This window comes from Rugamonas sp. FW305-51 (assembly GCF_058786935.1).
Window position 1 is genome coordinate 1 of record NZ_JBYSZG010000046.1, and the last position, 46,408, is coordinate 46,408.

44 protein-coding genes are annotated in these 46,408 nt (G+C 66.3%); 27 read left to right on the top strand and 17 right to left on the bottom strand.

From position 1 onward, the window contains the following. Positions 1–109: 109 nt before the first annotated feature. A complete protein-coding gene (argA, locus tag AC3WOS_RS23400) occupies positions 110–1,420 on the top strand; it encodes an amino-acid N-acetyltransferase (RefSeq protein ID WP_492719026.1) in 1,311 nt (436 codons plus the stop codon). A 35-nt stretch (positions 1,421–1,455) separates the two neighbouring features. Next, positions 1,456–1,728, top strand: coding sequence for an oxidative damage protection protein (locus AC3WOS_RS23405; RefSeq protein WP_492719028.1), 273 nt, complete (start codon positions 1,456–1,458; stop codon positions 1,726–1,728). Between the two features lie 45 nt (positions 1,729–1,773). Here the strand turns inward: AC3WOS_RS23405 and AC3WOS_RS23410 are convergent, their stop codons facing one another. Both AC3WOS_RS23410 and rpiA read right to left on the bottom strand, forming a co-directional pair. After that, complete coding sequence (locus tag AC3WOS_RS23410) at positions 1,774–2,148, bottom strand: hypothetical protein (protein ID WP_492719030.1); 375 nt, start codon at positions 2,146–2,148, stop codon at positions 1,774–1,776. A 114-nt stretch (positions 2,149–2,262) separates the two neighbouring features. Next, positions 2,263–2,940, bottom strand: a complete 678-nt coding sequence (gene rpiA, locus AC3WOS_RS23415; protein ID WP_492719031.1) for a ribose-5-phosphate isomerase RpiA — start codon at positions 2,938–2,940, stop codon at positions 2,263–2,265. A gap of 200 nt (positions 2,941–3,140) precedes the next feature. Here rpiA and AC3WOS_RS23420 point away from each other — a divergent pair, with 200 nt between their 5' ends. From AC3WOS_RS23420 to AC3WOS_RS23435, 4 genes are all read left to right on the top strand, one after another. Continuing rightward, positions 3,141–3,509 (top strand): response regulator transcription factor, encoded by a 369-nt coding sequence (locus AC3WOS_RS23420; protein WP_492719033.1) that lies wholly within the window; start codon positions 3,141–3,143, stop codon positions 3,507–3,509. A gap of 2 nt (positions 3,510–3,511) precedes the next feature. Then, positions 3,512–4,138, top strand: a complete 627-nt coding sequence (locus tag AC3WOS_RS23425) for a chemotaxis protein CheC (protein ID WP_492719035.1) — start codon at positions 3,512–3,514, stop codon at positions 4,136–4,138. A 4-nt stretch (positions 4,139–4,142) separates the two neighbouring features. Continuing rightward, entirely contained in the window at positions 4,143–5,105 is a 963-nt protein-coding gene (locus tag AC3WOS_RS23430) for a GGDEF domain-containing protein (protein ID WP_492719037.1), read from the top strand. Between the two features lie 93 nt (positions 5,106–5,198). Further along, positions 5,199–5,459: a BrnA antitoxin family protein gene (locus tag AC3WOS_RS23435; RefSeq protein WP_492719039.1), complete on the top strand. Its 261-nt coding sequence runs from the start codon at positions 5,199–5,201 to the stop codon at positions 5,457–5,459. Between the two features lie 31 nt (positions 5,460–5,490). Here the strand turns inward: AC3WOS_RS23435 and AC3WOS_RS23440 are convergent, their stop codons facing one another. Together AC3WOS_RS23440 and AC3WOS_RS23445 are read right to left on the bottom strand one after the other, a co-directional pair. After that, the gene (locus AC3WOS_RS23440; protein ID WP_492719102.1) at positions 5,491–7,110 is read right to left on the bottom strand and encodes an ATP-binding protein; all 1,620 of its coding nucleotides are present in this window, start codon (positions 7,108–7,110) and stop codon (positions 5,491–5,493) included. An 18-nt stretch (positions 7,111–7,128) separates the two neighbouring features. Further along, positions 7,129–8,109 (bottom strand): substrate-binding domain-containing protein, encoded by a 981-nt coding sequence (locus AC3WOS_RS23445; RefSeq protein WP_492719041.1) that lies wholly within the window; start codon positions 8,107–8,109, stop codon positions 7,129–7,131. A gap of 276 nt (positions 8,110–8,385) precedes the next feature. On the opposite strand from AC3WOS_RS23445, the gene AC3WOS_RS23450 reads away from it, so the two are divergent. The 3 genes from AC3WOS_RS23450 (at position 8,386) to AC3WOS_RS23460 (ending at position 10,471) form a co-directional block, all read left to right on the top strand. Further along, positions 8,386–8,958 (top strand): TetR/AcrR family transcriptional regulator, encoded by a 573-nt coding sequence (locus tag AC3WOS_RS23450; protein WP_492719043.1) that lies wholly within the window; start codon positions 8,386–8,388, stop codon positions 8,956–8,958. A 46-nt stretch (positions 8,959–9,004) separates the two neighbouring features. After that, positions 9,005–9,838 (top strand): SDR family oxidoreductase, encoded by an 834-nt coding sequence (locus AC3WOS_RS23455; RefSeq protein ID WP_492719045.1) that lies wholly within the window; start codon positions 9,005–9,007, stop codon positions 9,836–9,838. Positions 9,839–10,339: 501 nt separating this feature from the next. Continuing rightward, positions 10,340–10,471 (top strand): hypothetical protein, encoded by a 132-nt coding sequence (locus tag AC3WOS_RS23460; RefSeq protein ID WP_492719104.1) that lies wholly within the window; start codon positions 10,340–10,342, stop codon positions 10,469–10,471. A gap of 443 nt (positions 10,472–10,914) precedes the next feature. Here the strand turns inward: AC3WOS_RS23460 and cynS are convergent, their stop codons facing one another. Together cynS and AC3WOS_RS23470 are read right to left on the bottom strand one after the other, a co-directional pair. Then, the gene (cynS, locus tag AC3WOS_RS23465) at positions 10,915–11,385 is read right to left on the bottom strand and encodes a cyanase (RefSeq protein ID WP_492719047.1); all 471 of its coding nucleotides are present in this window, start codon (positions 11,383–11,385) and stop codon (positions 10,915–10,917) included. A gap of 31 nt (positions 11,386–11,416) precedes the next feature. Then, positions 11,417–12,079: a carbonic anhydrase gene (locus AC3WOS_RS23470; protein ID WP_492719049.1), complete on the bottom strand. Its 663-nt coding sequence runs from the start codon at positions 12,077–12,079 to the stop codon at positions 11,417–11,419. Between the two features lie 112 nt (positions 12,080–12,191). On the opposite strand from AC3WOS_RS23470, the gene cynR reads away from it, so the two are divergent. Then, positions 12,192–13,088: a transcriptional regulator CynR gene (gene cynR / locus AC3WOS_RS23475; protein WP_492719051.1), complete on the top strand. Its 897-nt coding sequence runs from the start codon at positions 12,192–12,194 to the stop codon at positions 13,086–13,088. 106 nt (positions 13,089–13,194) lie between these two features. On the opposite strand, the gene eda is transcribed toward cynR, so the two are convergent. Further along, on the bottom strand, positions 13,195–13,818 hold the full coding sequence (eda, locus tag AC3WOS_RS23480; RefSeq protein ID WP_492719053.1) for a bifunctional 4-hydroxy-2-oxoglutarate aldolase/2-dehydro-3-deoxy-phosphogluconate aldolase: 624 nt from the start codon (positions 13,816–13,818) through the stop codon (positions 13,195–13,197). A gap of 3 nt (positions 13,819–13,821) precedes the next feature. Further along, a complete protein-coding gene (gene edd, locus AC3WOS_RS23485) occupies positions 13,822–15,744 on the bottom strand; it encodes a phosphogluconate dehydratase (RefSeq protein WP_492719055.1) in 1,923 nt (640 codons plus the stop codon). A gap of 265 nt (positions 15,745–16,009) precedes the next feature. Here edd and pgi point away from each other — a divergent pair, with 265 nt between their 5' ends. The 4 genes from pgi to AC3WOS_RS23505 all read left to right on the top strand — a co-directional run bounded on the left by pgi (position 16,010) and on the right by AC3WOS_RS23505 (position 21,143). Next, positions 16,010–17,659 (top strand): glucose-6-phosphate isomerase, encoded by a 1,650-nt coding sequence (gene pgi, locus AC3WOS_RS23490; protein ID WP_492719057.1) that lies wholly within the window; start codon positions 16,010–16,012, stop codon positions 17,657–17,659. A gap of 14 nt (positions 17,660–17,673) precedes the next feature. Beyond that, positions 17,674–18,579 (top strand): SMP-30/gluconolactonase/LRE family protein, encoded by a 906-nt coding sequence (locus AC3WOS_RS23495; protein WP_492719059.1) that lies wholly within the window; start codon positions 17,674–17,676, stop codon positions 18,577–18,579. A 132-nt stretch (positions 18,580–18,711) separates the two neighbouring features. Then, positions 18,712–20,184, top strand: a complete 1,473-nt coding sequence (gene zwf, locus AC3WOS_RS23500; protein ID WP_492719061.1) for a glucose-6-phosphate dehydrogenase — start codon at positions 18,712–18,714, stop codon at positions 20,182–20,184. A gap of 104 nt (positions 20,185–20,288) precedes the next feature. After that, positions 20,289–21,143 (top strand): SIS domain-containing protein, encoded by an 855-nt coding sequence (locus AC3WOS_RS23505; RefSeq protein ID WP_492719063.1) that lies wholly within the window; start codon positions 20,289–20,291, stop codon positions 21,141–21,143. A 56-nt stretch (positions 21,144–21,199) separates the two neighbouring features. On the opposite strand, the gene AC3WOS_RS23510 is transcribed toward AC3WOS_RS23505, so the two are convergent. Together AC3WOS_RS23510 and AC3WOS_RS23515 are read right to left on the bottom strand one after the other, a co-directional pair. Beyond that, positions 21,200–21,796: a class I SAM-dependent methyltransferase gene (locus tag AC3WOS_RS23510; protein ID WP_492719065.1), complete on the bottom strand. Its 597-nt coding sequence runs from the start codon at positions 21,794–21,796 to the stop codon at positions 21,200–21,202. Between the two features lie 12 nt (positions 21,797–21,808). Further along, positions 21,809–23,182, bottom strand: coding sequence for a GNAT family N-acetyltransferase (locus tag AC3WOS_RS23515; protein ID WP_492719106.1), 1,374 nt, complete (start codon positions 23,180–23,182; stop codon positions 21,809–21,811). Positions 23,183–23,287: 105 nt separating this feature from the next. On the opposite strand from AC3WOS_RS23515, the gene AC3WOS_RS23520 reads away from it, so the two are divergent. The 7 genes from AC3WOS_RS23520 to AC3WOS_RS23550 all read left to right on the top strand — a co-directional run bounded on the left by AC3WOS_RS23520 (position 23,288) and on the right by AC3WOS_RS23550 (position 33,744). Further along, positions 23,288–23,458: a hypothetical protein gene (locus AC3WOS_RS23520; RefSeq protein WP_492719067.1), complete on the top strand. Its 171-nt coding sequence runs from the start codon at positions 23,288–23,290 to the stop codon at positions 23,456–23,458. A 117-nt stretch (positions 23,459–23,575) separates the two neighbouring features. Next, positions 23,576–24,511: a transaldolase gene (gene tal / locus AC3WOS_RS23525; protein WP_492719069.1), complete on the top strand. Its 936-nt coding sequence runs from the start codon at positions 23,576–23,578 to the stop codon at positions 24,509–24,511. A 217-nt stretch (positions 24,512–24,728) separates the two neighbouring features. Then, a complete protein-coding gene (locus AC3WOS_RS23530) occupies positions 24,729–25,931 on the top strand; it encodes an efflux RND transporter periplasmic adaptor subunit (protein ID WP_492719071.1) in 1,203 nt (400 codons plus the stop codon). A 15-nt stretch (positions 25,932–25,946) separates the two neighbouring features. Beyond that, on the top strand, positions 25,947–29,099 hold the full coding sequence (locus tag AC3WOS_RS23535) for an efflux RND transporter permease subunit (protein WP_492719072.1): 3,153 nt from the start codon (positions 25,947–25,949) through the stop codon (positions 29,097–29,099). After that, on the top strand, positions 29,092–30,612 hold the full coding sequence (locus AC3WOS_RS23540; protein WP_492719074.1) for a TolC family protein: 1,521 nt from the start codon (positions 29,092–29,094) through the stop codon (positions 30,610–30,612). Before AC3WOS_RS23535 ends, AC3WOS_RS23540 begins: the two co-directional genes overlap by 8 nt. Before the next feature lie 148 nt (positions 30,613–30,760). Next, on the top strand, positions 30,761–31,834 hold the full coding sequence (locus AC3WOS_RS23545) for a patatin-like phospholipase domain-containing protein (protein WP_492719076.1): 1,074 nt from the start codon (positions 30,761–30,763) through the stop codon (positions 31,832–31,834). Positions 31,835–31,992: 158 nt separating this feature from the next. Continuing rightward, positions 31,993–33,744 carry a methyl-accepting chemotaxis protein gene (locus tag AC3WOS_RS23550; RefSeq protein WP_492719078.1) on the top strand — a complete coding sequence of 584 codons (1,752 nt, stop codon included), beginning with the start codon at positions 31,993–31,995 and terminating at the stop codon, positions 33,742–33,744. A 12-nt stretch (positions 33,745–33,756) separates the two neighbouring features. Here AC3WOS_RS23550 and hemW read toward each other — a convergent pair whose 3' ends face one another. The 3 genes from hemW to AC3WOS_RS23565 all read right to left on the bottom strand — a co-directional run bounded on the left by hemW (position 33,757) and on the right by AC3WOS_RS23565 (position 36,749). After that, positions 33,757–35,004: a radical SAM family heme chaperone HemW gene (hemW, locus tag AC3WOS_RS23555; RefSeq protein ID WP_492719079.1), complete on the bottom strand. Its 1,248-nt coding sequence runs from the start codon at positions 35,002–35,004 to the stop codon at positions 33,757–33,759. Further along, positions 35,001–35,585, bottom strand: a complete 585-nt coding sequence (rdgB, locus tag AC3WOS_RS23560) for an RdgB/HAM1 family non-canonical purine NTP pyrophosphatase (RefSeq protein ID WP_492719081.1) — start codon at positions 35,583–35,585, stop codon at positions 35,001–35,003. The genes hemW and rdgB overlap by 4 nt, the downstream gene beginning before the upstream one ends. Positions 35,586–35,732: 147 nt before the next feature. Then, positions 35,733–36,749, bottom strand: a complete 1,017-nt coding sequence (locus AC3WOS_RS23565) for an NADP-dependent oxidoreductase (protein ID WP_492719083.1) — start codon at positions 36,747–36,749, stop codon at positions 35,733–35,735. A 98-nt stretch (positions 36,750–36,847) separates the two neighbouring features. Between AC3WOS_RS23565 and AC3WOS_RS23570 the strand changes: the two genes are divergently transcribed. Next, positions 36,848–37,819: a LysR family transcriptional regulator gene (locus AC3WOS_RS23570; protein WP_492719085.1), complete on the top strand. Its 972-nt coding sequence runs from the start codon at positions 36,848–36,850 to the stop codon at positions 37,817–37,819. 66 nt (positions 37,820–37,885) lie between these two features. On the opposite strand, the gene rph is transcribed toward AC3WOS_RS23570, so the two are convergent. Genes rph through AC3WOS_RS23585 form a run of 3 tightly spaced genes read right to left on the bottom strand, consistent with a single transcriptional unit; the run spans position 37,886 to position 40,651 of the window. After that, complete coding sequence (gene rph / locus AC3WOS_RS23575; RefSeq protein ID WP_492719087.1) at positions 37,886–38,620, bottom strand: ribonuclease PH; 735 nt, start codon at positions 38,618–38,620, stop codon at positions 37,886–37,888. An 18-nt stretch (positions 38,621–38,638) separates the two neighbouring features. Continuing rightward, the gene (locus AC3WOS_RS23580; protein WP_492719089.1) at positions 38,639–39,610 is read right to left on the bottom strand and encodes a PP2C family protein-serine/threonine phosphatase; all 972 of its coding nucleotides are present in this window, start codon (positions 39,608–39,610) and stop codon (positions 38,639–38,641) included. A gap of 30 nt (positions 39,611–39,640) precedes the next feature. Next, positions 39,641–40,651 carry a serine/threonine protein kinase gene (locus AC3WOS_RS23585; protein WP_492719091.1) on the bottom strand — a complete coding sequence of 337 codons (1,011 nt, stop codon included), beginning with the start codon at positions 40,649–40,651 and terminating at the stop codon, positions 39,641–39,643. An 88-nt stretch (positions 40,652–40,739) separates the two neighbouring features. On the opposite strand from AC3WOS_RS23585, the gene AC3WOS_RS23590 reads away from it, so the two are divergent. From AC3WOS_RS23590 to AC3WOS_RS23605, 4 genes are all read left to right on the top strand, one after another. Next, positions 40,740–41,630 (top strand): YicC/YloC family endoribonuclease, encoded by an 891-nt coding sequence (locus tag AC3WOS_RS23590; RefSeq protein ID WP_492719107.1) that lies wholly within the window; start codon positions 40,740–40,742, stop codon positions 41,628–41,630. Positions 41,631–41,772: 142 nt separating this feature from the next. After that, on the top strand, positions 41,773–42,411 hold the full coding sequence (gene gmk, locus AC3WOS_RS23595; protein WP_492719093.1) for a guanylate kinase: 639 nt from the start codon (positions 41,773–41,775) through the stop codon (positions 42,409–42,411). Positions 42,412–42,435: 24 nt separating this feature from the next. Next, positions 42,436–42,639, top strand: coding sequence for a DNA-directed RNA polymerase subunit omega (gene rpoZ / locus AC3WOS_RS23600; protein WP_056443456.1), 204 nt, complete (start codon positions 42,436–42,438; stop codon positions 42,637–42,639). A gap of 104 nt (positions 42,640–42,743) precedes the next feature. Then, the gene (locus AC3WOS_RS23605; protein ID WP_492719096.1) at positions 42,744–45,023 is read left to right on the top strand and encodes a RelA/SpoT family protein; all 2,280 of its coding nucleotides are present in this window, start codon (positions 42,744–42,746) and stop codon (positions 45,021–45,023) included. Between the two features lie 65 nt (positions 45,024–45,088). On the opposite strand, the gene greB is transcribed toward AC3WOS_RS23605, so the two are convergent. Beyond that, positions 45,089–45,655 carry a transcription elongation factor GreB gene (gene greB, locus AC3WOS_RS23610; protein WP_492719098.1) on the bottom strand — a complete coding sequence of 189 codons (567 nt, stop codon included), beginning with the start codon at positions 45,653–45,655 and terminating at the stop codon, positions 45,089–45,091. A gap of 95 nt (positions 45,656–45,750) precedes the next feature. On the opposite strand from greB, the gene AC3WOS_RS23615 reads away from it, so the two are divergent. Continuing rightward, entirely contained in the window at positions 45,751–46,314 is a 564-nt protein-coding gene (locus AC3WOS_RS23615; RefSeq protein ID WP_492719100.1) for a hypothetical protein, read from the top strand. The last annotated feature ends 94 nt before the right edge of the window (positions 46,315–46,408 follow it).

The window sequence follows — 46,408 nt, forward strand, 5'->3', positions numbered from 1 at the left end:
GGGGGCGGGCGGGGGCGGGGTGGGCTGCTTGGCTTTGTTACTAATTTCTGACATTGTTTTTTACATGTATTTGGCGCGGGACGTCGCGCAGCGAATTATAATGCGCCTAATGGAAAATCCTACCCAATTCGTCCAATGGCTGCGCTCCGTCGCGCCCTACATCCACGCCTTCCGCGGCAAGACCTTCGTCGTCGCCTTCCCTGGTGAACTGGTGGCCGCCGGCGCCCTCCAGGTACTGGCGCACGACCTGTCGCTGCTGCACGCGCTCGATATCAACGTCACCGTCGTCTACGGTTCGCGCCCCCAGGTGGCCGAGCAACTGGCCTTGCGCAATGTGGAAGGCCGCTTCCACAACGGCGTGCGCGTCACCGACCCGGCCGCCATGGAATGCGCCAAGGAGGCGGCCGGCGAGCTGCGCCTGGACATCGAGGCCGCCTTCAGCCAGGGCCTGGCCAACACGCCCATGGCGCATGCGGCCATCCGCATCATCTCCGGCAACTTCATCACGGCCCGTCCGCTGGGCGTGATCGACGGTGTCGACCTGGAAATGACGGGCATCACCCGCAAGGTCGATGCCGAAACCATCCACTCCATCCTCGGTTCGGACGGCCTGGTGCTGCTGTCGCCGCTGGGCTTCTCGCCCACCGGCGAAGCGTTCAATCTGACCATGGAAGACGTGGCGTGCAGCGCCGCCATCGCCCTGCATGCCGACAAGCTGATCTTCATCACGGAAACGCCGATGATGACCGACGCCGGCGGCACGGACATCCGCGAACTGTCCTCGCACCAGGCCGAAGCCGTGCTGCAGGCCGGCTTCCTGCCGGACGCCACGGCGTTTTACCTCAAGCACTGCGTCAAGGCCTGCCAGAACGGCGTGGAACGGTCGCACATCGTGCCGTTCGCCATGGACGGCTCGGCCCTGCTGGAACTGTTCACCCACGACGGCGTGGGCACCATGATCAGCCACGAGAACCTGGAAAGCCTGCGCCAGGCCACCATCGAGGACGTGGGCGGCATCATCAAGCTGATCGAACCGCTGGAGGCGGACGGCACGCTGGTCAAGCGCGGCCGCGAGCTGATCGAACGGGAAATCGACTACTTCTCCGTCATCGAGCACGATGGCGTGATCTTCGGCTGCGCCGCCCTGTACCCGTTCCCGGAACAGAAGATGGCGGAAATGGCATGCCTGACCGTCAACCCCGAAGTGCAGGCCCAGGGCGACGGCGAGCGTATCCTCAAGCACATGGAAAACCGCGCCCGCGCCATCGGCATCACCAAGCTGTTCGTGCTGACCACCCGCACTTCGCACTGGTTCCAGAAGCGCGGCTTCGTGCCGGCCACGGTGGACGCCCTGCCGAAGGACCGCCAGCGCATGTATAACTGGCAACGCAAATCCCAGGTGTTGATTAAGTCTTTATAATCTCACTTTTCCCTACCGCTTTAGGAGCAACACAGATGGCCCGCACCGTGCATTGCATCAAACTCAACAAAGAAGCCGAAGGACTGGATTTCCCGCCGTATCCTGGCGAGTTGGGCAAGAAGATTTTTGAATCCGTCTCGAAAGAAGCGTGGGCCGCCTGGCTCAAGCACCAGACCATGCTGGTCAACGAGAACCGCCTGAACCTGGCCGACCAGCGCGCGCGCAAATACCTGGCCACGCAGATGGAAAAGCATTTCTTCGGCGACGGCGCCGACGCGGCCCAGGGCTACGTGCCGCCGACCGAATAAGACGGCTGTCTTACGGAAGGGCTGGCCGCGCCAGCCCGGATGGCCTTACATGGCCTTGCACTGGCGCAGTTCGCAGCGGGCCATGAAAACCTTGCCGTTATCGCAAGCCATGCGATAGATTTCCACCGGACCCGGTGCGCTCACCAGGCCGGCCCCCAGGCCACCGGCGCAATCGCGCTGGTGTGCCATGCGTTCCACCGTGGCCGACGACACGCCGGCCTGGAACGGCACCTTCTCGATTTCCACTCCCGCGACCCGCACCAGCGGCGTGCCGTCGGCCGCCACCGTGCGCGGCGCCGGCTGGCGCGCCGCGGCCTGGGCGGCCGCCGCCGCCTGCTCGTCACGCGCGCGCGAGGGCAGCCAGGAACAGGCATTCAACAGCAAACTGCAAGACAACAGCACGGCGAACGATGGCTTCATGGACAGTCTCGGCAAAGGAATGGGATCGGGCGGGCGACGCCACCGCGACCGGCATGGCCGCGGCGGCAGGCGCGCCGCCGCGCGGCCAAGTGCGGCGCGGCGGCGGACGGTCGCTTAGAAGACCAGCTTGCGCACGCCTTCCGGCGTACCGAGCAGGCAGACGTTGGCACCGCGGGCGGCGAACAGGCCATTGGCTACCACGCCCACGATCTGGTTGATCTGCTGTTCCAGCGTCAGTGGGTCGGCAATGGCCAGGCCCACCACGTCGATGATTTCGCAGCCGTTGTCGGTGATGAAAGCCTGGTCGGTGCCGGCCTTCAGGCGCAGGCGCGGCTCGCCGCCCAGCGCGGCCAGGCGGCGCGTGACGGCCGCGCGGGCCATCGGCAGCACTTCCACCGGCAGCGGGAACTTGCCCAGCACCTCGACCAGCTTGGAGCCGTCGGCGATGCAGACGAACTGGCGCGACACGGAGGCCACGATCTTCTCGCGCGTCAGGGCCGCGCCGCCGCCCTTGATCATGGCGCCGCTGGCCGTGATCTCGTCGGCGCCGTCCACGTAGACGGAAATCTCGGGCACATCGTTCAGGTCGTACACGGCGATGCCATGGCCGGCCAGGCGCGCGGCCGTCGCTTCCGACGAGGCCACGGCGCCCTTGACGCGGTGCTTGATCTTGGCCAGTTCGTCGATGAAGAAATTGGCCGTGGAGCCGGTGCCGACGCCGATGATTTCGCCGTCGACCACGTAGTCGATGGCGGCGCGGGCGACCGCCTGTTTCAGTTCGTCTTGAGTCATGATTGCTTCTAAGTGGGTAGGAAAATGGCGCTATTTTAACGGATCGTCGGCCCGCGCCCCCGTTTTGCGCTAAAAATTGCGCTTGAACAACCCGGCGCGCCGCCGTTGTCGCACACTTGCACACGCCGCTATCGTGCCTGGCCTGCGGCGGGCATGATTGTGCGAGAATAGGGCACGCTAAGTCTATGTCAGGAATCGTCATGGATCATCGCAAAACCATATTGGTCGTGGATGACAGCCGCGTGTCACGCATGATGGCGCGCCAGTACATCGCGGCCCTGCACCCGCACTGGGTGGTCGAGGAAGCGGCCAGCGGCGAGGAAGCGCTGGCCCGCGCGCCCACGCTGGCGCCCGACTTGATTTTGATGGACGTCAACATGCCCGGCATGGGCGGGGTGGCGGCGGCCGAACAGCTGCGGCGCCTGTTTCCCGCCACGGCCATCTCGCTGCTGACGGCCAACGTGCAAAGCGCCACGCGTGACAAGGCGGCCCAGATCGGCGTCGGTTTCATGGAAAAACCCATCACCGAAGCCCGCATCGCCCAGCTCGTTGCCGTGCTGGACGCCTAGCCATGTTCAACCTGAGCGAACTGGAAAACGACGCCCTGGTGGAAATTTTCAACATCGGCGTGGGCCAGGCGGCGGCCGCCATGAGCGCCATCGTCAACGAGGAAGTGCGCATGTCCGTGCCCTCAATCCGCTTCATGCAGCGCACGGCGGCGGCCCGCCTGCTGGGCAGCAAGGACGTGCCGGCCGAACGCATCTGCGGCGTCAGCCAGCACTACGTGGGCGCGTTCGACACGGAAGCGATCTTGATGTTTCCGGAAGACAAGAGCCTGGAAATCGTGCGCCTGATGGTGGGCGAGACGGTGCCGCTCAAGGAATTGACGGAAATGGAGCAGGAAGCGCTGTGCGAGATCGGCAACATCATCCTCAACGCTTGCGTGGGCACGCTGGCCAACATCTTCCAGCGCGAGCTGCACGGCTCGCTGCCCGAATACCACGTGGGTACCAGCGATGAAATCCTCACCGCCTCGGGCAGCGTGGCCGACACCGTGGTGCTGATGCTGCACATCGATTTCGTGCTGGAAAAGCACCAGATCCATGGCTACGTCGCCTTCATCCTCGACATTTCCGCCCTGCACGACCTGAAGGAACAGATCAACCTCTACATCGCCCGCGCGATGGGGCAGGCCTGACGCCATGCGCGCCGACGGCGACCGCCTGATGCTGCTGCAGCAAGTGCTGGGCGCACTGAACGTGGGCGCCGTCGTGCTCGACGGCGAGCGCCGCATCGTGCTGTGGAACAACTGGATGGCGCGCCGCGCGGGCCGCAGCGCCGACAGCGTGGCCGGCAGCGACTTGCTGGACGTGTTTCCCGAGCTGCGCGGACAGCGGGTGGAGGCGGCCGTGACCCAGGCCCTGCGCCTCAATTTCCCGTCGCTGCTGTCGCACAGCCTGAACAAGGCGCCCTTTCCCCTGTATGCCAGCGCGGCGGCAGCCGCGCGCGGCGAGCGGGTGCAGCAGGCAGTGGAAATCACCCCGATCGCCGTGGCCGGCGCACCACGCCACTGCCTGATCCAGATCAACGACGTCAGCCTGGCCGTGGGACGGGAAAGGCTGCTGCGCGAACAGGCCATGGTGCTGCGCTCGCAGACCTTCGCCGACGGCCTGACAGGTATCGCCAACCGCCGCCATTTCGACATGGCGATCGAAAAGGAACACCGGCGCGCCAAGCGGGGCAGCCTGCCGCTGTCGCTGCTGATGATAGACATCGACAACTTCAAGGCCTACAACGACCACTACGGCCACCCGCAGGGCGACCAGTGCCTGATCCAGGTGGCGGCCGCGCTGGCGGCCATGCTCAAGCGGCCGTGCGACCTGGTGGCCCGCTATGGCGGCGAAGAGTTCGCCGCCATCCTGCCCGACACGGATACCGAGCAGGCCTGGCAGATGGCCGAGGCGATCCGGCTGCGCACCATCGAGCTGGCCATCCCCCACCTGCCGGACGGCGAAGGCCAACTGGTCACGGTCAGCCTCGGCGTCGCCACCCGCCATGCCGACAGCACGGCCGACGCCCGCGCCCTGATCAGCGCCGCCGACCGCGCCCTGTACCAGGCCAAGCGCGACGGCCGCAACCGGGTGGCGGCGCAGGCGCTGGCTTAGCCCTCGCCCCCGAAAATATGCATAAAATATGCATATCTAAAGTGCGGCTTATATCCGCACGCAAAGCCAGTCGGGGCGAAGCGGAGCAATATCATGCATAAAGAATTTGATTTCAGCAAAGGCAAGCGTGGCGCCGTCTTGTCCTCCACAGGGAAGACGCGTATCACCATCATGCTCGACGAGGAAATACTTGAATATTTCCGCAAACATGCCGAGGCGCAAGGTGGCGGCTACCAGACCATGATCAATGCCGCACTGCGGCAGTTCATCTTCGATCAGAGCAAACCGGACAACCAGCCAGTGACGGAAGCGACGCTGCGCAGGGTACTGCGTGAAGAACTGCATACATCCTGACGCAACGTTACCGCCGGGCCTGTGTGCACCGTCAATTGTGGAACGCGTCCAGCGGCAGCGTCACCGTGAACACGGTGCCCTTGCCCACCTCGCTGTGCACGGCGATGCGGCCATCGAGCACGCCATGCACCAGGTTGTAGACGATGTTGAGCCCCAGGCCCGAACCGCCCTTGCCCAGCTTGGTCGTAAAGAACGGATCATAGATGCGCCCCAGGTGTTCCGGCGCGATGCCGGCGCCATCGTCGCGCACTTCCAGCTCGACCCAGCCGCTTTCGCGCGGGCGGGCGCGCACGGCCACGCAACCGCCGGGGATGCCGTCAAAGCCGTGGACGACGGCGTTATTGACCAGGTTGGTCAGCACCTGCCCCACCGCGCCCGGATAGCTGCGCATGCGGATGCCGGCCGGGATCTCATGCGTGATGGCGACTCCGCAGTTCTTCAGCGATGGCCACAAGGTCAGCATGATTTCCGTGACCACCTCGTCGAGCAGGAACTGGCGTCCCTGTGAACTGGCCCGGTCCACCGCCACCTGCTTGAAACTGGCCACCAGGTCCACCGCCCGGTTCAGGTTGCGCAGCATGATCTCGGCGGCCTGGTGCACCTCCGCCAGGTGCGCGTCGAGCGCCGACTTGCGCAGGCCGGCGGCCGTCTCGTGCTCAAACAGGCGCACATGGTCGGCCAGCGCGCTGGCCGCCAGCAGGCCATTGCCGATCGGGGTATTCAGTTCGTGCGCCACGCCCGCCACCAGTGCGCCCAGCGCGGCCAGCTTCTCGCTGCGCACCAGGTCATCCTGCGTCATCTTCAGCGATTCGAGCGACTGCTCCAGTTCGGCGTTGGTCTCCTGCAGCGCGAAGCTGCGCTCCTCCAGGCGGTCGCGCATGACCTTCATCGCATACAGCAGGCTGGCGCGGTCGCGCGGCGCGATGGCGATCTCGATATCCATCTGGTCGGCGGCGATCTGGCGCGCGATGGCCGTCGCATAATCGGGCTCACCACCCAGTTGCCGCAGCAGCGAGCGCGTGATGCCGAAGGTGATGGCGACACTGAGCGCCGCCGCGAAACCGCTGAGCGCCAGCAGGACGACGCGGGCCCGCTGGTACGACGAACTGATCGCGCGCCTGGCCTGCTCCATCAGCGCGCTTTCATGCTGCCGCAGCTTGCCCAGCGCGCGAAAGTAATCGCTCTGGTAGGGGTCCAGGTCGACCAGCAGCAGGTTCTTGGCCTCGCCCTGGCGCCCGTCGGCCAACAGTGCAATGAATTCCTCCTGGTTGAAGGTGTAGGCCGAGCGGATGATCTCGATCTCCTGCAGGATGTCCCTGCCCGGCGCGTCGCGCACATTCCCGTTCAGCTGGTTCATCAGCGCCGCCACGCGCCGCTTGGCGCGCGCGATATCGGCCAGCTGTGTCCTGACCTGGTCCGGCTCTGTCATGATGAGCGTATTGCGCATGGCGCGCGCGATGGCGCCCAGTTCACCGATGACTTCATTGACCAGCAGCGTGTTCGGATAGGTGTCCCGCAGCGCCTCATCGGTCGTGCGGCTCAACGCGCCCAGCCTGGCGATGCCCACCAGCGTCATCGCGATCAGCAGCACGATCACAAAGCCGTAGCCGAACGCCAGGCGCTGGCCTATCTTCAGGTGCGGGAGGCGCATGGCCACAGTGGTTTCTGTCTATCTGGCGTCGATGCCAAACACCGTCTTGTTCGCAACGGGCATCAAATGATCGATGTTCCTGCTGGTGGCCACCAGGATAGGCACCATGATCTGCTTGGCCGGCACCTTGCCGTGCAGGCTCTCCACCAGCGCCTCGGCCGATTTCACCCCCATCAGGTAAGGCTGCTGCATGCCGCACGCCACCAGCGGCCCGGCCTTGAGCAGCGCCGCCACTTCCGGCATGGCGTCGAACGAACCGATCAACATCTCGTTCTGTTTTTTCGCGGCCTTGATGGCATGCAGCGCGCCCATCGTGGGCTGGTCAGTTTCGACGAAGATGCTGCGTAGCCGGGGCGTGGCCGCCAACAGGCTTGTGACAAAACCACTGGTCTCGTCGGCCGAGTAGTTCTGCATCTGGCGCAGTCCCCCTTCGTGCGTGATGCCCGCATCCTTCATCGCGTCGCGAAAACCGTTGGAGCGGTCCTGGCCGTTCTTGCGCGCCAGCGAAATGGTCACCAGCGCGTAAGGATCGTGCTGCCAGCCCTTTTCCTTGAGCGCGGCCGCCACCGCAGTACCCACCTCGTAGGCGCCACGATAATTGTCCGACTTGATGTAGGAGACGTACTGTCCGCTGTTAGTGCCGATATCGGCGATCACCACGGGCACGCCCGCCTTGCGTGCCAGTTCCAGCGTATCGGGTGCGCTCTGGCTGTCGACCGGCGAAATGACGATGCCGGCCACGCCACGGGCGATGGCCTCGCGCGCGTGCTGCAATTGCGTCTGTGCATTAAGCTGGCTGTCCATCACGCGGTAGGTATAGCCGTTGGCCAGCGCCACCGACTCCACCCCCTTGCCCATCGTGCCCCAGAACGGCAAGTCCAGCTTGGCAGTGATATACACGATTTCCCTGGTGGCTGCGGCGGCCTGGCCACACCAGAACCAGGCGCCGGCCGCCATGACGCACGCCAGGCCACGCTGCAGGAACGGGCGACGCTTCATCTCTGCTCTCTCTTGGGTAGTGCCAACAGCAAGGTTTTCACGGCGCCGCTCCCCTGCGAAGAAAGTTCACGTGTGCAAGTACTGTTTTACTCCCGGCATGGGTGGCCGTCAAACAAAAATTCAGCGCTGTGGATGAAGATCGACATGCGCGATCCGCCCTTGCGCACTGATGGGGAATCACTGGCGGGCATGTCCACTTGCCGGAACTGGCCCCGCCAGTCACCGCCGGGCAAAATAGCGCTTGAAAACGAATATATATTCGCTTAAACTGCGCATATGAAACCGAAAGACGAGAAAAAACTGGCCGCCATCGCCGCCGCCACCTATACCCTGGTGGGCGAACGGGGACTGGCCGGGCTGACCCTGGCCGACATCGCCCGCCGTGCCGGCGTGGCCACCAGCACGCTCTACGTCTATTACGATTCCCGGGAAACCCTGCTCGACACGCTGTACCACAACGCCAAGCAGCTGACCTTCCAGCGCTGGCTGGAGCACGACGATGCGGGCGCCCCATTCAAGGCCAGGGTGCGCGGCATCTGGCACAACATGCTGCAGCACCGCCTGGAGCGGTACGCGGAATTGCAATTCCAGGAACAGTACCATGTGTCGCAGATGGCCAGCCCCGCCAACCGGGAGCTGAGCGCCCGTTTCGGCCAGTTCTATATTGATTTCCTGGCGCTGGGCCAGCGCAGCGAGGTGCTCAAGGCCGTCCCCGCCCCGTTCCTGATCGCCAGCATCACCGGCTCGGTCAAGGAGACGGCCAACCAGATCCGCGCCGGCGCCCTGCCGGACGACGAGACCACGCGCAGTACCGCATTCACGCTGTGCTGGGATGCGATCAAGGCTTGATCGCGTTTTTTTTAACCTTTAACCGAATAAATATTCGCTAAAAATCATGAAAAAAGTCATCCTCATCACCGGTTGTTCCAGCGGCATCGGCCGCGCCAGCGCCCGGCTGTTCGCGGCCCAGGGCTGGCAAGTGGTGGCCACCATGCGCGACCCGGCCCAGGCCGGCGACCTGGCCGGCCAGCCCAACATCGACCTGCAGGCGCTCGACGTGACCGACCGCGCGTCGATCGCCGCCGCCTTCGCCGCCATCGCAAGCCGCCATGGCCGGCTGGATGCCGTCGTCAACAACGCCGGCTTCGGCGCCTTCGGGCCGTTCGAGACGGCCGACAGCGCGCTGATCGAGCGCCAGCTGGCCACCAACCTGACCGGCGTGATGGACGTGACCCGCGCCGCCCTGCCCCTGATGCGCGCCCAGCGCAGCGGCACCATCGTCAACGTCGCCTCGGTCGGCGGGCTGGTGACGATGCCGTTCAACGCCATCTACCATGCCACCAAGTTTGCCGTGGTGGGCTTTACGGAAGGGCTGAACTACGAGCTGGCGCCGTTCCATATCCGTGCCCGCTACGTGGCGCCGGGCGGGGTGAGCACCGACTTCATGGGCCGCTCGCTCAGCACCACCTTCGAGGGTAACGATCACCCCTACGCCGACGCCGTCGGCAAGGTGATACAGGCATTCGGCCAGCGCGTGGCCAACTACTCCACGCCGGAGCAGATTGCGCAGACGGTGCTGCGCGCCGTCACGGACGACGGCGCGCAAGTGGGCTACGTGGCAGGCGCCGACGCCGAAGCCCTGCTGGCCGCCCGCGCGCAACTGGGTGAGCAAGGCTACCTGGAGATGATGACGCAGCGCTTCGGTCTGCAGGAACAGGACGCCGGCTAAAGGCCCTGGACCATCAGCCGCACTGCAACGGCGCACCGCCCATGGCAGGTGCGCCGCCATGGGAAAACCTCTCCGGCATGTCATGCCGCCAAATCTACGTTCTTCCCCGATGAGCGGGAGACAGCACGGGGCCTGAGGTACCGGCCTTCGTTTTTGCCCCCGCTGTCTAATTCGGTCGAAACTATGCGAATGCCGGCTAATGGCGTCCAGAATTTCCGGCACGCCAAATTCTGTAGACTGCAATCGACTCCACAAAGCAACCCCGGGACCGTATTAGACTTTTCGCCATCTCGGCTTAGACCGACTTGGAAAGCCAACGGCAACTTTTAGCCTGCGTAGACTATCGAAGCTGGTTTTTTCGGGGTTGTATGGCCCCCAAGGTTCCCGCCTCGAATCGCGATTGCGCTCCCCTTCAACATCCGGCCGCGCCGAACACCAGGATGGAAATCCAGGTTTGGCTACGCCTTGCGCCGCACATCGCCGACGCGGGTATCGCTGCTGATGGGCTCGGAGCCAGTATTCGGTGCGCTGTTTGCAGTATATTGGCTGAACGAGTCGCTCAGTTGGGTCGGCTGGGTCGGCGGTACGATGATCGTCATCGCCTCGCTATGGGCTGCGTTCAAATCACATTGACTCGGGGCCGGGTTCGGCGCGGTCAAATCAAGGACGTGCGGAGCATTCACATCCGCCCATTGGAGATCGGAAACCACCTCCATATTGCAGTTGGTTTTTGAGACCGCAATGAGTCTACAAATTGGACAGTGGAATCGAAAGCTGGTTCGCTTTAGACTTTCACGGCAAAAGAAGCGACCAGATTAGACTCGGGGCCCAGATTTCATGGACAGTTTTGGACTGGCGCTTGGAAATTTCAGGCTGAATTAGCCGCAACCGGCTCGAACTGGACCGAATTAGACCCTAGGGTAAATCGGGAACGTCACCCACCTATACCCCCGCAAGCTTTCCCGATCGTCCGCATTGCACCGAATTTAATGCCTGCTACACCTCCTGACATAGCCGGCTTGGGAGAGCCCCCATATTGATAGTAGGAGTGCAGTCCCAAACCGGCGGCATCTGCGTCAGTACGGCTTATTCGGCAGGAACTTGCCGTCCAGCGTGATGACGGCCCGTTCGCCACCCTCGGGATCGGCCACCTTCTTTATGTCCAGCTTGAAGTTGATGGCGCTGATGATGCCGTCGCCGAACTGCTCGTGCACCAGGGCCTTGAGGGTGGTGCCGTAGATCTGGATCATCTCGTAGAACCGGTAGATGGTGGGATCGGTAGGGGTGCCGCCGGCGATGCTGCCGCGCAGCGGAATGGCCGTCAGCGTCGCGGCGTCCGCGCTGCCGAGCGCCAGGCGCAGGCACACCAGGTCGGCCGCCGCGCGCGGCAAGGCGTGCTGGCCCAGGATGGCGGCCGTCACATACGGCACGCTCAGGCCAGTGTCCTGGGCCAGCTCGGCCCAGGACAGGTCGGCCATGGCTTTGGCGGTCAGGGCGCGTTCGGTCAGGGCGATACGGGCATCCTGGTAGACGTGGGATTGTTGCATGATGACTCCTTGAGTGAAGTGAAGTAAGAGGTCAGGCGACCATGGCGCCACGCTGGCCTGGCGTGGCGAGGGTTTGCGGGAAATCGGCCAGTGAAACAAAGCGGTGGCTGGCGCCGTCGAGGGCGATGATGGTGCCGGTCTCGATGTCGTACACCCAGCCATGCAGGTTGAGGCGCCCCTGTTCCAGCGCCAGCGCGACGGAGGGGTGGGTCTTGAGGTTCATCAGCTGGGCAATGACGTTCTCGCGCACCATCGACGTCAGGCGGGCCGCGTCCGACGCATGCTGGCGGGCCGCGTTGACCACCTTGGCCGAATCGGCGTGGCGCAGCCAGCTGGCCACGGCCGGCAGGTGGTCCAGGCATTTGCAGCTGGAGATGGCCGTCATCGCGCCGCAGTCGGAGTGGCCGCAGACGACGATGTCGGTCACGCCCAGCACGGCCACCGCATATTCGACGGTAGCGGTTACCCCGCCCGGCTCGGAACTGTAGGACGGCACGATATTGCCGGCATTGCGGATCACGAAGATATCGCCCGGATTCTGCTGGGTCAGCAGTTCCGGCACCACGCGGCTGTCGGAACAGGTGATGAACAAGGCGCTCGGGTTCTGCGTGGTGGCAAGCTGCTTGAACAGGGCCGACAGCCGGGGAAAGGCGTGCCGCTGGAACTTGAGTGCTCCTTCAACGATGGACTGCATGGCATTCTCCTGGTGGGTTGCGGGTAGTGATGCCATGATGCAGTGGATGAACTATAGTGTCCAAGACCGATATACAATCGAGTCTATAAGTAAATCCTATAGTTATCGCGCCATGCTGCTACGCCATATCCAGTACCTGATCGCCGTGGTCGACCACGGCAACTTCACCCGCGCCGCGCAGGCCCTGCACGTATCGCAACCGACCTTGTCGCAGCAGATCCGCCAGCTGGAAGATCGCCTGGGCGCGCAGCTACTGGACCGTTCCGGCCGCGCCGTGCGCCCCACCGACGCCGGCCTGGCCTACCTGGCCCATGCCCGCCGCGCGCTGACCGACCTGGCCGCCGCCGAGCGCGCCGTGCACGACGTGCACGACCTGTCGCGCGGCAGCCTGCGGCTGGCCATGACGCCCACCTTCACCGCCTACCTGGTCGGTCCCGCCATCGCCCTGTTCCGCGCGCGCTATCCGGCGCTCACGGTGCACATCCACGAGATGGCGCTGGACGCGATCGGCGCCGCGCTGGCGGACGATGTGGTCGACCTGGGCATCGCCTTCAGCCCGCTCGATGCGGACGACGTCAGCTGCCAGGAACTGTTTTCGGAAAAGCTCAGTGTGATGGTGGGCAGCGGCCATCCGCTGGCGCGCCGCAAGCAGGCCATGACCTGCGCCGAACTGGAACGCGAGCCGCTGGCGCTGCTGGCGCCCGGCTTTGCTACACGCGATTTTGTGGATGGGTACTTGCAGGCGCAGGGGATACGCCCGTCTATCGTGGTCGAAGCGAACACCATCAATGCGCTGGTGGAGATCGTGCGCCGTGGCAGCATGGCCACCATCCTGCCGGACGCCATCACACGCGACCATCCTGCCTTGCGCAGTGTCGCGCTGACACCGGCCCTGCCCCAGCGCACGGTGGCGCTGTTATGGCGCAAGGAAAGTTACCAGAGCGCGGCCGCCAGGGCCTTCGCCGGCCTGATGGACGAACTGGTGCGCCAGTTGCCGCAACCCGCCTGAGGGAAGGGCGGCGGCACGACGGTATGCCGCGCGCATCGCCGCTGTATGGCCGCCGCTGCACGGCCAGCGCCGCGGCGATGCCGCCGCAGCGTGGCGGCGTTACTGCTTAACGCAGGCTGCTGGCAGCCTTGGCCAGGTCCGTGATGCGGTCCCAGTTGCCGGCGGCGATGGCGTCTTTCGGCGTGAGCCAGGAGCCGCCCACGCAGGCCACGTTTTTCAGCGCCAGGAACTGCGACGCCGTTTCCTGCGAAATGCCGCCCGTGGGGCAGAACGTCACGTCCGGCAGCGGACCGCCGATGGCGCTCAGCATGCCCACGCCGCCGGCCGGCACGGCCGGGAACAGCTTGAGCTGCTGGAAGCCATGCTCGCGCGCGGCCATCACTTCCGACGGCGTCATCACGCCCGGCAGCAGCGGCAGGCCGCTGCTCTTGGCGGCGGCGATCAGGGCCGGCGTCAGGCCGGGCGAGACGCCGAACACGGCGCCCGCGTCGCGCGCGGCGGCGAATTCCTCGGGCTGGGTCAGCGTGCCGACGCCGACGATGGCACCTTCCACGGCCGACATGGCGCGGATCGCGGCCAGGCCATGCTTGGTGCGCAGCGTCACTTCCAGCACGCGGATGCCGCCGGCCACCAGCGCGCGCGCCAGCGGTACGGCATGGTCAGGATCGTCGATCGCAATCACGGGGATCACGGCCGAAGTACGCATAATGTCGAGCAGAGTCATGGTCATGGCTTAGGCTTCTTTCTTCATCGAGAAATCTTCATCGGAACCGGGCACGGTATTGCCTACCGGGTCGGCGTCATGCAGGCCGACCGTGGTCGGAATCGGGGACGGCAGCGGGAACGTGGTGGCGCCCTGCTCCGCCGCGCTCACGCTGGCGCGGAACATGGCGAACAGCTCGCGCCCCATGCCCACGTTGTTGGGCGACAGGTCGGCCGTGGCCAGCGCGCGCGCGCACCACACGTCCGACGGCACCAGCGCTTCGAGCGCGCCGGTGGCCGCGTCCAGGCGGATCATGTCGCCGTCGCGCACCAGGCCCAGCGGACCGCCGGCCAGGATTTCCGGCGACACGTGGATCGCCGCCGGCACCTTGCCCGAGGCGCCCGACATGCGGCCGTCCGTCACCAGCGCCACGCGGCGGCCGGCATCCTGCAGGTTGGCCAGCGCCGGGGTCAGCGCGTGCAGTTCCGGCATGCCGTTGGCACGCGGGCCCTGGAAGCGCAGCACGGCCACGAAGTCGCGATCGAGCGTGCCGGCCTTGTAGGCGGCCATGAATTCTTCCTGCGAATTGAACACCAGCGCCGGCGCTTCGACCGTGCGGTGCTGCGGCTTGACGGCCGATACCTTCATCACGGCGCGGCCCAGGTTGCCCTTGACCAGCACCATGCCGCCGTCGGCCGAGAATGGCGCGCTGGCCTTGCGCAGCACGGCCTCGTCGCCCGACTCCAGCGGCGCCGCCTGCCAGACCACGCCCTTGCCGTCTTCCGACAGGAACGGTTCGCCGCAGTGGGCGCGCAGGCCCTTGCCCAGGATGGTGGTGACGTCGTCGTGCAGCAGGCCCGCGTCCAGCAGTTCGCGGATCACGAAACCGGTGCCGCCGGCGGCGTGGAAGTGGTTCACGTCCGCTTCGCCGTTCGGGTAGATGCGCGTCAGCAGCGGCACCACGGCCGACAGCTCGTTGAAGTCGTCCCAGTCGATCACGATGCCGGCCGCCTTGGCGATGGCCACCAGGTGCAGCGTGTGGTTGGTCGAGCCGCCCGTGGTCAGCAGGCCGACGATGGCGTTGACGATGCATTTCTCGTCGACGATGTGGCCCACCGGCAGATACTGCTCGCTCTGCGCCGTGATCTGGGCCGCGCGCTTGCCGGCGGCCGCCGTCAGCGCGTCGCGCAGCGGGGTGTTGGGGCTGATGAAGGCGGCGCCCGGCAGGTGCAGGCCCATCACTTCCATCAGCATCTGGTTGCTGTTGGCGGTGCCGTAGAAGGTGCAGGTGCCGGCGCCGTGGTAGGACTTGGCCTCGCCTTCCAGCAGCTCCTCGCGGGTGGCCTTGCCTTGCGCGTACAGCTGGCGCACCTTGGCCTTGTCGGAGTTGGACAGCCCGCTCGTCATGGGGCCGGCCGGCACGAACACGGCCGGCAGGTGGCCGAAGTGCAGCGCGCCGATCAGCAGGCCCGGCACGATCTTGTCGCACACGCCCAGGTAGACGGCCGAGTCGAACATATTGTGGGACAGCGCCACGGCCGTGCCCATGGCGATGGCGTCGCGCGAGAACAGCGACAGCTCCATGCCGGGCTGGCCCTGGGTCACGCCGTCGCACATGGCCGGCACGCCGCCGGCGAACTGCGCCACGGCGCCCACTTCGCGCACGGCATCCTTGATGATGCGGGGGAAGCTCTCGAACGGCTGGTGCGCCGACAGCATGTCGTTGTAGGCCGAGACGATGGCCACGGAAGGCTTCTTCACTTCCTTCAGCACCAGCTTGTCATTGGCCGGGAAGGCGGCAAAGCCGTGCGCCAGGTTGGTACACGACAGCGCGCCGCGCTGCACGCCCTTGACGCGGGCCGCCTCCAGGTGGGCCAGGTAGGCGCCGCGCGAAGGTTTGCTGCGCGCGATAATCCGCGCCGTTACGGTTTCAAGTACAGGATGCACCGCCATGATCGTTCCTTATGAATGAATTCGGTGAAATTTTACTACAAAAATTTACGTCATCCGATCTTTTATTGCATCTTTTTTGCCATAACCGTGCAAAAACCACCCGATCCGACAGGGGGCGTGGATCGAGGAAACCGGTACTGCGTATGGCGGCGCACGAAATTGTAGTGAATTTACCTGTTTTTCATGTATTATTAGACATCCGCACCGCAGCGCGCCGCTGCGGGACGCTCTTTCCAACCCAGCCAGACTACGCCGCCGACCAATTATGCGCCAGCCCGCCCTCACCGCCACCGCCAGCTTCCAGGCCCTCGAATCCCATGCCGCCACGGCCCGCCAGTGGCAATTGCGCGAGCTGTTCGCGCAAGACCCGCAGCGTTTTCCCAAGCTGACCGTGGACGCGGCCGGCCTGTTCCTGGATTATTCCAAGAACCGCCTGGACGCCACCACCGTGGCGCTGCTGCTGGCGCTGGCGCGCGAGCGCGGCGTGGAGCGCCAGCGCGATGCCATGTTCGCGGGCGAGAAAATCAATCTTACCGAACAACGTGCCGTACTGCACACGGCCTTGCGTATGCCGCGCGGCAAGACGCTGGTGGTCGACGGCCAGGACGTGGGCCATGACGTGCACGCCGTCCTGGACCGCATCAAGGACTTCACGGACCGCGTGCGCAGCGGCGCCTGGGTCGGCTACACGGGCAAGCCCATCACGGACGTGGTCAACATCGGTATCGGCGGCTCGGACCTGGGCCCGAAAATGGTGTGCCTGGCGCTGCGCTCATACTCGCACCCACGCCTGCAGATGCACTTCGTCTCCAACGTGGACGGCCACGACATGGACGCCGTGCTGGGCCAGGTCGATCCCGAGACGACGCTGTTCATCGTCGCCTCCAAGACCTTCGTCACGGCCGAGACCATGCTCAACGCGCAGACGGCGCGCAGCTGGTTCCTGCAAAGCGCCACGGAGGACGACCTGGCGCGCCATTTCGTGGCCGTGTCCACCAACAAGGAGGCGATCAAGGCCTTCGGCATCGACCCGGCCAATATGTTCCCGTTCTGGGACTGGGTGGGCGGCCGCTATTCCGTGTGGTCGTCGATCGGCCTGGCCGTGGCGCTGTCGGTGGGCTTTGGCTACTTCAGCGACTTCCTGGCCGGCGCCCACGCGCTGGACGAACATTTCCGCACCGCGCCACTGGCCGAGAACATGCCGGTGCTGCTGGCGTTGGTGGGCTTCTGGAACCGCCAGTTCCTCGATTGCGCCTCGCTGTCGATCGCGCCCTACCACCAGGACCTGAGCCGCTTCCCGGCCTACCTGCAGCAGCTCGACATGGAGAGCAACGGCAAGCGCGTCACGCGCAACGGCGCCGACGTCGGCGTGCCGACCTGCCCCGTGGTGTGGGGCGAGTGCGGCACCAACGCGCAACACGCCTACTTCCAGCTGCTGCACCAGGGCACGGACGTGACGCCGATCGACTTCATCGCCGCGCTGCGCCCCACCCATGACCTGGCGGGCCACCACGACTCGCTGCTGGCGAACTGCTTCGCCCAGTCGGAAGCCTTCATGACCGGCAAGACGGGCGATGAAGTGCGCGCCGACCTGCGCCAGCAAAAACTGGACGAGGCGCAGATCGAAGCACTGGTGCCGCACAAGACCTTCCCCGGCAACCGCCCCAGCAACACCATCCTCATGGACCAGCTCACGCCGCCGCTGCTGGGCGCCCTGATCGCGCTGTACGAGCACAAGACCTTCGTGCAGGGCGTGCTGTGGGACGTCAACAGCTTCGACCAGTGGGGTGTGGAACTGGGCAAGGTACTGGCCAAGAACATCCACGCGGAACTGACGGGCGAGGTCGCGCCCGAGCGCCACGACAGCTCGACCAATGGCCTGATCGTCATGGCCAAGGCCGCGCAGCACCTGTAAAGCGAAACCACACCATGAGCGACGCTGCAAATAGATACCACATCACTCCCGCCTTCGACGCCGTCATGCAGGTGGGCGAATGCCCGCTGTGGCATCCGGAAGAACAGGCCCTGTACTGGGTCGACATCGAAGGCTTCGCCATCCACCGGCTGGTGCCGGCCACCGGCGCGCACCGCAAGTGGCCGATGGCGAGCGAGCCTTCCGCGCTGGCGCGCAATGAAAACGGTGGCCTGATCGTCGCCCTGCGCCGCGGCTTCGTGCATTTGAACACGGACAGCGGCGAGCTGACCGACATCGCCCCCGCGCCGTACGACACGGCCACCACCCGCTTCAACGACGGCCGCGCCGACGCGGCGGGCCGCTTCTGGGTCGGCACCATCTACGAGCCGCGCGACCGCCAGGCGGCCGAGATGTACGTGCTGGAGCGGGGCCAGGTCCGCAAGGTCTGGTCGGGCGGCATGACGGTGTCCAACGGCCTCGGTTTCAGCCCCGACCAGCACACCCTGTACCACAGCGACACGACGGCCCACCGCATCACCCGCTACGCCTACGACCTGGCCAGCGGCAGCGTGTCCGAGCCGCGCACGCTGATGCAGTTTTCGACCGACAAGAGCCACAACTACGGCGGCCGTCCCGACGGCGCCGCCGTCGACTGCGAGGGCAACTACTGGTGCGCCATGTTCGAAGGCGCCCGCGTGCTCAAGCTGTCCCCGGACGGCATCATCCTCGACGAAATTCCCCTGCCCGCCCGCTGCCCCACGATGGTGGCGTTCGGCGGCGCCGACCTGCGCACGCTGTACATCACCAGCGCCAGCTACAAGCGTCCCGCCGGCGAGGCGGAGCAGTATCCCCACACGGGCCGCCTGCTGGCGGTGCGGGTGGACGTGGCAGGCCGGGTCGAACCGGCCTACATCGAATAGACTGTACAGGCGGCGCCGCAACGCGCCGCCCAATTTGTAGTAAATTTTCTTGCATTGGTGCTTTTCATGTAGTAAATTTACATAGAGGCAGCACCATTCCGGCACCTACACTTTTGCGATCACACACATATTATGGCTCTTACCGATTTTGACCTGGTTCTGTTTGGCGGCAGCGGCGATCTGGCAATGCGCAAACTGCTGCCCGCGATGTACGCGCGCGACGTCGCCAAGGACTTGCCGCCAACCGCGCGCATCATCTGCGTAGGCCGCCAGGACTGCGGCCAGGACGAATTCCTGCGTACGGTGGAAACCACCTCCCGTCCGCACATCAAATCGCCGGCCGTCACGGCCGAGGCGTGGGCCCGCTTCACGGCGCGCATCGTCTACGTCTCGCTCAGCGCCACGGAAGTGGAAAGCTACGGCCCGCTGGTCAGCGCGCTGCGCACCGACCCGGCCCTGACCCGCGTCTACTACCTGGCCACGCCGCCGCACCTGTTCTCGCAGATCTGCGACAACCTGGCCGCCAACGACCTGGTCACGGCCAACTCGCGCGTGGTGCTGGAAAAGCCGCTGGGCCGCGACCTGGCCTCGGCCAAGCAGATCAACGCCGAAGTGGGCAAGGTGTTCGCCGAATCGCAGATCTACCGTATCGACCACTACCTGGGCAAGGAGACGGTGCAGAACCTGCTGGCCCTGCGCTTCGGTAACATCCTGTTCGAGCCGCTGTGGCGCCGCGAATGGATTTCGGACGTGCAGATCACCATCGCCGAGAAGCTGGGCGTGGGCAACCGCATGGGCTACTACGACACCTCGGGCGCGCTGCGCGACATGCTGCAGAACCACCTGCTGCAGCTGCTGTGTATCGTGGCCATGGAACCGCCCACCTCGATCGCGCCGGACGCCGTGCGCGACGCCAAGCTGCAGGTGCTGCGCTCGCTGAAGAAATTCACCCCGACCACGCTGGCGCAGAACATCGTGCGCGGCCAGTACCGCGCCGGCCACGTGGACGGCAAGGCCGTGCCGAGCTACCGGGACGAACCGGATGCGCCGGAGCAGTCGCGCACCGAAACCTTCGTCGCCATGAAGGCGGAAATCGACACCTGGCGCTGGGCCGGCGTGCCGTTCTACCTGCGCACCGGCAAGCGCATGGCCGACAGCCTGGCCGAGATCGTGGTGCGCTTCAAGCACATCCCCCATTCGATCTTCCACCAGCCCACGTCGAGCTTCCAGCCCAATTCGCTGGTGATCCGCCTGCAGCCGGACGAAGGCCTGCGCATGAACCTGATGGCCAAGACGCCCGGCGATGGCATGCGTTTGAAGCCGGCCGAGCTGGAACTGGACTTCCGCGAGTCGTTCAAATCGCCCCGCATGGACGCCTACGAGCGCCTGCTGCTGGACGTGCTGCGCGGCCAGCTGACCCTGTTCATGCGCGGCGACGAGCTGGAAGCGGCGTGGGAATGGGTCGAGCCTATCCTCGACAACTGGGAGCAGGACGACACCATGCCGATACCATACGCCGCCGGCACCTGGGGCCCGGCCGCCGCCTCCGCCCTGATCGGCCGCGACGGCCTGCAGTGGCGCGAAGAAGCCCTGCCCGAGGACTAAAATTGGCAGGGCAAGGAGCCTGGCCATGCATGGCCAGGCCGTTACGCAGGCGCGGAGCATGCTCCGCGAAACCCCTGCTTCACCGCTTCCAGAAAACTAAACCAATGCTGCTCGATTCCATCCGCACCCAGCTCGACTCGCTCTCCAAGTCCGAGCGCAAGGTCGCGCTGGCCGTGCTGGACCAGCCGGCGCAGACGGTCAACCAGAACATCACGGCGCTGGCCAAGAGCGCCCAGGTGTCCGAGCCGACCGTGGTGCGCTTCTGCCGCACGCTGGGCTACGACGGCTGGCATGAGTTCAAGCTCAAGCTGGCCCAGGGCCTGGCCCTGGCCCTGCCCGGCCTGAATGAACAGCCGGCGCAGGACGACCTGGCGGCCGACCTGGTCAACAAGATCTGCAGCCGCTCCATCAACACCCTGCTCGACCTGCGCAACAACCTGGACCCGGAAGCGATCCAGAAGGCGCTCGACATCCTGTCCAAGGCCAACAAGATCGAGTTCTACGGCCAAGGCACGTCCGGCATCGTGGCGGCCGACGCGCAGCACAAGTTCTTCCGCTCCGGCGTGCCGACGGTGGCCTATGCCGACCCGGCCATCCACAGCATCGCCGCCGCCCTGCTGCGCGCCGGCGACGCGGTGGTGGCCATTTCCCAGCGCGGCAACAGCCCGCCGCTGGTGCGCTCGGCCAAGCTGGCGCGCCGCGGCGGCGCGGACGTGATCGTGATGGCGCCATCGGGCACCCCTCTGGCCGAGGAAGCGACGGTACTGATCCCGATCGACCTGATCTTCAACACCGATCCCTACACGCCCATTTCGGCACGCCTGGCCTACCTGGTGGTGATCGACGTGCTGGCGGTGGGACTGGCGCTGCAACGCGGCCCGGAATTCCGCAAGAAGATGCAGAACGCGCAAAAAGCGCTGCAGGAATTCGACCTGCAATTCGACTCCTTCATCGGCTGACACGCCGGCGCCGGCGTGCGCCCCCGCGCCGCGCTTTTGCGCCCCCGCGCGCCCGGCTACGCGCGCTGCGCAATCACCGTATCGAACACCTTCACCGTGCCGCCCGGCGCGGGGAAGCTGCGCTGCTCATGGCCCAGGATGCGCCAACCGTCGAACTGCGCCAGCAGCTCACCGGGTGCGAACAGACAATGCCCTTCCGGCGAAAACATATCCATGTAAGTCGTCCCTTCCGTCAGCACGTTGACCACCGCCACGCCGCCCGGCCGCAACAGCGACTGTAAATGCGCCAGCTGGCGCAAGGCCGTAGGACACTCGAAGAACATCAGCAGGCCGATGCAGATCACGGTGTCGAATTGTTCATGCAATTGCGTCGTACGCAGGTCCGCCACGGCGGCCTGCAGCGGCAACGCCTCGTCGCGCGCCACCTGTTGCAGGTGGGCGATGGCGGCCGGACTGGCGTCGTAGGCCTGCACCTCATGCCCGGCCCGCGCCGCATGCACGGCCAGGTTGCCCATGCCACAGCCAAAGTCCAACACCCGTCCGCGCAAATGGGGCAAGGCAGCTTGCTCGAAAGGGTTGAGCGCGAAGTCGTGCTGCGCGATCTGGCGCTGGAACTGGGTATCGAAAAACTCGACGCTGGTGTGCATGTTCATCGCGGTCCTCTATCAGGATGGCTGGTCGCCGAATACTATACCAGCGCTCGCGCCCAACGGCTTGGCGAAGCACAGCGCCAGCGGATTACCGGCGTACTTGCCGTAGTTTTCCATCGGCCGGTAGCCGGCCGCCGTGTAGAAGTTCACGGCGCGCCGGTTGACTTCGCGCGTCTCCAGCCACAGCGCGCGGTAGCCGCGGGCCACCGCCTCCCGTTCCAGGAAGGCGAGGATGGCGCGACCCGTACCCGCGTTGCCGGGCCGCGCGTACATGCGCTTGACCTCGGCCACGCCCGGCTGCAAGGGCCGGAACGCGCCACAGCCTATTGGCACGCCCTGCAGGTTGCGCGCCACGGCAAAACAGGCCGTATCGCCCTTCACGTCGGCCACGTCGAACGAGGCCTTGCCGCTGCTGCCCGTGATCCCAGCCAGCACGCCGGACAGCTCGTCCATCAGCAACTGGGCGTCGGCCGTCTCCGGGTCTTCCTGCGCGATCGAGATCTGGTTGCCCAGCTGCTCCATCAGGAAGGCGATGAACAGCTTGGTGCGGGCCGGCAGGTGGCGCGTGTCCGTGATTGCATGCACATGGGTCGGTTCCAGTTGCCAGTCCGGCAGCACCCGCACCAGCCGCCCCGCTTCCACGTCCTGGCGCACGATGCGCGGATCGAGGCCGGCGATGCCGATGCCGCTGGCGGCCATGGCCCGGTTCACCTCCGCGCTGTTGCTCACGAAGCGCGAGCCGCCCATCACTTCCACCGTCTCGCCGCCCCGGTGGAGGCGGCGCCAGATGTCCGTCTCGCGCGCCGCGCCCCGGCCCACGCACAGCGAGTGGTGGGCCAGGTCGCTGGCATGGACCAGCCGCGGCGCCCGCGCCAGGTAATCCGGCGCGGCGTACAGGTAGCGCGGCAGCGTCGCGATCTGGCGCACCACCAGCGAGTTGGGGCCGGCCGGCGGACGACCCATGCGGATGGCCAGGTCGATCGGCTCCGTCTGCAGGTCGACCGGCCGCACCGTGATGTCGAAATTGAACTTGATCTGCGGGTAGATGCGGGCAAACTCGCCCAGGATGGGCGCCAGGTAGCCGATGGCGAAGTCGGACGTCATCGACACCCGCAGCGTGCCGATGGGGCGCTCCGACACGTCGCGCAGCGCCTGGTGGGCCGACAGCGCCTCCTCGACGATGCTCTGGCAACGCTTGAAATACACCTCGCCGGCCGCCGTCAGCTCCACCTTGCGGGTGGACCGGTGCAGCAGGCGCAGGCCGATGATCTTTTCCAGTTCCGCGATATTGCGCGACAGCGTGGAATTGGGCATGTCCATCGCATCGGCGGCGCCCCGGAAGCTCTTGCGCCTGGCCACTTCCACGAACAGCCGCATGTAGTTCAGCACGTCCAATCATTGCTCCATTTTTGGAATACTCAATTCGATTATACGTATTTATCCCACCGAAGGAACAGTACAAAATAGACAAATCAAATCGATAAGGAGTTCAAGATGGCAACACTGCTCAGCGCGAACCACACTCCGGCGGCCGGCGTCCCCGCTGCCGGCTGCTCCCACGGCGCCCGGCATGCCGCCGTCCAGCGCCCGCCAGCGCCGGCCCCGCAACCATCGGACTTCGTGCGGGAGCTGTGCAACATACTGGCCGCCCTGACCCACAGATAGCCGCAAGGACTACGCGCAGCGTGACATCACGCTGCGCACATTTAGCATTTGACCAAGGGTGAGTACAATAAGCTAAGATACCAATCGCAATTCCGCTTACCTCATTTGGCCCCGCACATGAACCAACTCGAACAGCTCAAGCAATTCACCACCGTCGTTGCCGACACCGGCGATTTCCAGTCGATGAAGGCCTACACCCCGCGCGACGCCACCACCAACCCGTCGCTGATCCTGAAGGCGGTGCAGAAGGACGAGTACAAGCCGCTGCTGGAAAAGGCCGTGCGCGACAACCCCAACGCCGCCACCGGCGACGTGATCGATCACCTGCTGATCGCCTTCGGCGGCGAGATCCTGAAAATCGTCTCGGGCCGCGTCTCGACCGAGATCGACGCCCGCCTGTCGTTCGACGTGGAAGGCTCGGTGGCCAAGGCCCGTGAACTGATCCACCTGTACGAGACGGCCGGCTTCGACCGCGAGCGCGTGCTGATCAAGATGGCCGCCACCTGGGAAGGCATCCGCGCGGCGGAAATCCTGGAGCAGGAGTGCATCCACTGCAACATGACGCTGCTGTTCTCGCTGGGCCAGGCCATCGCCTGCGCGGAAGCGGGCGCCCAGCTCATTTCGCCGTTCGTGGGCCGCATCTACGACTGGTACAAGAAGTCGACCGGCATCGAGTATGAAGCGGCCGACGATCCGGGCGTGCAGTCGGTCAAGCGCATCTACAACTACTACCGCAAGTTCGGCTACCAGACCGAGGTGATGGGCGCCAGCTTCCGCAACACGGGCCAGATCCTGGAACTGGCCGGCTGCGACCTGCTCACCATCAGCCCCGACCTGCTGCAGCAGCTGGCCAGCAGCGACGCCCCCGTCGCGCGCAAGCTGTCGGCCGACGCCGCGCCGGGCGCCGCCATGGTCAAGATGTCGCTCGATGAAAAGTCGTTCCGCTTCATGCTCAACGAAGACGCCATGGCCACCGAAAAGCTGGCCGAAGGCATCCGCGCCTTCTGCGCCGACTCCGGCAAGCTGAAACAGATCATCTCCGGCATGCGCTGATCCGGCCCGGTCGCCATCCCACGCCAGCGGGGACGGAACACGCAGCCCGGCCACCTGGCCGGGCACGGGTTCCGTCCCCGTGCGCATTTCCGGCCCGGCGGTCTTGTCGCATACAAAACGTTACATCAATTGCTGTATTACAATGCTGCAACCATTTCTGCCCACACCAGGCGGCAGGAAAAAGTACCGCCCACCATCTACAATTTACGAGACATCCATGAGATCAGTCCCGCGCTGCGCGCCCGTCGCCATCACTATTCTGACCTTGGCCGCGCTGGCCGCCTGCGGCGACAAGAGCGCCGGCAACGGCGCTCCGCCGCCTGCGCCCACCGTTGCCGTCATCACCGTCGCACCCGCCGCCGTCACGCTGAGCAGCGAGCTGCCGGGCCGGCTGGAAGCGTCGCGCGTGGCGCAGGTGCGGGCCCGTACGGCCGGCATCGTGCTGCAGCGGGTCTATACGGAAGGCAGCGACGTCAAGGCCGGCCAGGTGCTGTTCCGGATCGACCCGGCCAGCTTCCAGGCGTCCTACGACAGCGCCCAGGCAGCCGTGGCCAAGGCCGAGGCCAACCTGGCCCAGGCCGAACTGAAAGTGAAGCGCTACAAGCCGCTGCTGGCCGCGCAGGCCGTCAGCCAGCAGGAATACGACGACGCGGCCACGGCCCAGAAACAGGCCGCCGCCGACCTGGCCACGGCCAGGTCGCCACGCCAGAACGCCGGCCTGACGCTGGGTTATGCCACCGTCACCGCTCCCATCGCCGGCCGCGTGGGCCGCGCCCTCGTCACCGAAGGCGCGCTGGTGGGCCAGGGCGAGGCGACCCCGATGGCCACCGTGCAGCAGCTGGACCCGATCTACGTCACCATCACCCAATCGTCCACCGAGCTGCTGCGGCTGCAGCAGGCCCTGGCCAGCGGCAAGCTGACCAGCGCCGGCAAGGGCCAGGCCCGGGTCACGCTGGTAACCGAGGATGGCCAGCCCTACCCGCTGCCGGGCAAGCTGCTGTTCTCCGACGTGTCGGTCGACGAGAGCACAGGCGCCGTCTCGATGCGGGCCGAATTCCCCAACCCGCAGCACACACTGCTGCCGGGCATGTACGTGCGCGCACGCCTGGAACAGGGCGTGCGCGAGGCCGCCATCATCGTGCCGCAGCAGGCCGTGGTGCGCGGGCCGGACGGCGCCTCCGTGATGGTGGTCGGCGCCGACGACAAGGTGCTGTCGCAGCCCGTGGTGGCCGACAACGTCCAGGGCCAGAACTGGGTCATCAGCTCCGGCCTCAAAGGCGGCGAACGCATCGTCGTGGAAGGCTTCCAGAAGGCCAAGCCGGGCACCCAGGTCAAGCCGCAGCCGTGGCAGGGGCCGGGCGCAGGGTCGGCTTCGGCATCGGCGTCCGCCTCCGCCGCCGCGCCGGCGACAGCCAAATAAGCGCGGGGAGCACAGATGCCTAAGTTCTTCATCGATCGCCCCGTCTTCGCATGGGTGATTGCGCTGTTCATCCTATTGGGCGGCGCGCTGGCCATCACGGTGCTGCCGGTGGCCCAGTATCCGACCATCGCCCCGCCGTCCATCGTCATCACGGCCAACTATCCGGGCGCCACGGCGCAGGTGCTGGACGACGCCGTCACCAGCGTGATCGAGCAGGAAATGAACGGCGCCGACGGCCTGCAATACGTCGAGTCCCAGAGTGAGGCCAATGGCGCCGTCACCATCACCGTCACCTTCCAGCCCGGCACCAATCCCGACCTGGCCGCAGTGGACGTGCAGAACCGCATCAAGCGGGTCGAGTCGCGCCTGCCGGCCGCCGTGACCCAGCAGGGCGTGCAGGTCAACAAGGCGCGCAGCAACATCCTGATGTTCGTCGGCCTGTCTTCCACCGACGGCCGGCTCGATCCGACGGCGCTGGGCGACTACCTGGCGCGCAACGTGGTCAACGAAATCAAGCGCATTCCCGGCGTGGGCCAGGCCCAGTTGTTCGGCACCGAGCGCGCCATGCGGATCTGGATCGCCCCGGACAAGCTGGTGGGCCTGAAGATGACCATGGCCGACGTGACGGCCGCCATCAAGGCGCAGAACGCCCAGGTGGCCTCCGGCACGCTGGGCGACCTGCCCAGCCCCGCCAGGCAGACTTATTCCGCACCCATCGTCGTCACCGGCCAGCTGGCCTCGACGGACGAATTCGGCCGCGTCGTGTTGCGCGCCAATCCCAACGGCTCGCTGGTGCGGCTGTCGGACGTGGCCCGCATCGAGATGGGCGGCGCCAGCTACAGCATCAACGCACGCCTGAACGGCGCGCCGTTCTCGGCCATCGGCGTCCAGCTGTCCCTGTCGGGCAACGCGCTGCAGACGGCAACGGCAGTGCGCAACAAGATGGACCAGCTGGCCAAATACTTCCCGCCCGGCGTCAAGTACACGGTGCCGTACGATACCTCGCTGTTCGTCAAGATCTCGATCGAGGAAGTGGTCAAGACCCTGGTCGAGGCGGTGATCCTGGTGTTCCTCGTGATGTACCTGTTCCTGCAGAACATACGCTACACCCTGATCCCCACCATCGTGGTGCCGGTGGCATTGATGGGCACCTTCGCCACCATGCAGATGTTCGGCTTCTCGATCAACGTGCTCACCATGTTCGGCATGGTGCTGGCGATCGGCATCCTGGTCGACGACGCCATCGTGGTGGTGGAAAACGTCGAGCGCATCATGAGCGAGGAAGGCCTGTCGCCGCGCGACGCCACCCGCAAGGCCATGCAGCAGATCACCGGCGCCATCATCGGCATCACGCTGGTGCTGATCGCCGTGTTCATCCCGATGGCCTTCTTCGGCGGCGCCGTGGGCGCCATCTACCGCCAGTTCTCGCTGTCGATGGTGTCGGCCATGGTGTTCTCGGCCCTGATGGCACTGTCGCTCACGCCGGCCCTGTGCGCCACCATCCTGCAGCCGGTGGAAGCGGGCCATCATCATGAAAAGCGCGGCTTCTTCGGCTGGTTCAACCGCCGCTTCGCCGTCACCGCCACCGGCTACCAGGGCATGATCGCCAGGATCCTGACCCGCACCGGCCGCTACCTGGTGGTGTTCGCAGTGATCCTGGGCCTGGTGGGCTGGCTGTACGCGCGCCTGCCCTCGTCCTTCCTGCCCAATGAAGACCAGGGCTACCTGATCACCAACGTGCAGCTGCCGGCCGGCGCCTCCACCAGCCGCACGGCCGCCGTGCTGGCCAGGGTGGACGCCTACTTCCGCCAGCAGCCCGGCGTGGCGCGCACCATCGCGGTGGCCGGCTTCAGCTTCTCGGGCAACGGCCAGAACGCGGGCCTGGTGTTCGTGCCGCTCAAGGACTGGGACGAACGGCCGGCCAGCCAGTCGGCCACGGCCATCGCGCAGCGTGCCTTTGGCGCCCTGTCGAGCATTCCGGACGCCGTCGTGTTCCCGCTCAGCCCGCCCCCCATCCGCGAACTGGGCAACGCCACCGGCATCACGGCGCGCCTGCAGGACCGCAGCGCCCAGGGCCACGCCGCCCTGCTGGCGGCCCGCAACCAGCTGCTGGAACTGGCCGGCAAGAGCAAGGTGCTGAAAGGCGTGCGCCCCGAAGGACTGGAAGACGCGCCCCAGCTGCAGCTCGACATCGACCGCGAAAAAGCCAATGCGCTGGGCGTGGCCTTCGCCGACATCAACAGCATGCTGTCGATCTCGCTCGGCTCGTCGTACGTGAACGACTTCGCCAGCGCCGGCCGCCAGCAGCGCGTGATCGTGCAGGCCGACGCGCCGCAGCGCTTGCAGCCGGAAGACATCCTCAAGCTCAACGTGCGCAGCGCCAGCGGCGCCATGGTGCCGTTCGCCTCGTTCGCCCGCTCGCACTGGATCAACGGTCCCGTGCAGCTGGTGCGCTACAACGGCTACCCCGCCATCAAGCTGACCGGCGACGCCGCCCCGGGCCGCTCCACCGGCGAAGCGATGGCCGAACTGGAACGGCTGGCCGCGCAGCTGCCACCCGGCTTCGGCATCGAATGGACTGGCCAGTCGCTGGAAGAAAAGACCTCCGGCTCGCAGGCGCCGGCCCTGTTCGCGCTGTCGCTGCTGGCCGCCTTCCTGGTGCTGGCCGCGCTGTACGAGAGCGAATCGATCCCGGTGGCGGTGCTGCTGGTGGTGCCGCTGGGCGTGCTGGGCGCGCTGCTGGGCGCCACCCTGCGCGGCTTGCCCAACGACGTCTACTTCAAGGTCGGCCTGATCGCCATCATCGGCCTGTCGGCCAAGAACGCGATCCTGATCATCGAGTTCGCCAAGGACCTGCAGGCGCAGGGCAAGGGCCTGATCGAATCGACGCTGGAAGCGGTGCACCTGCGCTTCCGCCCCATCATCATGACCTCGCTGGCCTTCATCCTCGGCGTGCTGCCGCTGGTGGTGGCCAGCGGCGCCGGCTCGGCCAGCCAGCGCGCCATCGGCACCGGCGTGATGGGCGGCATGATCACGGCCACCGTGCTGGCCGTGTTCCTGGTGCCCGTATTCTTCGTCGTGATCCGCAAGATATTCAAGGGCAGCGAACGCCAGCGCCGTCTGGCCGCACATGAACTGGACCTGCCCGTGGAGAAAAAACATGACTAAATCCGGCCACACCCTGCTGACCGCCCTGATGGCGGCGGGCCTGCTGTCGGCCTGCTCGCTGGCGCCCACCTGGCAGCGCCCGGCCGCGCCGGTGGCCGCCACCTGGCCCGAAGCGTCGGCCGCCGACAGCGCCGCCGACGGCAAGGCCGCCGTCGACACGGGCTGGCGCGACTACTTCGCCGACGCCCGCCTGCAGCAATTGATCGCCGCCGCGCTGGAGCACAACCGCGACCTGCGCACGGCCGCCCTGCGCATGGAAGAAGCACGCGCCCAGTACGGCATCCAGTCCGCCGACCGGCTGCCGAACGTGAACGCCAGCGCCGCAGATACCCGCGCCAGGACGCCCGCCTTCCTCACCTCCAGCGGCCAGAGCACCATCGGCAAGCGCTACGACGTGGGCCTGTCCATGCCCGCTTTCGAGCTGGACTTCTTTGGCCGCGTGAAAAGCCTGAACGACGCCGCCCTGGCCGCCTACCTGGCCACGGACGAAGCGCGCCAGGCGGCGCAGATCGGCCTGGTGGCCGATGTGGCCAAGGCCTACTACACGGAACGGGCCTATGCCGAGCAGTACGCGCTGGCCCAGCAGACGTTCGAGACGCGCCAGCGCACCTACGCGCTGACGCGCCAGCGCGCCGACGTGGGCGCCTCGTCGCGGCTGGACCTGCGCACCAGCGAGACGCTGATGGAAACGGCACGCGCCGCCGCGCTCACGCTGGCGCGCCAGCGCGCGCAGGCGGAAAACGCGCTGACGCTGCTGGTGGGCCAGCCGCCGGCGCCGGCGGCTACGGCTACTCCAGTCGCGCCAGCCAACGCCGCCGCTGCCAACGCGATCAGCGCCACCAACGGTGCGCAAACCACCGCCGCCAACGACGTCAATGGCGGCGCCACAACCGCCGCCCTGGCCAGCGATGCCCAGATCGACGCCATGAGCGCGCTGCCGGCCGGCCTGCCGTCGGACCTGCTCACGCGCCGGCCCGACATCCGCGCCGCCGAACAGCGCCTCAAGTCGGCCAACGCCAACATCGGCGCCGCGCGGGCCGCCTTCTTCCCCCGCGTGAGCCTGACGGCGGCCGTGGGCAGCAGCAGCCCTTCGCTGGGCGGCCTGTTCGACAGCGGCTCGGGCAGCTGGTCGTTCGCGCCGCAACTGGTGCTGCCCATTTTCGATGCAGGCCGCAACCGCGCCAACCTGACGTTAAGCGAAGTGCGCAAGAACCTGGCCGTGGCCGACTACGAGAAGACCATCCAGACCGCCTTCCGCGAAGTAGCCGACGCGCTGGCCGCGCGCAGCTACCTGGGCGACCAGGTGACGGCGCAGCGCGCCATCCAGGATGCCCAGGCCGACCGCCTGCAGCTGCTGGAACTGCGCTTTGCCAACGGCGTGGCCAGCTCGCTCGACGTGCTCGACGCCCAGCGCGAACTGTTCGCCAGCCAGCAGGCGCTGGTGCAGGCGCGCCTGCTGCGCACCACCAGTGCCATCGATTTGTACCGGGCCCTGGGCGGCGGCCTGAAGTAACCCGGGCCGGGCCGGGCCGGCGCCAACGCCGCCGTCCGCATCGCGGCGGTGGCATGGCCGGGCCGGCCAACCGCGCCCGCTCTTACACCTGCGCCCGCAACCGCATCCGAACTTGCAACGCCAGTTGACCATCACAAGCCGAGCCGCCATGTCTTCACCTATCACCATCCGCCTGGGCCAGCGCGCCCGCCAGCGCATCGCCGCCGACGGCCTGCAACCGGCCGACATCGCCATCGTCCCCGCCGCGGCCGGCGGCCCCAAGGGCCTGATCCTGAACGGCATCGATTGCTGGATGTCCGGTTCCTGGCTGCCGCGGGCGCCGCGCCAGCGCACGCTGGTGGGCGCCTCGATCGGCGCCTGGCGCATGGCGGCATCCGCCTTCCACGACCCGGTGGCCGCGCACCGCCGGCTGGCTCGCCTGTACGCGGGCCAGCGCTACCCGGCCAAGGTCGATGCGGCCTACGTCAGCCGCACCTGCCGCGCCCTGCTGGACGAAGTGCTGGACGGACGCGCCGCCGAAGTACTGAACCATCCCGGCCACCGCCTGGCCGTGCTGACCGTGCGCGGCGCCGGCCCGCTGGCCGGCACGGGCGGCGCCCGCTGGCGCGAAATGGCCGGCTTCCTGCTGGCCGCCGCCAACAACGCCGTGGCGCGCCGTCGCCTGGCCGGCTCGATGGAACGGGTGGTGTTCCATGACGGGCGCGATGGCGCCGACTGGCTGCGCCAGCCCTTCGACGCCTTCGCCGGCCATTTCGTCGGCCTGTCCGAGGCCAACCTGCGCGACGCGCTGCTGGCCTCCGGCTCCATCCCGCTGGTGCTGGAAGCGGTGTCGGGCATCGCCGGCGCCCCGCCTGGCGACTACTGGGACGGCGGCCTGATCGACTACCACTTGCACCTGCCCTACCGGCGCGATCCGGGCCTGGTGCTGTACCCGCACTTTGCCGACTACATCGTGCCCGGCTGGCTGGACAAGTCCATGCCCTGGCGCCGCGCGCGCGACGCCGCGCTGGAGAACGTGATCCTGATTTCGCCCTCGCCGTCGTTCGTGGCCAGCCTCCCCAACGGCAAGCTGCCGGACCGGCGCGACTTCAAGTTCTACGGCCAGGACCACGCGGCCCGCACGCGCGACTGGAGCCGCGCCATCGCCGAAAGCGAGCGCATGGCCGAGGCGCTGGCGCGCTGGTGCGAACGGCCCGACCTGCAGCTGGCGCAGACGTTCTGACGGCGGTGCCCGGTGCTTCCGGGATGAAATATTGTTTCGAAAAAGCAACGAATTCGACAGAAAATTTCATGTCGGACGGCGGCGCTTGGGCGCATACTTACAGCGCCGCCAGCCCCAAATCCGCCTGTGGCACGCCGGCCTTCCAGGGAGACCACACCATGAAATTCCTGTCGCACCTGCGCATCCGCACCCGCCTCTCGATCGGCTTTGCCATCGTCCTGCTGATGTCCGTGTTTGCCACCTCGGTGGCACTGGTCAACGAACGCGCCAACGGCGAAGCGACCAAACAGATGATGGCCAAGCCACTGGCCAAGGAACGCATCGTCTCCGATTGGTATGTGCTGATCTACTCGGCCATCGCCCGCACCGAACTGATCGCCCGCAGCACGGACGACACGCTGGCCGCCACCTTCGCCGACGTCATCGCCGACAGCGTCAAGCAAGGTACGGCGCTACTGAACAGCATCAAGGAACTGCTGGTCAACCCGGACGAGAAAGCCATTTACGACCAGGCCATCGCCCTGCGCAACAAGTACCAGGCGTCCAAGAACGCCGTCAGCGCGGCCCGCAAGAGCGGCGACGCGGCGAGCGCCGAGCGCATCTATCAACAGGAGTTCATGCCGGCGGCCACGGCCTACCAGAACAAGGTCAAGGAACTGCTGGCGTTCCAGCGCAAGGCCATCGACGACACGGCGCTGGCCATCGAGGCGGCCAACGAGCGCGGCACCATGCTGCAGACCATACTGTCGGTATTGCTGATTGCCGTCGGCAGCCTGGCCGCCTGGGTCATCTCGCGCAGCATCACGGCGCCGCTGCAGTCGGCGGTCGACATCGCCGGCACCGTCGCCACCGGCGACCTGACCACCGAATTCGCCGCCGAGACCTCGCGTGACGAGATCGGCGACCTGATGAAAGCCCTGCATGGCATGAACGACTCGCTGCGCAACGTCGTCAGCCAGGTGCAGCAAGGCACGCACACCATCGCCACCGCATCAAGCCAGATCGCGGCCGGCAACCAGGACCTGTCCTCGCGCACGGAGCAGCAGGCCGGCTCGCTGGAAGAGACGGCATCGTCGATGGAGGAACTGACCTCCACCGTGCGCCAGAATGCCGAGAACGCGCGCCAGGCCAACCAGCTGGCGCAGGCCGCGTCGGACGTGGCGGAAAAAGGCGGCGCCATCGTCGGCCAGGTGGTCGACACCATGGGCTCGATCGACGCCTCGGCCAAGAAGATCGTCGACATCATCGGCGTGATCGACGGTATCGCCTTCCAGACCAACATCCTGGCCCTGAACGCAGCGGTGGAAGCGGCACGCGCCGGCGAGCAGGGCCGCGGCTTCGCCGTGGTGGCGTCCGAAGTACGCAACCTGGCCCAGCGCAGCGCCGGCGCGGCCAAGGAAATCAAGGCCCTGATCGGCGACTCGGTGGAACAGGTGGACCTGGGGGCGCGGCTGGTGCAGCAGGCCGGCAGCACGATGCAGGAAGTGGTGGCCAGCGTCAAGCGCGTGACCGACATCATGGGAGAAATCACCTCGGCCAGCAGCGAACAAAGTACGGGCATCGACCAGGTCAACACGGCGATCGCGCAAATGGACCAGGTCACGCAGCAGAATGCGGCGCTGGTGGAAGAAGCGGCGGCAGCGGCGGCCAGCATGCAGGAACAGGCGGCGCGGCTGGCCGAAGTGGCGGCCTGCTTCAAGCTCGGTAACGAAGGCATGCTGGCGGCGCCGGCACGGGTCGCGCCCGCGCGCCGTCCCGTCGCGGCGGCAGCTGCCGCGCCGAAGAAGGTAGCGCGCGCTCCAGCGCCAGCGGCCCGGCGCCTGGAAGCCGTCCCCGCGCCCGCCGCAGCCAAGGCCAGCCCACGCAAACCGGCCACCGTCGGCGGCGACCAGGACTGGGAAGAGTTCTAACAGCCCCGGGGGTTATGCCTGCAGGAACATCTGCTGCAGGTCGTTGAGGAAGCGCTGGCCCAGCTCGGTCGGGCGGATGACCAGGTGGTCGCGGTACAGCAGGCCCTTGGCTTCGGCGGCGTTGAGCGTCTTGTCGATCGCGTTCAGGCTCATGCCGGTGCGTTCGGCGAACAGGTTGGGCGAGAAGCCGCCGTGCAGCCGCAAGGTGTTGAGCATGAATTCGAAGCCCATGTCCTCACGCGCGATCTCGTATTCCTCCTGCACCGGCGTACCGTTGCGTACCTGCTCCATGTAGCTCCTGGGCTGCTTGTAGCGGGCCTGGCGCAGCACCCGATGCGGGAACGACAGCTTGGCATGCGCGCCGGCGCCAATGCCGAGGTAGTCGCCAAATTCCCAGTAGTTCAGGTTGTGGCGCGCCTGCCGGCCCGGCTGGGCATAGGCCGACACTTCATACTGGCCATAACCGTGCGCCGCCGTCAGCTCCGCGATCATGTCCTGCATGTCGGCGCTGGCGTCGTCGTCCGGCAGCGTGGGCGGATACTTGGCGAAGACCGTGTTCGGCTCCATCGTCAGGTGGTACAGCGACAGGTGCGGCGGCTGGTACGACATGGCCGTCTCCACATCGAGCCGCGCCTGTTCCAGCGTCTGCGACGGCAGCGCGTACATCAGGTCCAGGTTGAAGTTGTCGAAGTTGGCCCGCGCGATTTCCACCGCGCGGCGCGCCTCGTCGCCGTCATGGATGCGGCCCAGCGATTTCAGGTGGTCCGCGTTGAAGCTCTGGATGCCGATCGACAGGCGGTTGATGCCGCTGGCGCGATAGGAGCGGAATTTCTCCGCTTCGAACGTGCCGGGGTTCGCTTCCATCGTGATTTCGGCATCGCCGTCCAGCGGCAGCAGCGTGCGCAGGTCCGACAGCAGCCGGTCCAGCCCTGCCGCCGACATCAGGCTGGGCGTGCCGCCGCCGATGAAAACGGTATAAATCTTTCTGCCCCAGATCAGCGGCAGCGCCATCTCCAGGTCGGCGCGCAGCGCGTCCAGGTATTCCTTTTCGGGGAAGGCGCCGCCCTGGGCTTCATGCGAGTTGAAGTCGCAATAGGGACACTTGCGCACGCACCACGGGAAATGCACGTACAGCGACAGCGGCGGCAGCGCCTGCAGGTTCAGGGCGCCCGGCTGCAGGTACTTGACGGCGGCGCCGGCCGCATCGGCGGTGGCCATGGCCGGCTTGGATGCGGCGCCCGCGACTTTGATCGGGATCATCGCAGCTTCTCGACCAGTGCGCGCAGGGCCTGGCCGCGGTGCGACAGCGCGTTCTTCTCGTCAGGCGTGAGCTCGGCGGCGCATTTGCCCAGCGCCGGGATATAGAAATGCGGATCGTAGCCGAAGCCGCCATTGCCGCGCGGGGTGGCGATCATTTCGCCGTTCCAGCGGCCGTCCGCGATCACCGGCTGCGGATCGTCGGCGTGACGCACGTAGACCAGCACGCAGTAGTAATAAGCCGACTTGTCGGCATGGGGCGCCAGGTCGGCGATCAGCTTCGCGTTGTTGGCGGCGTCGGACTTGGGCTCGCCCGCGTAGCGCGCGGAATACACGCCCGGCGCGCCGCCCAGCGCGTTGACGCACACGCCGGAATCGTCGGCCAGCGCCGGCAGGCCGGTCAGGCGCGAAGCATGGCGCGCCTTTTCCAGCGCGTTCTCGACGAAAGTGATGTGCGGTTCGTCCGCTTCGGGCACGTCGTATTCGCCCTGGGCGTGGACCGAAAAGCCGACGGCGGACAGCAGTTCGTTGAATTCCTTGAGCTTGCCCGCGTTGTTGGAGGCAAGGATGAGACGTTGGGTCATGGGTAATCTGGCTATAGTGGCAATGCGCCCCGCATGCGCGGGGCTGGAAGTGCCGCCATTGTAAACCGATTTGGCCGCGCCGCCTTTCGGCACGCCGGCCGAGGGCCACGCGTCGCCGTCCAGCTGCTGCGCGGCCACTCCCCAACGTCAGCCCTGCGCCGCCACCTGCAGCACCAGCTTGCCGTTGTTGCTGCCGTCGAACAGCTTCTGGAACGTTTCGGGGAACGACGCCAGGCCCTGCACCACGTCCTCGCGGGTCTTGAGCTTGCCGGCGGCGATCCAGCCGCCCATGGCGACGATCGCCTCCATGGCGCGCGGATAGTAGTCCGCCACCATGATGCCCTTCATCGTGGCGCGCTTGACCAGCAGTTGCAGGTAGTTGGCCGGCCCCTGCACGGCAGTCGTGTTGTTGTACTGTGAGATGGCGCCGCAGATCACGATGCGCGCATGGAGCGCCAGGCGGTTCAGCACCGCGTCGAGGATCTGGCCGCCCACGTTATCGAAATACACATCGACGCCTTGCGGGCAATGCCGGCGCAGCGCCTCGGCCACATCCTCGTTCTTGTAGTCGATGGCCGCGTCGAAGCCCAGCTGCTCGACCAGGTAGCGGCACTTGTCCGCGCCGCCGGCGATGCCAACCACGCGCGCGCCCTTGATCCTGGCGATCTGCCCCACCACGGCGCCCACGGCACCGGCCGCGCCGGACACCACCACCGTCTCGCCAGCCTTGGGCTGGCCCACGTCGAGCAGGCCGAAATAGGCGGTCAGCCCCGGCATGCCCAGCGCGCCCAGGTACAGCGGCAACGGCGCCAGCTTGGGATCGACCTTGGTCAGGCCCTGGCCAGTGGAGACGGCATATTCCTGCACGCCCAGCAGGCCGGTGACGTAATCGCCGGCCGCAAAGCCGGCGTGGCGCGATTCGACCACCTGGCCGACGGCGATGGCGCGCATCACCTCGCCGATGGCCACCGGCGGCATGTAGGAGTCTTCGCTGGCGTTCATCCAGCCGCGCATGGCCGGGTCGAGCGAGATGTATTCCAGCTTGATGAGGATTTCGCCTTCGGCAGGCGTCCGCACGGGCGCGGCAGCGTACTCGAAGTCGCTGCGCTGGATGGCGCCCACGGGACGGCGGGCCAGGAGGAATTGGTGATTGGTGGTGGACATGGTGGTCTCTGCTCGCAAAATGGTAGATAACGAACAGCAGTATAGGCGCCTGGACTATGCTTGATTAGTCATCAATTTGGCATTACATTGTTGCCCATATGACGACAATCACCACTCCCCTACCCGCCTACAACGGCGCCGCCCTCAATCCGCAACGGCTGGCCATCTTTGCCGCCATCGTGCGGGCCGGCAGCATCAGCGCGGCCGCCATCCAGCTCGGCTGCGGCAAGTCGGTGGTGTCGCGCCAGCTGGCGCGGCTGGAGCTCGACCTGGGCGCACGCCTGATCCAGCGCTCCACCCGGCGCCTGGCGCTGACCGAGATCGGCGCGCTGGTGCTGCAACAGGCGCAGCAGATCGAGCAGGCGCTGGAGCGCATCGGCGAGATCACCGACAAGTACCAGCAGCAGGTGCGCGGCCTGCTGCGCGTATCGTGCTCGATCGCCGCGCGCCGCCCGCTGGCGCCGCTGCTGGCCGAGTTCACCGCGCTGTACCCGCAGGTCAAGGTGTCGCTGCAGCTCGAGGACAGGCTGGTCGACCTGATCGCCGAGCAGATCGACGTGGCCATCCGCACCTCCTACCTGGTCGATTCCACGCTGGTGGCGCGCAAGCTGGCCGACAACGCCAGCATCATCGTGGCCGCTCCCGCCTACCTGGCGCGCGCCGGCGTGCCGGCTACGCCGCACGAGCTGCGCGCGCATGCCTGCCTGCTGTACGCCAACGGCGGCAGGGTCTATGACGAATGGACGTTTATCGGCGACGACGGGCCGTATGTGGTGCGGGTGGACGGCCCGCTGCAGATCAACGATGGCGGCTCGCTGGTGACGGCGGCCGTGGCCGGCGCCGGCATCCTGCGCATCCCGCAGGTGCTCGCGCGTGAGGAGCTGGCGCGCGGCGAACTGGTGCCCGTGCTGGCCCACTGCCGGCTGCCGCCGGCGCCGGCCAGCTACGCCGTCTATCCGGCGCGCGATTTCCTGGCGCTGAAGACGGTAGCCTTTGTCGACTTCCTGCAGCAGCGCATGAGCGAGGAAGCGGCCGGCGCGGACACCGCCACGCCAGCGCCGGCACACTGATGCGCCGGGCCGCCAACGGGGACGCGACGGCCCCTGGTGGCGATCACGATGACAAAATGAAGCGGCTCAGTCCAGCAGCCCCAGCGCCCGCTTCTGCATCTTGATCAGGTCCGCAATGCCGCCCTGGGCCAGGTCCAGCAGGCGGTTCATGCTGGCGCGGTCGAAGGCGGCGCCTTCGGCCGTGCCCTGCACTTCGATGAAGTGGCCGGCGTCGGTCATCACCACGTTCATGTCGGTGTCGCAGCCCGAGTCTTCCACGTAGTCCAGGTCCAGCACCGGCATGCCCTGGTACACGCCAACCGAGATGGCGGCCACGAAGTGCTTGAGCGGGATGGCCGGCACGGCGCCGCGCGCCACCAGCTTGGAGAAGGCGTCGTAGGCCGCCACCATGGCGCCCGTGATGGAGGCGGTGCGAGTGCCGCCGTCGGCCTGGATCACGTCGCAATCGAGGTGCAGCGTGCGCTCGCCGATCGCTTCCAGGTCGAACGCGGCGCGCAGCGAGCGGCCGATCAAACGCTGGATTTCCTGGGTACGGCCGGACTGCTTGCCGCGCGCGGCCTCGCGGTCCATGCGGGTGTGGGTGGAACGGGGCAGCATGCCGTATTCGGCCGTCATCCAGCCCTGGCCTTTGCCCTTCAGGAAGCCGGGCACCTTTTCCTCGATGCTGGCGGTGCAGATCACCTTGGTGTCGCCGCATTCGATCAGCACCGAACCCTCGGCATGCTTGGTGTAATCGCGGGTCAGGCGCAGGGTGCGCAGCGCATCGACGGCGCGGCCGCTGGGGCGGGATACAAAAGTCATCAAGTTTCCTATGTCGGTCTATTTCAGTATTTGGGAGGACTTTTCGATCGCCCCGCGGATTTCCGCGATGGCGCGTTCAATTTCGTCGTCGTTGAAGGCGTCCATTTCCGGTTCCGCTTCGGCGGCCGGTTCGGCTTCCGTCGGCGCGCTGCCGTGGATGGTGGTGCTGTGCAGGTCCTGCGGCAGCGCCTCGGTCGAAATCACGGTGGACATGTCGGGCGCCGTCACGGTGGCGATGCCGTCGGTGACGGAGCCGCCCTGCCACATGATGGCCAGCGCCGTCACGTTGTCGCTGCCCTGGCCGGCCTTGGCCAGCGCCGTGCTCACCAGGTCCGGCACGGCCCGCACCACCGTCTGCGTCTGCAGGCGGTGCGCCAATTCTTCGTCCGGCAGCATAGACCACAAACCGTCGGAGCACAACAGCAGCTGGTCGCCCGGCAGCAGGCTGGCGCGGCCCGACAGCTCGATGCGCGGCACCACGCCCGCGCCCAGGCAGTTATACAGCTTGTTGCGGTCCGGATGGGTGGCGCGCGCCGACGGCGGCACCACGCCGCGCGCGATCAGGCTTTCCACATGCGAGTGGTCGCGCGTGCGCGCCAGGATCTGGCCGCCGCGCAGCCAGTACAGGCGTGAATCGCCCACGTGGGCCCAGATCGCCGTGTTGTGCTGGATCAGGCACACCACCACCGTGGTGCGTGGCGTGTCCGGCAGGTTGTTGGCGGCGCAGTAGCGGTGGATGTCGTGGTGCGCCGCCATGCAGGCCAGCTCCAGGAAGCGCTCCGGCTTTTTCACGTAGGGCGAGGCCTGCTGCTGGAACATGGTGGAAATGGTCTGCAGCGCGATGGTGGCGGCCACCTCGCCGCGCAGGTGGCCGCCCATGCCGTCGGCCAGCACCAGCAGCAGCGCGTCGCGCGTGAAGCTGTAGCCCATGCGGTCCTGGTTGACCTTGCGGCCGCCGATGTGGCTTTCCTGATACACGGAGAATTGCATGGTTATGCCTTGTGTCGGTTAATGGCGCCGTTATTGCTGCGTATCGGGTCCGGCCTTGTCCCTGGCCCGCCCCAGGCCGCCCAGGCGGCCCACCAGGCCGCGCAGGCTGCCGCCCAGCTTTTCCAACGTGCCCTGGGGCGCCGGCGCGGGCGCCTCGGGGGCGGCCGTCTGCAGCACCTTCTGCAGCGCGAACAGGCTTTGCGGGCGGGCCAGCGGATCGAGCGCCAGGCACCAGCGCACCAGCTTGACCAGTTCTTCCGAATACAGGCCGTCGAGCTTCTGGAAATGCGCCTCCATTTTATCCTCAGTCTTGCGCTGGTCGGCCGGTTGTGGCGGCGATCCGACCATGCAGGCGAACATCGAGGCGCCGATACTGTAGACGTCCGTCCACGGCCCCAGCGTGGCGTTGCGCGTGTACAGTTCGGGCGGCGCGAAGCCGGGTGTGTACATGGGTGTGAGCTTGGGCAGGTCGGTGTTGACGGTCTGGCGCGCGGCGCCAAAGTCGAGCAGCATGGGGGTGCCGTCCGTGCGCAGGTAGATGTTGGCCGGCTTGAGGTCCAGGTGCAGCAGCTTGTTGGCATGCACCTCGCGCAGCCCGCGCAGCACCTGGGTGAAGATCTGGCGGATGAAGGCCTCGTTGGGGCGGCTGCCCTTGGCTTTCAGGCGCTGGATGTGCTCCTGCAGCGAGTGGCCCGACTCGTAGGCCATCACCATATAGACCGTGTCGTTGGCGCGGAAAAAGTTGAGCACGCTCACCACGTTGGGATGGGCGATGCGCGCCAGCGCCCGCCCCTCCTCGAAAAAGCACTTGAGACCGATGCGGAACACGGGCAAGTTGGCCTTGGAAATGGCCGGCACCAGCTCGCCCGGCTGCCGTAACGCCAGCGAACTGGGCAGATATTCCTTGATCGCCACCGTATTCCCGTCTGCGTCATACGCCAGATAAACAATACTGAACCCACCGGACGCAATTTTCTTTACAATGCGATATCCAGCAATTTCCAGGCCATCCGGTAACGGGGCGTTGTTTTGTGCAGCCATAAGTTTCCTCGCCTCAACAAACGGATTGTGTGGATAAATCACTGTTTTGTAAAGATTAAATCGGGGACATCCATTGAGCATTTCCAGCATGACAGGCTACGCGGTTGCCACCAGCGAGAGCGCGGCGGGAACACTGACGATAGAAATCAAGAGCGTCAATTCGCGCTTTCTTGACCTACAGTTTCGAATAAACGACGATTTGCGCGCCCTCGAACCCGATTTGCGTGCTGCCATTATGGCCGCCATTACCCGTGGCAAGGTCGAAATTCGTCTCAGTTTCGGACGCAAGGCGGCCACCACCGGCACCACGGCGCTGAACATGGCGCTGCTCGGCGAGTTGCAACGATTGCAACTCGAGGTGGGCAAGCACTTCGCCGGCGCCCCCGCCATGACGGTGGCCGAACTGTTGCGCTGGCCTGGCGTGATCGAGGAAGCCCAGATCGGCCAGGAATCGCTGCAGGCCGATGTGGCCGCCCTCACGGCCCGCACCGTGGCCGCCTTCGTCACCAGCCGCCAGCGCGAAGGCGCGGCGCTGGAAACGATGCTGACCACCCGCATCGACGCCATGGAAGCGATCGTCAAGCGCATCACGCCCCTGATCCCGCAGGTGGTGGCCGCCTTCCAACAGAAGGCCGTGGAACGCATGCAGGACGCGCTGGGCCTGGCCTGCCAGGGTTCCAACTCGGCCCTGTCGCGCCAGGACGCGCTCGAGCGCATCCGCCAGGAAGTGATCCTGTACGGCATCCGCATCGACGTGGCCGAGGAACTGGGCCGCCTGTCGGCCCACCTGACGGAAACCCGCCACATCCTGAAAAAAGGCGGCCAGGTCGGCAAGCGCCTCGATTTCATGATGCAGGAACTGAACCGCGAAGCGAACACGCTGGGCGCCAAGGCTTCCGTCAAGGAACTGGCCGACGCCTCGATGGAACTGAAGCTGCTGATCGAGCAGATGCGCGAGCAGGTGCAGAACCTGGAGTAGCCCGCCTCAAACAGGACGTGGCGTCGTGGTCGTGGCCCGCCGTGCAGCGGCATTGTCTTCGGCGCGGCGGCGGGAGTGGCGGCATTTCGTTGCCCTTGGTAAAATACGCCTTTGGGCGACGCCCACGTTTGGAAAGATCAACATGAGCCAACCTTCCGCCTTCTCCGGCAGCCTGTTCATGGTGGTGGCGCCGTCCGGCGCCGGCAAATCGACCCTGGTCAACGCGCTGCTGGCGCAGGAACCGGCCATCAAGCTGTCGATTTCCACCACCACCCGCGCCCCCCGTCCGGGCGAGACCCACGGCAAGGAATACTACTTCACCAGCGCGGAAGACTTCGTCGCCCGCGCCCAGGCCGGCGAATTCCTGGAGTGGGCCGAAGTGCACGGTAATTACTACGGCACCTCGCGCATCATGGTGGAACAGCAGATGCAGACCGGCACCGACATCCTGCTCGAGATCGACTGGCAGGGCGCGCGCCAGGTCAAGAAGCAGTTCCCGCAGGCGGCCGGCATCTTCATCCTGCCGCCTTCGATCGACGCGCTGGAAGAGCGCCTCAACAAGCGCGCCACCGACGCGCCCCACGTGATCACGCGCCGCCTGCTGGCGGCTGGCGGCGAAATCGCCCACGCGCCCGAGTTCGAGTATGTTATTATCAACGAAGAATTCCCGGTCGCCCTGTCCGAGCTGAGCGCGATCGTCCGAGCGGCCCGTTGCCGTTTTGCGCAACAAGCGGCCCGCAACGCATCGTTGTTCGCCCAGCTGGGCATCCACGCAGAATAAATACACCCGCTTTTAGGAGTTAAGATGGCCCGCATCACGATTGAAGATTGTCTGAAGAATATCCCTAACCGCTTCCAGCTGACCCTGGCCGCGACCTATCGCGCGCGCCAGCTGCTGCAAGGCCACACCCCCAAGGTGGAAGCCAAGGACAAGCCGACCGTCGTCGCCCTGCGCGAAATCGCCGCCGGCAAAGTCGGTCTGGAAATGCTGAAAAAGGTTCCCATGTAAGTGGAACCCGCGTTCCCGCACAGTGAGGATGGTCAGGACTTGGGCAGTTCTGCAATAATGCAGCCAGCGTTTAGACCATTCCACTGCGACGGATCGCACACAAGATGAACCTGACTCCTGCCGACACCGTCACCACCGGCACCCGCGCCAAGACCCCGCCCACGGCGGCTGGCGCCAGCGTCGCCACGTCCGCAGCATCGGCCGCGCCCTCCTCGTCGCCCTTGGCCGCGCCCACCGTCACGGCCGGCGTCGCCTCCGTCACCCACCTGACGGAAAAGCTGGCCGAATACCTGAGTCCCGCCGACCTGAAAAAAGTCAAGGAAGCCTACCGCTTCTCGGACGAGATGCACCTGGGCCAGGTGCGCAAATCGGGCGAGCCCTACATTTCGCACCCGATTGCCGTGGCCGAGATCTGCGCCGACTGGAAGCTGGACGCGCAAGCCATCATGGCCGCCCTGCTGCACGACGTGATGGAAGACCAGGACGTCAAGAAGGATGAACTGATCGAGCGCTTCGGCGCCCCCGTGGCCAGCCTGGTGGACGGCCTGTCCAAGCTGGAAAAGATCGAGTTCCAGAGCCAGATCGAGGCGCAGGCGGAAAACTTCCGCAAGATGCTGCTGGCCATGGCCTCGGACGTGCGCGTCATCCTCATCAAGCTGGCCGACCGGCTGCACAACATGCGCACGCTGGAAGTGATGGCGCCGGCCAAGAAGGCCCGCATCGCCAGCGAGACGATGGAAGTGTATGTGCCCATCGCCCACCGCCTGGGCCTGAACAACATCTACCGCGAACTGCAGGACCTGTCGTTCTCGCACCTGTACCCGCTGCGCTACCGCACCCTGTCCAAGGCCGTCAAGGCGGCCCGCGGCAACCGGCGCGAAGTGGTCAAGAAGATCCTGGAAGCGGTCAAGAACACGCTGGCCATGGCCAACATCGAGGCCGAAGTGTACGGCCGCGAAAAGACGCTGTACGGCATCTACAAGAAGATGCGCAGCAAGCGCCTGTCGTTCTCGCAGGTGCTCGACGTGTACGGCTTCCGCGTGGTGGTCGACAGCTTCCCCAACTGCTACGTGGCGCTGGGCACGCTGCACTCGCTGTACAAGCCCATGCCGGGCAAGTTCAAGGATTACATCGCCATTCGCAAGCTCAATGGCTACCAGTCGCTGCACACGACCTTGATCGGCCCCTACGGCACGCCGGTGGAATTCCAGATCCGCACCCAGGAAATGCACCGCACGGCCGAATCGGGCGTGGCGGCCCACTGGCTGTACAAGAACGGCGACTCCAACCTGTCGGACCTGCAGCAGCGCACCCATGCGTGGCTGCAGTCGCTGCTCGACATCCAGCAGCAGACGGGCGACTCGGCCGAATTCCTGGAACACGTCAAGGTCGACCTGTTCCCCGATTCCGTCTATGTATTTACGCCCAAGTCCAAGATCATCGCCCTGCCGCGCGGCGCCACGGCCATCGACTTCGCCTATTCCATCCATACGGGCATCGGCGACCATACGGTGTCGGTCACCATCAACAACGAAGCGGCCTCGCTGCGCACGGAACTGCGCAACGGCGACATCGTCGAAATCGTCACCGATGCCAGTTCGCGGCCCAGCCCCACCTGGCTGTCGTTCGTGCGCACCGGCAAGGCCCGTTCGGCCATCCGCCACCACCTGCGCACCATCAACCTGCCGGAATCGATCTCGCTGGGCAAGCAGCTGCTGGCCCAGGCCCTGACCCACCTGGGCATCGACCCGTCGATGGAAGACCAGCTGGTCGAGCGGCTGCTCAACGAATCGAGCGCCAAGTCGCTCGACGAACTGTATGCCGACATCGGCATCGGCAAGCGCATGGCGGCGCTGGTGGCGCGCCACATCTTCGGCCTCAAGGGCGGCGAATCGGCCAGCGCGCCGATCGACCACAACAGCGCGGCCGAGCTGGACCCCGTCACCATCTGCGGCAGCGAAGGCGTGTCCGTGCAGCTGGCCCAGTGCTGCCTGCCGATCCCGGGCGACGCCATCATCGGCCAGCTGCGGCGCGACCAGGGCTTGCTAGTGCACACCAGCGACTGCACGCTGGCCAAGCGCCAGAAAGGCAAGGAGCCGGACCGCTGGATCGCCGTCAAGTGGGGCACCGAGCTGAACCGGCGCTTCGACTGCCGCATCAAGCTGCTGATTAATAACGAAAAAGGCATCCTGGCCCGGGTGGCGGCCGAGATCGGCGAATCGGACGCCAACATCACCTACGTGGGCATGGACGAGGACAAGGAACACATCCTGCACCAGTTGCGCTTCACGATCCAGGTCAAGGACCGAGTGCACCTGGCCGGCTTGCTGCGCAACGTGCGCCGCGTGGCCGGCGTCAACCGCATCCTGCGCGAGCGCAGCTAACCCGAAAAAATGGGGACGTACCCCATATTTCAAAAAAAATGGGGTACGTCCCCATTTATTTGAGCTCAGTCGTTGGCCGGCGCCGGATAACGCACTTCCAGGATCTCCAGCTCTTCCAGCCCATGCGGGGCCTGGAAGCTGACCACGTCCCCCACCCGCGCCTTGGTCAGCGCACGCGCCACCGGCGCCACCCAGCTGATCTTGCCTTTCAGCGGGTCGAGTTCGTCGATGCCGACGATGGTGATGGTGCGCTCCTCGCCCGTCTGGTTGCAGTAGGTGACGCTGGCGCCAAAGAACACCTGGTCGCTGCCATGGTGCACGCTGGGGTCGACGATGGCGGCCGAATCCATGCGCTTGGTCAGGAAGCGGATGCGGCGGTCGATTTCCCGCAGCCGCCGCTTGCCGTAGATATAGTCGCCATTCTCCGAGCGGTCGCCGTTGGAGGCGGCCCAGTGCACGATGCGCACCACTTCCGGCCGGTCGACGTCGATCAGCTGCAGCAGCTCGTCCTTGATGCGCTGGTAACCGGCCGGCGTGATGTAGTTCTTCGACCCGGCGGGAATGGCCAGCGCCAGCGCGGCCGCTTCCTCATCGTCGTCATGGTCCGATTCTTTGACAAAGGCTTTGTTCATGTCCACATTGTAGCGGCTGACCGCGCCCTGCGCAGCGGCCATTTTTTCACGTATCATCTGGCGATGCGCCCCTTTGCCCTGCCGGCCGCGCCGGCATGAAACTTTCGCCCACCGTGCGGCGCCGGCTGACGGCGCCCCTGGTCTACCTGGCCGCCCTGTTCCTGCTGCTGGAGGACTGGCTGTGGGACCTGGGCGCGGCCCTGATGGCCTACCTGGCCCGCTGGCCGCCCCTGCGCCGGCTCGAGGCCTGGCTGCAGGGCTTGCGTCCGGGTGCCGCCCTGGCCGTGTTCGTGCTGCCGGCCCTGCTGCTGTTTCCCGTCAAGCTGCTGGCCCTGTTCGCCATGGCGCACGGCCACGCCGTCATGGGCCTGGCCGTGATCGTGACGGCCAAGGTGGCCGGCGCGGCGGCGGTGGCGCGGCTGTACGCGTTGACCCGGGCCACGCTGCTGACCATCGCCTGGTTCGCCCGCCTGCTGGCCTGGTTCCTGGCCCTCAAGCAGCGCTGGATCGCGCGCTTGCAGGCCAGCGCGCCGTGGCGCGAAGTGCAGGCCCTGCTTGCCGCCGTGCGGCGCTGGCGCCACCGCCTGCCGCGCCGGCGCTGGTGGCCCACCCGGGTGCTGCGCCGTTACGCAGCCCGCTGGCGTGCGCGCCGCCGTTAACATACCGGCAAGCGCACCTTTTCCGACCAACCCAGATAATGCAGGCATCTGCCCGACGACCGCCCCGCCTGATGCCCCGCCCGATGACCAAGCC

What these genes read in the sequence shown, in the direction of transcription:
- argA (WP_492719026.1), top strand. Translation starts at nt 110, where the DNA reads ATGGAAAATCCTACCCAATTCGTCCAATGGCTGCGCTCCGTCGCGCCC.
- AC3WOS_RS23405 (WP_492719028.1), top strand. Translation starts at nt 1,456, where the DNA reads ATGGCCCGCACCGTGCATTGCATCAAACTCAACAAAGAAGCCGAAGGA.
- AC3WOS_RS23410 (WP_492719030.1), bottom strand. Translation starts at nt 2,148, where the DNA reads ATGAAGCCATCGTTCGCCGTGCTGTTGTCTTGCAGTTTGCTGTTGAAT.
- rpiA (WP_492719031.1), bottom strand. Translation starts at nt 2,940, where the DNA reads ATGACTCAAGACGAACTGAAACAGGCGGTCGCCCGCGCCGCCATCGAC.
- AC3WOS_RS23420 (WP_492719033.1), top strand. Translation starts at nt 3,141, where the DNA reads ATGGATCATCGCAAAACCATATTGGTCGTGGATGACAGCCGCGTGTCA.
- AC3WOS_RS23425 (WP_492719035.1), top strand. Translation starts at nt 3,512, where the DNA reads ATGTTCAACCTGAGCGAACTGGAAAACGACGCCCTGGTGGAAATTTTC.
- AC3WOS_RS23430 (WP_492719037.1), top strand. Translation starts at nt 4,143, where the DNA reads ATGCGCGCCGACGGCGACCGCCTGATGCTGCTGCAGCAAGTGCTGGGC.
- AC3WOS_RS23435 (WP_492719039.1), top strand. Translation starts at nt 5,199, where the DNA reads ATGCATAAAGAATTTGATTTCAGCAAAGGCAAGCGTGGCGCCGTCTTG.
- AC3WOS_RS23440 (WP_492719102.1), bottom strand. Translation starts at nt 7,110, where the DNA reads ATGCGCCTCCCGCACCTGAAGATAGGCCAGCGCCTGGCGTTCGGCTAC.
- AC3WOS_RS23445 (WP_492719041.1), bottom strand. Translation starts at nt 8,109, where the DNA reads ATGAAGCGTCGCCCGTTCCTGCAGCGTGGCCTGGCGTGCGTCATGGCG.
- AC3WOS_RS23450 (WP_492719043.1), top strand. Translation starts at nt 8,386, where the DNA reads ATGAAACCGAAAGACGAGAAAAAACTGGCCGCCATCGCCGCCGCCACC.
- AC3WOS_RS23455 (WP_492719045.1), top strand. Translation starts at nt 9,005, where the DNA reads ATGAAAAAAGTCATCCTCATCACCGGTTGTTCCAGCGGCATCGGCCGC.
- AC3WOS_RS23460 (WP_492719104.1), top strand. Translation starts at nt 10,340, where the DNA reads ATGGGCTCGGAGCCAGTATTCGGTGCGCTGTTTGCAGTATATTGGCTG.
- cynS (WP_492719047.1), bottom strand. Translation starts at nt 11,385, where the DNA reads ATGCAACAATCCCACGTCTACCAGGATGCCCGTATCGCCCTGACCGAA.
- AC3WOS_RS23470 (WP_492719049.1), bottom strand. Translation starts at nt 12,079, where the DNA reads ATGCAGTCCATCGTTGAAGGAGCACTCAAGTTCCAGCGGCACGCCTTT.
- cynR (WP_492719051.1), top strand. Translation starts at nt 12,192, where the DNA reads ATGCTGCTACGCCATATCCAGTACCTGATCGCCGTGGTCGACCACGGC.
- eda (WP_492719053.1), bottom strand. Translation starts at nt 13,818, where the DNA reads ATGACCATGACTCTGCTCGACATTATGCGTACTTCGGCCGTGATCCCC.
- edd (WP_492719055.1), bottom strand. Translation starts at nt 15,744, where the DNA reads ATGGCGGTGCATCCTGTACTTGAAACCGTAACGGCGCGGATTATCGCG.
- pgi (WP_492719057.1), top strand. Translation starts at nt 16,010, where the DNA reads ATGCGCCAGCCCGCCCTCACCGCCACCGCCAGCTTCCAGGCCCTCGAA.
- AC3WOS_RS23495 (WP_492719059.1), top strand. Translation starts at nt 17,674, where the DNA reads ATGAGCGACGCTGCAAATAGATACCACATCACTCCCGCCTTCGACGCC.
- zwf (WP_492719061.1), top strand. Translation starts at nt 18,712, where the DNA reads ATGGCTCTTACCGATTTTGACCTGGTTCTGTTTGGCGGCAGCGGCGAT.
- AC3WOS_RS23505 (WP_492719063.1), top strand. Translation starts at nt 20,289, where the DNA reads ATGCTGCTCGATTCCATCCGCACCCAGCTCGACTCGCTCTCCAAGTCC.
- AC3WOS_RS23510 (WP_492719065.1), bottom strand. Translation starts at nt 21,796, where the DNA reads ATGAACATGCACACCAGCGTCGAGTTTTTCGATACCCAGTTCCAGCGC.
- AC3WOS_RS23520 (WP_492719067.1), top strand. Translation starts at nt 23,288, where the DNA reads ATGGCAACACTGCTCAGCGCGAACCACACTCCGGCGGCCGGCGTCCCC.
- tal (WP_492719069.1), top strand. Translation starts at nt 23,576, where the DNA reads ATGAACCAACTCGAACAGCTCAAGCAATTCACCACCGTCGTTGCCGAC.
- AC3WOS_RS23530 (WP_492719071.1), top strand. Translation starts at nt 24,729, where the DNA reads ATGAGATCAGTCCCGCGCTGCGCGCCCGTCGCCATCACTATTCTGACC.
- AC3WOS_RS23535 (WP_492719072.1), top strand. Translation starts at nt 25,947, where the DNA reads ATGCCTAAGTTCTTCATCGATCGCCCCGTCTTCGCATGGGTGATTGCG.
- AC3WOS_RS23540 (WP_492719074.1), top strand. Translation starts at nt 29,092, where the DNA reads ATGACTAAATCCGGCCACACCCTGCTGACCGCCCTGATGGCGGCGGGC.
- AC3WOS_RS23545 (WP_492719076.1), top strand. Translation starts at nt 30,761, where the DNA reads ATGTCTTCACCTATCACCATCCGCCTGGGCCAGCGCGCCCGCCAGCGC.
- AC3WOS_RS23550 (WP_492719078.1), top strand. Translation starts at nt 31,993, where the DNA reads ATGAAATTCCTGTCGCACCTGCGCATCCGCACCCGCCTCTCGATCGGC.
- hemW (WP_492719079.1), bottom strand. Translation starts at nt 35,004, where the DNA reads ATGATCCCGATCAAAGTCGCGGGCGCCGCATCCAAGCCGGCCATGGCC.
- rdgB (WP_492719081.1), bottom strand. Translation starts at nt 35,585, where the DNA reads ATGACCCAACGTCTCATCCTTGCCTCCAACAACGCGGGCAAGCTCAAG.
- AC3WOS_RS23565 (WP_492719083.1), bottom strand. Translation starts at nt 36,749, where the DNA reads ATGTCCACCACCAATCACCAATTCCTCCTGGCCCGCCGTCCCGTGGGC.
- AC3WOS_RS23570 (WP_492719085.1), top strand. Translation starts at nt 36,848, where the DNA reads ATGACGACAATCACCACTCCCCTACCCGCCTACAACGGCGCCGCCCTC.
- rph (WP_492719087.1), bottom strand. Translation starts at nt 38,620, where the DNA reads ATGACTTTTGTATCCCGCCCCAGCGGCCGCGCCGTCGATGCGCTGCGC.
- AC3WOS_RS23580 (WP_492719089.1), bottom strand. Translation starts at nt 39,610, where the DNA reads ATGCAATTCTCCGTGTATCAGGAAAGCCACATCGGCGGCCGCAAGGTC.
- AC3WOS_RS23585 (WP_492719091.1), bottom strand. Translation starts at nt 40,651, where the DNA reads ATGGCTGCACAAAACAACGCCCCGTTACCGGATGGCCTGGAAATTGCT.
- AC3WOS_RS23590 (WP_492719107.1), top strand. Translation starts at nt 40,740, where the DNA reads ATGACAGGCTACGCGGTTGCCACCAGCGAGAGCGCGGCGGGAACACTG.
- gmk (WP_492719093.1), top strand. Translation starts at nt 41,773, where the DNA reads ATGAGCCAACCTTCCGCCTTCTCCGGCAGCCTGTTCATGGTGGTGGCG.
- rpoZ (WP_056443456.1), top strand. Translation starts at nt 42,436, where the DNA reads ATGGCCCGCATCACGATTGAAGATTGTCTGAAGAATATCCCTAACCGC.
- AC3WOS_RS23605 (WP_492719096.1), top strand. Translation starts at nt 42,744, where the DNA reads ATGAACCTGACTCCTGCCGACACCGTCACCACCGGCACCCGCGCCAAG.
- greB (WP_492719098.1), bottom strand. Translation starts at nt 45,655, where the DNA reads ATGAACAAAGCCTTTGTCAAAGAATCGGACCATGACGACGATGAGGAA.
- AC3WOS_RS23615 (WP_492719100.1), top strand. Translation starts at nt 45,751, where the DNA reads ATGAAACTTTCGCCCACCGTGCGGCGCCGGCTGACGGCGCCCCTGGTC.